This window comes from Nonomuraea cavernae, from assembly GCF_014646355.1.
GTDB classification, from domain to species: Bacteria; Actinomycetota; Actinomycetes; order Streptosporangiales; family Streptosporangiaceae; genus Nonomuraea; species Nonomuraea cavernae.
The window spans coordinates 33562-85136 of record NZ_BMNH01000026.1; the positions used below are offsets into that span (position 1 = coordinate 33562).

General features: G+C 70.6%; 49 protein-coding genes. 25 read left to right on the forward strand and 24 right to left on the reverse strand.

Going from position 1 to position 51575, the window contains the following annotated elements:
• The coding region (locus IEY82_RS30330) for an aldehyde dehydrogenase family protein (RefSeq protein WP_189127686.1) at window positions 1–1330 on the reverse strand (1330 nt) is incomplete at its 3' end.
• Between the two features lie 108 nt (window positions 1331–1438).
• Window positions 1439–2059 (reverse strand): mycothiol-dependent nitroreductase Rv2466c family protein, encoded by a 621-nt coding sequence (locus IEY82_RS30335; RefSeq protein WP_189127687.1) that lies wholly within the window; start codon window positions 2057–2059, stop codon window positions 1439–1441.
• 90 nt (window positions 2060–2149) lie between these two features.
• Between IEY82_RS30335 and pepN the strand changes: the two genes are divergently transcribed.
• From pepN to IEY82_RS30350, 3 genes are all read left to right on the forward strand, one after another.
• On the forward strand, window positions 2150–4711 hold the full coding sequence (gene pepN, locus IEY82_RS30340) for an aminopeptidase N (RefSeq protein ID WP_189127688.1): 2562 nt from the start codon (window positions 2150–2152) through the stop codon (window positions 4709–4711).
• Between the two features lie 132 nt (window positions 4712–4843).
• Window positions 4844–6262 (forward strand): serine/threonine-protein kinase, encoded by a 1419-nt coding sequence (locus IEY82_RS30345; protein WP_189127689.1) that lies wholly within the window; start codon window positions 4844–4846, stop codon window positions 6260–6262.
• 46 nt (window positions 6263–6308) lie between these two features.
• Window positions 6309–7265, forward strand: coding sequence for a hypothetical protein (locus IEY82_RS30350; RefSeq protein WP_189127690.1), 957 nt, complete (start codon window positions 6309–6311; stop codon window positions 7263–7265).
• A gap of 8 nt (window positions 7266–7273) precedes the next feature.
• On the opposite strand, the gene IEY82_RS30355 is transcribed toward IEY82_RS30350, so the two are convergent.
• The 3 genes from IEY82_RS30355 to IEY82_RS30365 are packed head-to-tail and all read right to left on the reverse strand — an operon-like array spanning window position 7274 to window position 9388.
• Window positions 7274–7636 (reverse strand): TPM domain-containing protein, encoded by a 363-nt coding sequence (locus tag IEY82_RS30355; RefSeq protein WP_189127691.1) that lies wholly within the window; start codon window positions 7634–7636, stop codon window positions 7274–7276.
• Window positions 7637–7638: 2 nt separating this feature from the next.
• On the reverse strand, window positions 7639–7929 hold the full coding sequence (locus IEY82_RS30360) for a hypothetical protein (protein WP_189127692.1): 291 nt from the start codon (window positions 7927–7929) through the stop codon (window positions 7639–7641).
• 52 nt (window positions 7930–7981) lie between these two features.
• A complete protein-coding gene (locus tag IEY82_RS30365; protein ID WP_189127693.1) occupies window positions 7982–9388 on the reverse strand; it encodes an amidase in 1407 nt (468 codons plus the stop codon).
• Between the two features lie 139 nt (window positions 9389–9527).
• Between IEY82_RS30365 and IEY82_RS30370 the strand changes: the two genes are divergently transcribed.
• From IEY82_RS30370 to IEY82_RS30380, 3 genes are all read left to right on the forward strand, one after another.
• A complete protein-coding gene (locus IEY82_RS30370; RefSeq protein ID WP_189127694.1) occupies window positions 9528–10352 on the forward strand; it encodes a nuclease-related domain-containing protein in 825 nt (274 codons plus the stop codon).
• Between the two features lie 273 nt (window positions 10353–10625).
• Window positions 10626–12464, forward strand: a complete 1839-nt coding sequence (gene ilvD / locus IEY82_RS30375) for a dihydroxy-acid dehydratase (RefSeq protein WP_189127695.1) — start codon at window positions 10626–10628, stop codon at window positions 12462–12464.
• Window positions 12465–12597: 133 nt separating this feature from the next.
• Window positions 12598–13104 (forward strand): helix-turn-helix transcriptional regulator, encoded by a 507-nt coding sequence (locus tag IEY82_RS30380; RefSeq protein ID WP_189127696.1) that lies wholly within the window; start codon window positions 12598–12600, stop codon window positions 13102–13104.
• 79 nt (window positions 13105–13183) lie between these two features.
• Here IEY82_RS30380 and IEY82_RS30385 read toward each other — a convergent pair whose 3' ends face one another.
• From IEY82_RS30385 to IEY82_RS30395, 3 genes are all read right to left on the reverse strand, one after another.
• On the reverse strand, window positions 13184–13393 hold the full coding sequence (locus IEY82_RS30385; RefSeq protein WP_189127697.1) for an FmdB family zinc ribbon protein: 210 nt from the start codon (window positions 13391–13393) through the stop codon (window positions 13184–13186).
• 14 nt (window positions 13394–13407) lie between these two features.
• Window positions 13408–14208, reverse strand: coding sequence for a GNAT family N-acetyltransferase (locus IEY82_RS30390; RefSeq protein ID WP_189127698.1), 801 nt, complete (start codon window positions 14206–14208; stop codon window positions 13408–13410).
• A gap of 77 nt (window positions 14209–14285) precedes the next feature.
• Window positions 14286–14792 carry an HNH endonuclease gene (locus tag IEY82_RS30395; RefSeq protein ID WP_189127750.1) on the reverse strand — a complete coding sequence of 169 codons (507 nt, stop codon included), beginning with the start codon at window positions 14790–14792 and terminating at the stop codon, window positions 14286–14288.
• A gap of 283 nt (window positions 14793–15075) precedes the next feature.
• Between IEY82_RS30395 and IEY82_RS30400 the strand changes: the two genes are divergently transcribed.
• Genes IEY82_RS30400 through IEY82_RS30410 form a run of 3 tightly spaced genes read left to right on the forward strand, consistent with a single transcriptional unit; the run spans window position 15076 to window position 18285 of the window.
• Entirely contained in the window at window positions 15076–17130 is a 2055-nt protein-coding gene (locus tag IEY82_RS30400; RefSeq protein WP_189127699.1) for a prolyl oligopeptidase family serine peptidase, read from the forward strand.
• Window positions 17131–17138: 8 nt separating this feature from the next.
• Window positions 17139–17930: a helix-turn-helix domain-containing protein gene (locus tag IEY82_RS30405; protein ID WP_189127700.1), complete on the forward strand. Its 792-nt coding sequence runs from the start codon at window positions 17139–17141 to the stop codon at window positions 17928–17930.
• A 4-nt stretch (window positions 17931–17934) separates the two neighbouring features.
• On the forward strand, window positions 17935–18285 hold the full coding sequence (locus tag IEY82_RS30410) for a VOC family protein (protein WP_189127701.1): 351 nt from the start codon (window positions 17935–17937) through the stop codon (window positions 18283–18285).
• 18 nt (window positions 18286–18303) lie between these two features.
• Here IEY82_RS30410 and purU read toward each other — a convergent pair whose 3' ends face one another.
• Window positions 18304–19155, reverse strand: a complete 852-nt coding sequence (purU, locus tag IEY82_RS30415) for a formyltetrahydrofolate deformylase (RefSeq protein ID WP_189127702.1) — start codon at window positions 19153–19155, stop codon at window positions 18304–18306.
• 168 nt (window positions 19156–19323) lie between these two features.
• On the opposite strand from purU, the gene IEY82_RS30420 reads away from it, so the two are divergent.
• The 3 genes from IEY82_RS30420 to IEY82_RS30430 are packed head-to-tail and all read left to right on the forward strand — an operon-like array spanning window position 19324 to window position 21388.
• A complete protein-coding gene (locus IEY82_RS30420) occupies window positions 19324–20256 on the forward strand; it encodes an inorganic phosphate transporter (protein ID WP_189127703.1) in 933 nt (310 codons plus the stop codon).
• 17 nt (window positions 20257–20273) lie between these two features.
• On the forward strand, window positions 20274–20906 hold the full coding sequence (locus tag IEY82_RS30425) for a DUF47 domain-containing protein (protein WP_189127704.1): 633 nt from the start codon (window positions 20274–20276) through the stop codon (window positions 20904–20906).
• A 20-nt stretch (window positions 20907–20926) separates the two neighbouring features.
• On the forward strand, window positions 20927–21388 hold the full coding sequence (locus IEY82_RS30430; RefSeq protein WP_189127705.1) for an NUDIX hydrolase: 462 nt from the start codon (window positions 20927–20929) through the stop codon (window positions 21386–21388).
• 61 nt (window positions 21389–21449) lie between these two features.
• Here the strand turns inward: IEY82_RS30430 and IEY82_RS30435 are convergent, their stop codons facing one another.
• Together IEY82_RS30435 and IEY82_RS30440 are read right to left on the reverse strand one after the other, a co-directional pair.
• The gene (locus tag IEY82_RS30435; RefSeq protein ID WP_189127706.1) at window positions 21450–22229 is read right to left on the reverse strand and encodes a hypothetical protein; all 780 of its coding nucleotides are present in this window, start codon (window positions 22227–22229) and stop codon (window positions 21450–21452) included.
• Window positions 22230–22245: 16 nt separating this feature from the next.
• Window positions 22246–22887, reverse strand: a complete 642-nt coding sequence (locus IEY82_RS30440; protein ID WP_225264128.1) for a TetR/AcrR family transcriptional regulator — start codon at window positions 22885–22887, stop codon at window positions 22246–22248.
• An 86-nt stretch (window positions 22888–22973) separates the two neighbouring features.
• Here IEY82_RS30440 and IEY82_RS30445 point away from each other — a divergent pair, with 86 nt between their 5' ends.
• On the forward strand, window positions 22974–23882 hold the full coding sequence (locus IEY82_RS30445) for a zinc-binding dehydrogenase (RefSeq protein WP_189127707.1): 909 nt from the start codon (window positions 22974–22976) through the stop codon (window positions 23880–23882).
• Between the two features lie 27 nt (window positions 23883–23909).
• Here IEY82_RS30445 and IEY82_RS30450 read toward each other — a convergent pair whose 3' ends face one another.
• From IEY82_RS30450 to IEY82_RS30465, 4 genes are all read right to left on the reverse strand, one after another.
• Window positions 23910–25583, reverse strand: coding sequence for a tetratricopeptide repeat protein (locus IEY82_RS30450; RefSeq protein WP_225264130.1), 1674 nt, complete (start codon window positions 25581–25583; stop codon window positions 23910–23912).
• A 231-nt stretch (window positions 25584–25814) separates the two neighbouring features.
• Window positions 25815–27080 (reverse strand): DMT family transporter, encoded by a 1266-nt coding sequence (locus tag IEY82_RS30455; protein WP_225264132.1) that lies wholly within the window; start codon window positions 27078–27080, stop codon window positions 25815–25817.
• Between the two features lie 202 nt (window positions 27081–27282).
• Window positions 27283–27768 (reverse strand): GNAT family N-acetyltransferase, encoded by a 486-nt coding sequence (locus tag IEY82_RS30460; protein WP_189127710.1) that lies wholly within the window; start codon window positions 27766–27768, stop codon window positions 27283–27285.
• A complete protein-coding gene (locus tag IEY82_RS30465; protein WP_225264133.1) occupies window positions 27765–29291 on the reverse strand; it encodes an NsdA family TPR-like regulatory protein in 1527 nt (508 codons plus the stop codon). The genes IEY82_RS30460 and IEY82_RS30465 overlap by 4 nt, the downstream gene beginning before the upstream one ends.
• A gap of 304 nt (window positions 29292–29595) precedes the next feature.
• On the opposite strand from IEY82_RS30465, the gene IEY82_RS30470 reads away from it, so the two are divergent.
• From IEY82_RS30470 to IEY82_RS30485, 4 genes are all read left to right on the forward strand, one after another.
• The gene (locus IEY82_RS30470; RefSeq protein ID WP_189127712.1) at window positions 29596–29880 is read left to right on the forward strand and encodes a hypothetical protein; all 285 of its coding nucleotides are present in this window, start codon (window positions 29596–29598) and stop codon (window positions 29878–29880) included.
• A gap of 524 nt (window positions 29881–30404) precedes the next feature.
• The gene (locus tag IEY82_RS30475) at window positions 30405–31319 is read left to right on the forward strand and encodes a mechanosensitive ion channel family protein (protein ID WP_225264135.1); all 915 of its coding nucleotides are present in this window, start codon (window positions 30405–30407) and stop codon (window positions 31317–31319) included.
• A 9-nt stretch (window positions 31320–31328) separates the two neighbouring features.
• On the forward strand, window positions 31329–31709 hold the full coding sequence (locus IEY82_RS30480; RefSeq protein WP_189127714.1) for a globin: 381 nt from the start codon (window positions 31329–31331) through the stop codon (window positions 31707–31709).
• A gap of 16 nt (window positions 31710–31725) precedes the next feature.
• Entirely contained in the window at window positions 31726–33231 is a 1506-nt protein-coding gene (locus tag IEY82_RS30485; protein ID WP_189127715.1) for a glycoside hydrolase family 13 protein, read from the forward strand.
• Here IEY82_RS30485 and IEY82_RS30490 read toward each other — a convergent pair whose 3' ends face one another.
• Together IEY82_RS30490 and IEY82_RS30495 are read right to left on the reverse strand one after the other, a co-directional pair.
• Window positions 33232–34425, reverse strand: a complete 1194-nt coding sequence (locus IEY82_RS30490; protein WP_189127716.1) for an MFS transporter — start codon at window positions 34423–34425, stop codon at window positions 33232–33234.
• A gap of 10 nt (window positions 34426–34435) precedes the next feature.
• The gene (locus IEY82_RS30495) at window positions 34436–34819 is read right to left on the reverse strand and encodes an acyl-CoA thioesterase (protein ID WP_189127752.1); all 384 of its coding nucleotides are present in this window, start codon (window positions 34817–34819) and stop codon (window positions 34436–34438) included.
• Between the two features lie 273 nt (window positions 34820–35092).
• Between IEY82_RS30495 and IEY82_RS30500 the strand changes: the two genes are divergently transcribed.
• Both IEY82_RS30500 and IEY82_RS30505 read left to right on the forward strand, forming a co-directional pair.
• On the forward strand, window positions 35093–35989 hold the full coding sequence (locus IEY82_RS30500; protein ID WP_189127717.1) for an SDR family oxidoreductase: 897 nt from the start codon (window positions 35093–35095) through the stop codon (window positions 35987–35989).
• 1 nt (window position 35990) lies between these two features.
• Window positions 35991–36827: a MaoC family dehydratase gene (locus IEY82_RS30505; RefSeq protein WP_189127718.1), complete on the forward strand. Its 837-nt coding sequence runs from the start codon at window positions 35991–35993 to the stop codon at window positions 36825–36827.
• Here the strand turns inward: IEY82_RS30505 and IEY82_RS30510 are convergent.
• A complete protein-coding gene (locus IEY82_RS30510) occupies window positions 36805–37416 on the reverse strand; it encodes a TetR/AcrR family transcriptional regulator (RefSeq protein ID WP_189127719.1) in 612 nt (203 codons plus the stop codon). The genes IEY82_RS30505 and IEY82_RS30510 overlap by 23 nt on opposite strands.
• 98 nt (window positions 37417–37514) lie before the next feature.
• Between IEY82_RS30510 and IEY82_RS30515 the strand changes: the two genes are divergently transcribed.
• Window positions 37515–38669 carry an acyl-CoA dehydrogenase family protein gene (locus IEY82_RS30515; RefSeq protein ID WP_189127720.1) on the forward strand — a complete coding sequence of 385 codons (1155 nt, stop codon included), beginning with the start codon at window positions 37515–37517 and terminating at the stop codon, window positions 38667–38669.
• Window positions 38670–38711: 42 nt separating this feature from the next.
• Here the strand turns inward: IEY82_RS30515 and IEY82_RS30520 are convergent, their stop codons facing one another.
• From IEY82_RS30520 to IEY82_RS30535, 4 genes are all read right to left on the reverse strand, one after another.
• Window positions 38712–39839 (reverse strand): thiolase C-terminal domain-containing protein, encoded by a 1128-nt coding sequence (locus IEY82_RS30520; protein WP_189127721.1) that lies wholly within the window; start codon window positions 39837–39839, stop codon window positions 38712–38714.
• Window positions 39836–40243, reverse strand: coding sequence for a Zn-ribbon domain-containing OB-fold protein (locus IEY82_RS30525; protein WP_189127722.1), 408 nt, complete (start codon window positions 40241–40243; stop codon window positions 39836–39838). Before IEY82_RS30525 ends, IEY82_RS30520 begins: the two co-directional genes overlap by 4 nt.
• Window positions 40244–40386: 143 nt before the next feature.
• Window positions 40387–40899: a VOC family protein gene (locus IEY82_RS30530; RefSeq protein WP_189127723.1), complete on the reverse strand. Its 513-nt coding sequence runs from the start codon at window positions 40897–40899 to the stop codon at window positions 40387–40389.
• Window positions 40900–41449: 550 nt separating this feature from the next.
• Window positions 41450–41755: a hypothetical protein gene (locus IEY82_RS30535; protein WP_189127724.1), complete on the reverse strand. Its 306-nt coding sequence runs from the start codon at window positions 41753–41755 to the stop codon at window positions 41450–41452.
• Window positions 41756–42567: 812 nt separating this feature from the next.
• Here IEY82_RS30535 and IEY82_RS30540 point away from each other — a divergent pair.
• From IEY82_RS30540 to IEY82_RS30555, 4 genes are all read left to right on the forward strand, one after another.
• Window positions 42568–43113 (forward strand): hypothetical protein, encoded by a 546-nt coding sequence (locus IEY82_RS30540; RefSeq protein ID WP_225264137.1) that lies wholly within the window; start codon window positions 42568–42570, stop codon window positions 43111–43113.
• A gap of 753 nt (window positions 43114–43866) precedes the next feature.
• Window positions 43867–44100, forward strand: a complete 234-nt coding sequence (locus tag IEY82_RS30545) for a hypervirulence associated TUDOR domain-containing protein (protein WP_189127725.1) — start codon at window positions 43867–43869, stop codon at window positions 44098–44100.
• Window positions 44097–44429, forward strand: a complete 333-nt coding sequence (locus IEY82_RS30550) for a DUF3140 domain-containing protein (protein WP_189127726.1) — start codon at window positions 44097–44099, stop codon at window positions 44427–44429. Before IEY82_RS30545 ends, IEY82_RS30550 begins: the two co-directional genes overlap by 4 nt.
• A gap of 328 nt (window positions 44430–44757) precedes the next feature.
• A complete protein-coding gene (locus IEY82_RS30555) occupies window positions 44758–46227 on the forward strand; it encodes an MDR family MFS transporter (RefSeq protein ID WP_225264139.1) in 1470 nt (489 codons plus the stop codon).
• An 881-nt stretch (window positions 46228–47108) separates the two neighbouring features.
• Here IEY82_RS30555 and ettA read toward each other — a convergent pair.
• Both ettA and IEY82_RS30565 read right to left on the reverse strand, forming a co-directional pair.
• Window positions 47109–48773: an energy-dependent translational throttle protein EttA gene (gene ettA, locus IEY82_RS30560; protein WP_189127728.1), complete on the reverse strand. Its 1665-nt coding sequence runs from the start codon at window positions 48771–48773 to the stop codon at window positions 47109–47111.
• A gap of 59 nt (window positions 48774–48832) precedes the next feature.
• Window positions 48833–50125 (reverse strand): GGDEF domain-containing protein, encoded by a 1293-nt coding sequence (locus tag IEY82_RS30565; RefSeq protein WP_189127729.1) that lies wholly within the window; start codon window positions 50123–50125, stop codon window positions 48833–48835.
• Between the two features lie 539 nt (window positions 50126–50664).
• Here IEY82_RS30565 and IEY82_RS30570 point away from each other — a divergent pair.
• Window positions 50665–51575 (forward strand): transposase (locus IEY82_RS30570; RefSeq protein ID WP_229697732.1); only part of this gene is annotated, 911 nt, incomplete at its 3' end.

The window sequence follows — 51575 nt, forward strand, 5'->3', positions numbered from 1 at the left end:
GCTTGTAGCCGCCGAACGGCGCCATCGGGTTGAACTTGCCGCCGTTGATCATCACCTGACCGGTGCGGAGCCGCCGGGCCAGCGCGACGGCTCGCTCCTCGGTGGCGGACCAGACCGCTCCGGACAGGCCGTACCTGGTGCCGTCGGCGATCCGGACCGCCTGGTCCTCGGAGGTGTAGGGGATGATCGACAGCACCGGGCCGAAGATCTCCTCCTGTTCGATCGTCATGCCGGGCTCGACCGCGGCGAAGATCGTCGGCTCGACGTAGTAGCCGCGGTCCAGGGGCGGCTCGGTGCCACCGGCCACCAGCCGGGCGCCCTCCTCCTGGCCCCGGTTGATGTAGTGGACCACGCGGTCGCGCTGGGTGGCGGAGACGAGCGGGCCGACCCGGGTGGCCTCGTCGAACGGATCGCCGACGGTGTATTTGCGCGCCGCCTCGACGGCCAGGCCGACGGCCTCGTCGTACTGGTCGCGGTGGACGATCATGCGGGTCCACGCGGTGCAGGTCTGGCCGGCGTTGACGAAGCAGTTGGCGACGCCGACCTTGACGGCCACCCCCAGATCGGCGTCGGGCAGGATGATGTTGGCGGACTTGCCGCCCAGCTCCAGCGCGACGCGCTTGACCGTCTCGGCCGCCAGCGCGGCCACTCTGCGGCCCGCGGCCGTCGAGCCGGTGAAGGAGATCATGTCGACCTCGGGGTGCGCGGCCATGGCCTCGCCCACCACCGGGCCTCGCCCGCTGACCAGGTTGAACACGCCGGGCGGCAGCCCGATCTCGTGGAAGATGTCGGCCAGCGCGTAGGCGGCGAGCGGCGCCACCTCACTCGGCTTGAGGACGACCGTGCAGCCCGCGGCCAGCGCCGGGGCGACCTTGCAGATGATCTGGTGCAGCGGGTAGTTCCACGGGGTGATCGCCGCGACCACGCCGACCGGCTCCTTGACCACGAGCGAGTTGCCGACGCGCGACTCACGCGGGTGGCTCTCGGCCAGCTGGGCGTAGGAGGCCAGCACTCCGGCGGGCATCAGGGTCTGCACCTTGAGCGCGAAGCCGAGCGGCGCGCCCATGTCGCTCGCGATCGTCCGCGCGACCTCGTCGGCGCGCTCCTTCAGCAGCTCGGCGGCCGCGGCCAGGAGTTTGCCCCGCTCGGCCGGCGCGGTGGCCGACCAGGAGGCGAAGGCTTCTCGCGCGGCCAGGACCGCTCGCTCCACGTCGTCAGGGGAGCCCGCGGGCACCCGATCGATGATCTCCTCAGTGGCCGGGTTGACAACGTCGATCGCCTCACCCGAGGCCGAAGCGGTCCAGGCACCGCCGATGTATAGCTGACGCATGGCCCCCATCCTCGCGCGCCTGCCGTCGCAAAGCGAGGACAGGCGCTTGACGCACCCTTTTCTGCAGAGTAAAGGTATGAGCCCGGGATTGAGGGGATTGTTCCGAACTCAGTCGAAGGTCAGCGGGCGGGTGCGGGAGCGCTTGATCTCGAAGAAGTCCTCGAAGGCGGTCACCAGGAGCACGCCGTCCCAGAGGCGGCCGGCCTCCTCACCGCGCGGCACGCGGGTGATGACGGGGCCGAAGAAGGCGTTGCGGCCGACCCGGATGACAGGAGTGCCGACCTCCTGGCCGACCAGGTCGATGCCGGTGTTGTGCGACTCGCGTACGGCGGCGTCGAACTCCTCGGAATCCGCGGCCGCGACCAGCTCCGGGTCGAGCCCGACGGCCGCGAGCGACTCACCGAGGACGGCGCGCAGTTGGCCGGGCTGCTTGTTGCGGCCCTCGTTGTGCAGGCGGGTGCCGATCTCGGTGTAGAGGGGGCCGATCACGGACTCGCCGTACTTCGCCGCGGCGGCGGTGATCACCCGGACCGGCTCGATGGCCTTGGCGATCCCCTCACGGTAGGCCTCGTCTACGTCCTTGCCCTCGTTGAGGACGGTGAGGCTCATGATGTGCCAGCGCGCCTCGATGGGCCGCACCTTCTCGACTTCGAGCAGCCATCGTGACGTCAGCCAGGCGAACGGGCAGAAAGGATCGAACCACAGGTCCACAGGAGTCTTCGCAGTCATGTGGGGCCATAACCTGGGGGAGCCCGTCTCCTATTCCCAGCGTGGCAGGATACCGGCATACCCCAACGAAGTGGTGCAAAGGAGCGGAATTTGGCAGGCAATCTGACCCGGGACGAGGCTCGCGAGCGTGCTCGGCTGCTGGATGTCGAGTCGTACGAGGTCGCGCTCGATCTGACCGAGGGCGACGAGCGCTTCGAAAGCGTCACGACGGTCCGTTTCACCACCGACAGACCCGGCGCGTCCACCTTCATCGACCTGCACGGCGCCCAGGTGCGGCAGGTCGCGCTCAACGGAGTCGAGCTCGACGTCTCCGCCTACGACGCCGACAAGGGCCGCTTCCCGCTTCCCTCGCTGGCCGCGTCCAACGTGCTGCGCGTCGACGCCGACTGCGCCTACATGCGCAGCGGCGAGGGTCTGCACCGGTTCGTCGACCCCGTCGACCAGCGGGTCTACCTGCACAGCCAGTTCGAGACGGCCGACGCGCACCGCATGTACGCCTGCTTCGACCAGCCCGACCTCAAGGCATCCTTCGAGCTGACCGTGCTGGCGCCGGGCGACTGGGAGGTCGTCTCCAACGCCGCGGCGTCGTCGGTCGAGGACCTGCCCGCCGAGGGCGGCAGGCACGGGGCCGTGCAGCCCGCCAAGCGCTGGCGGTTCCCGGCCACGCCGGTCATGTCCACGTACATCACCGCGCTGGTCGCCGGGCCGTACCACAAGGTGACGGCGGAGCACGACGGCATCCCGCTCGGCGTCTACTGCCGCGCCTCGCTCGCCGAGCACCTCGACGCCGACAACATCCTGGAGGTCACCCGGCAGGGGTTCGACTTCTTCCACCGGGTGTTCGGCGTGCGCTACCCGTTCGGCAAGTACGACCAGCTGTTCGTGCCCGAGTTCAACGCGGGCGCGATGGAGAACGCCGGCTGCGTGACCTACCTCGAGGACTACGTCTTCCGCTCCCGCGTCACCGACGCCGTGGTCGAGCGGCGGGCCGAGACGATCCTGCACGAGATGGCCCACATGTGGTTCGGCGACCTGGTCACCATGCGCTGGTGGGACGACCTGTGGCTGAACGAGTCGTTCGCCACCTACATGTCCGTGCTGGCGCAGGCCGAGGCCACCCGCTGGGGCAAGGGCGCGTGGACCACGTTCGCGAACGTGGAGAAGTCCTGGGCCTACCGCCAGGACCAGCTGCCCTCCACGCACCCGATCGCCGCCGACATCCCCGACATGCAGGCGGTCGAGGTCAACTTCGACGGCATCACCTACGCCAAGGGCGCCTCGGTGCTCAAGCAGCTGGTCGCCTACGTGGGGCTGGACAACTTCCTGGCCGGCGTGCGCGACTACTTCACCGAGCACGCCTGGGGCAACACCGAGCTGAAGGACCTGCTCGGCGCCCTGGAGCGGACCTCCGGCCGCGACCTGTCGTCCTGGTCGAAGGAATGGCTGGAGACCGCCTGGGTCAACACGCTGCGCCCGTCGTTCACCGTCTCGCCCGACGGCCGGTTCGAGCGCTTCGAGGTGCTGCAGGAGGCACCGGCCGACTACCCCACGCTGCGCTCGCACCGTGTCGCCATCGGCCTCTACTCACTGGCCGACGGCGTGCTCACCCGGACCAGGCGGGTCGAGCTGGACGTGGTGGGCGCCCGCACGGTCGTGCCCGAGCTGGCCGGCGAGCGACAGCCCGACCTGGTGCTGATCAACGACGACGACCTGACGTACGCCAAGATCCGCCTGGACGAGCGCTCGCTCGGCACACTGGTCGCGGGGGGCATCACCGGCTTCACCGAGTCGCTGCCCAGGGCGCTGTGCTGGTCGGCGGCCTGGGACATGACGCGTGACGGCGAGATGTCCACCCGCGACTACGTCCGGCTGGTCGTCTCGGGCGTGGGCACGGTCAAGGACATCACGGTGCTGCAGGCGGTGCTCCGGCAGGCGCGGCTGGCGGTGCAGCAGTACGCCGACCCGGCCTGGCGGGCCGAGGGCCTCGCCCTGCTCTCCGCCGAGCTCAGGTCGCTGCTGGCCACGGCCGAGCCAGGCTCCGACCACCAGCTGGCCTACCTGCAGGCCTTCGCGCCGGTGGCCACCTCGGCCGAGGACCTCACCGTGCTGAGCGCCATCCTCGATGGTTCGGACGTCCCCGAGGGGCTGAGCGTCGACGCCGACCTGCGCTGGACGCTCGTCCACGCGCTGGTCTCCGGCGGCCGGCTCGGCGAGGCGGACATCGCCGCCGAGCTGGAGCGCGACCCCACCGCCACCGGCGAGCGGTCCGCGGCGCTGTGCCGCGCGACCATCCCGACGGCCGAGGCCAAGGCCGCCGCGTGGGAGACGATCGTGGGCGGCAAGCTGGCCAACCACATCGCCCGCACCACGGTCAGCGGCTTCCAGGACCCGCACCATCCCGAGCTGCTGGAGCCCTACCGCGAGGCCTACTTCGCCGAGGTCGGGCGGATCTACCAGGAGTGGACGTTCGACCAGGCGCAGACGTTCGCGGTCGGGTGCTTCCCGTCGCTGCTGATCGAGCCCGAGACGGTCGCGGCGGCCCAGGACTACCTGGCCACCGCCAAGCCGCCCCAGGCTCTGCGCCGGCTGATCCTCGAAGGCGCCGACGGGGTCAGCCGCGCCCTGCGCAACCGGGCCAAGGACGCCTCCTAGGCGCCCTGACCGGGCCCCGGCCGCGCGCCGCGACCGGGGCCCCGTCCGTTTCGCCCGGTAAGTTGCGGGAGGGGCGAGGCCCGCCCACGGAAACGGCGATCGCATCGAAGACGCGATGTTAGCCTCGGAAACGTGTTCGGCCCCGGGACCACGCTCAACGATCGCTACGTGCTGACCGACCGCCTCGGCGGTGGCGGCATGGGCGAGGTGTGGCGCGCCGACGACTCCGTGCTCGGCCGCACCGTGGCCATCAAGGTGATGATGCCCGCGCTGGCCGAGAATCCCGCGTTCGCCCGGCGTTTCCAGAACGAGGCCAGGGCCATGGCCACGCTCCGGCATCCCGGCGTGGTCGACGTCTACGACTACGGCGCCTGCGAGGTCGACCAGCGCCGGTTCAGCTTCCTGGTGATGGAGCTCGTCCACGGCGAGTCGCTCGACCACGTGCTGCGCCGGGGCCCGCTAGGCCCCGACGCCACCATGCGGCTGGTCGCCGAGGTGGCCGACGCGCTGGCCGCAGCCCACGCGCAGGGCATCGTGCACCGCGACGTCAAACCGGCCAACCTGATGATCCGGTCCGACGGCCGCGCCGCGCTCACCGACTTCGGCATCGCCCACTCCGTCTCGGCGGGCCAGCTCACGGCCACCGGCACGATGCTGGGCTCGGCGGCCTACTGCGCTCCCGAGATGGCCATGGCCGGCGACGTGACTCCCGCCGTCGACCTCTACTCCCTGGGCGTGGTGGCCTACGAGTGCCTGACCGGGCGGCTGCCGTTCCAGGGTGACACTCCCGTACAGATCATCTACAAGCACCTGCACGCGCCCGTTCCCGAGCTTCCCGCCGACGTGCCGCCGGGGCCTCGCCGGCTGGTCGAGAGGGCGCTGGAGAAGACGCCCGAGCGACGCTGGGCCTCGGCCAACGAGGTCGCTCTGGCGGCGCGCCAGGCCATGGGCACGGCCGCCTCGTCGGCTCCGTCCGCCTCGCACGCGTTCGCGCCCGCAGCGGCTTCGGCAGGGGCGTCGGCCACCGCGTCCGGCGTGGCTGACGGCACGGAGCACAGCACGCTGCCGGGCGCCGAACACCACGCGCCGCACGTGGTGCCCGAGGCGCGGTCCGGCACCCGGCGCCGGGTCCTGACCGCCGGCCTGGCGATCCTCACCGCGATCGTGGCGACCGTGGCGGTGGCGGGTTCGGTCTGGATACGTTCTGACAGCGCCGCCGAGCCGGTCACCGTTCCCCCTGCGGTGTCGACCAGTCAGGCGCCGTCGCCGGGCGTGACTCCGAGCAGCAGGCAGCCGGTACGACAACAGCAGCAGGCGCCGCCGACGAAGGACTCCTCGGCTCCCGTCGTGACGGCCACCACTTCCCCCTCGGCCACGCCGAGCGCGACGCCCACCGGCGAGCCCGAGCCGACCGGCAAGCCCACCACCTCGCCGCCGGAGCCCGAGCCGACCGAGGAGCCGCCGTCCCCCGGTCCGCAGGAGCCCGAGCCGACCGCCGAGGAGCCCAAGCCGACCGGCGACATCCAGTGCATCCGGGAGCCCTGCCCCTGACCTCCGGCGTTCCGCCGGCCCTCCAGGGCCGTGAGAAGGTGATCAGGTGGACTCGACTCGCGACCTGTTCATCGCACTGGCCCGCCGCTACGCGTTCGCCGATCTCGGGGCGCTGGCGCCTGATCCCGAGGTCGCCGACGTGTGCGATTTCGGGCAGCGGCTCCTCTCCCTCGACGCCGAGGACTTCGCCGTCGAGGCGCGGTCCGTGCCGGCCGCCCTGAGGCGGAGCGCCCGGGCGTGCCACATGCCGCAGACCGCCCGCGAGCAGCCGCGCGGCGCGCTCGAGTCGCTACGGCCCGCCTACCGGCTGCTGCTGGAGGTGATCGCCGTCCGCTGGCACCGCCGCGAGCTGAGCCCCATGATCGCCGCCGTGCACATCGCCGGCGAATACCTTCCGTTGCTGGCGTTCGAGCCGCAGCTCGGCCACGCGGGTGATCCCGCGCGGTGGCCCGAGGGCCTGAGCGCCCCGGGCAGCAGGTTCGGCGTGATCGGCGACCGCGACTGCGACCACACCAAGTCCGAGCAGTCCGCCACCAACCGCACCCTCCGGGTGTCGATCGAGCCGCCCGAGGGCTGGCGCGCCTACTTCGACCGCCAGCACAGCCAGGTCGCCGGCGCCGTGGCCGTCTGCGTCTCCACCTGCCGCAAGCCGTGTACGGCGATGCACTGGATCGACCCAGAACCACGCGCCGACCTGGGCGTTCGCGCCCGCACCGCGCTGGCCTTCGCCGAAACCCCCCTCGTACGGCTCCGCCACGCGGCACCCGTCGGCCACGGCTTCGGCGTGCCCTCACCGGAGGAGGTGCTCGACGCCTGGGAGCGCAGCCGGGCGGTGCTCGACAAGAGCGAGGTCGGCGCGGCGGCGCTCAAGGACGACGGTTTCCCCCTGCCGGGCCTGCCCTCGCTGTTCTCGGCCATCGCCGCCACGCCCATCGCTCCGGCCACGCTGCTCGACGGCGTCAGCCGGCACATCGTCGGCCTCCTCGAACGCCTGCCCGGCTAGCCGGGCGCCTACCGTCTGGCCGTGGCCTGTTCGCCCAGGGCGCCGATGCCGTACAGCAGGCCGCCCACCAGATCGCCGACGCTGAACGCGGTGGCCATCGACATCGCGGTCAGCCGGCAGGACGCATCGGTCAACCGGCGTCTGGTGCCGGCCCCGGTCACGATCTCCACGCCCCGCCCGGCGACGTCGACGAGGATGACGACGGCGTCGTCGGCCTCGTCCCCGAACACGGCGTGCAGCCGCTCGGCGAAGTGCCGCCGCGGACCCTCCGGCGGGCCGACGAACAGGCCGAACCTCAGGCCGCTGCGGCGTTCGGCGACCAGGAGCGCCTTCCTGATGTCGTCGGCCTGTGCCGTGCTGAGCAGGCGCATCGTCACCACCCCGCCGAGGCGCCGCCGGTGCGGCCACCGGGCTCGGCCGTCCGGGCGGCGTCGAGCCAGTCGGACTCGGGGACCGGCGCCCAGCGCGGCACCTGGTCGTCCAGCACGAGGCCGGAGGTGCTCACGCCGTGCTCCCCGCGGCCGGGACCGCCCAGCCACACCGGGCCGGTCGCCGCCCGGCGGGACGGGCTTCTGCCAGGGGCCATCACGAGCAGGCTGATCAGCACGAACAGTCCCAGTGACATCCCGATGAGGAGGACCAGAGTCTCCTGCGCGCCGTTCACACCACGAACGTAATCCGGCTTCGCCCGTCCGGCCAGACCCGTCTGCGGGGAGCTACCAGACGGGTGGCCGCCGGTCGCCCCAGAATCCGCCCCTGGCGGCCTCCACCTGCGCCGACAGCGAGATCAGAGTGCCCTCGTCGCCGACCCGCCCGGCCAGCATGACGCCGATCGGCAGCCCTTCGGCCGTCCAGTGCAGCGGCAGGTTCACCGACGGCTGGCCGGTGACGTTGTAGACGGCCGTGAACGTGGCGAACCTGCTCATGCGCTCGAGCGTCTCCTCGGCGTCCGCCACGTCCTCGAACCAGCCGACCGGCACGGGCGGCTGGGTGACGGTCGGGGTGAGCACGGCGTCGTAGCCGTCGGTCACCGCGACCCCCGCCCGGCAGGCGAGCTGGAGCGCGGCCTGGGCCTGCAGGAACGTCGGGGCGGGAGTGGCGAAGCCGCGCTCGCGCAGCCAGGCGGTGATCGGCCGCAGCAGGTCCGTCTGGTGGTCGGCGACGGGATGCATGCAGGCGAACGCGCACCACATGGTGATGAAGTGCGGCACCATGTCCGGCCCGTACGGCCGGGCGATGTCGACGACCTCGTGGCCCAGCGCGGCGAGCGTGTCGCTGGCCTCGTCGTAGGCGGCCAGCACGTCGGGATGGACCTCGGCCCCTGGCACCACGGGGTCGGCGTAACGGGCGACGCGCAGCCGCCCGGGGTCGCGGCCGACCCGCTCCAGGAAGGTGCCCTCGTGCCGCGGCGCGAGGAACGTGTCGCCGGGACTGTTGTGGGCCATCACGTCGAGCAGCGCCGCCGCGTCGGCCACCGTGCGCGCGATCGGGCCGTTGGTGGACAGGCCGGCGAGGTCGGGGATGATCGGCGCGAAGCTGATCCGGCCCCGGGTGGGCTTGATGCCGTACAGACCGCACACCGAGGCGGGGATGCGGATCGAGCCGGCGCCGTCACTCCCCTGGGCGGCGGGGGCGAGCCCGGCGGCCACGGCGGCCGCCGCTCCGCCGCTCGACCCGCCCGCGGACCGGCTGGTGTCCCAGGGCGAGCGGGCGGGCGGAGACAGGTCGGTCTCGGTGTAGCACGGCAGCCCGAACTCGGGGGTCGCGGTCTTGCCCAGCATGACGGTGCCGGCCTCGCGCAGCCGCTCCACCACCGTGTCGTCCAGGGGCGCGACGAACTCCCGGTAGGTGGCCGACCCGAACATGATCGGCACGTCCTTGACCAGGTTAAGATCCTTGACAGGGATCGGCACTCCGGCGAGCGGTCCGTCTGGCAGCTCCTTCGCCAGGCGGCGGGCCTGGTCGAGTGCCCTCTCCGCGGTCACGGTCACGTACGCGCCGACGTGCGGGTCGAGGCGCTCGATCCGATCGAGGTAGTGCTGGGTGAGCTCGACCGGCGAGATCTCCTGGTCACGGATCGCCTGTGCCTGCTCGAGAGCCGAAAGCTCGTGAAGGTCTCGCACGCTGCCTCAGCGTAGGGTCTCCGGCGAGGAACGTAATAGATACCCGGAAAACGGGCGTGGAACACAGTGAGCTGGGCCATAAAACTATGGACAGGGCAAGACTAGGAAACGACGAGAACCACGGGCTACGGTGATCTACGTGGACTCCGACCACCAGCGAGAAGACGGTCCCAACACCTCACCCATCTGGGTGAGCGACCGCCCCGAAGCGGACCAGACCACCGCGCGACCAGCGGCACCCGCCTCGACCTACGCGCCTGTCGAGCGCGCCTCACTGCGCAGCGTGCTCCAGCAACGCCGGTTCCGGCAGGTGCGCAACCGCGCGCTGCTGGCGCTCGGGGTCAGCCTGGTCGTGGGATTCCTGGCGCTCGACTGGCGTGTGGGTGTGAGCGCGGGCGTGATCGCGGCCATCCTCGACGCCGTCTACCGCGCACGGTCCAACTCGACCGTGCCGGCCTGGCGTCGCGCCTCCGTCGCCGAGCGCCGTACCGAGGCCCAGCTCCGCAAGCTGGAACGCAACGGCTACCGCACCCTGCACGCCAGGGCGATCCCCGGCAGCGACGCCCAGATCGACCACCTGGTCGTGGGGCCGACCGGCGTCTACGCGGTCGACTCCGAGAAGTGGGACAAGCGGCTGCCGGTCCGTGTGCAGATGGGCAAGAAGCTCTTCCACGGTCCCTTCGACATGAAACCCCGCCTCACCGAGGCGAAGTGGGAGGCGACCCAGGCCAGCGAGCTGATCAGCAAGTCGTACGGGCGGGAGATCTCGGTCGTGCCGTCGCTGGCCATCTACGGGCCCCCGGTGCCGTGGAAGATCATGACGATCCGCGGCGTCGACGTCTACGAGGGCGCCCGCGCCCGCAAGTGGATCACCAAGCGCGAGCGGGCCCTCACCGAGGCCGAGATCGAGCGGCTCCACGAGATCGCGGCTCAGGTGCTGCCCGCGCGATACGGCGAGGGTTGAGCCGACCGCCCGGCCCGCGCGGCCGGGCACGTCCTGAGGTCGCCCACCCACCCTGAGGTCGTCCAGTCTTCCGGCGGGCTTCCGCGCCAAGCGGGAGCCCGTTCTGGCGTTCGCCCATGTTCTCGCGCGCGTCCTTTTCTCCGGCTCGGGTCCATCCTCCGGCCCGCGTCCATGGAGCCGGCCCGGGCGCCATGTCCACGCCGTGGACGGGCGTCTCAGCACCCGGGCGGTGGCCGTACCATGGGAAGACTCGCTAGCGATGGGAGAAGCTCAATGCCCGCCCTCAGGTCACGTACGGTCACCCACGGCAGGAACATGGTCGGCGCCCGGGCCCTGCTCCGGGCGACCGGCGTAGCGGGGAGCGACTTCGGCAAGCCCATCATCGCGGTGGCCAACAGCTTCACCCAGTTCGTCCCCGGCCACGTGCACCTGCGCGAGGTCGGCGACGTGGTGGCGAAGGCGATCCGAGAGGCGGGGGCGATCCCGCGCGAGTTCAACACGATCGCCGTCGACGACGGCATCGCGATGGGCCACGGCGGCATGCTCTACTCACTGCCGTCGCGCGAGCTGATCGCCGACGCCGTCGAGTACATGGTCAACGCCCACTGCGCCGACGCGCTGATCTGCGTGTCCAACTGCGACAAGATCACGCCTGGCATGCTGCTGGCCGCGTTCCGGCTGAACATCCCCACGATCTTCGTCTCCGGCGGGCCGATGGAGGCCGGCAAGACCCCGGGCCGCAAGCTCGACCTGATCGACCCGATGATCGCCGCGGCGGACGAGTCGGTGTCCGACGCCGACCTGCTGGAGATGGAGGAGAACGCCTGCCCGACCTGCGGGTCGTGCTCCGGCATGTTCACCGCCAACTCCATGAACTGCCTGGCCGAGGCGATCGGCCTGGCGCTGCCCGGCAACGGCACGATCCTGGCCACCCACAAGCGGCGCGAGCGGCTCTTCCAGGACGCCGGCCGCCAGGTGGTCGAGATCGCCCGGCGCTACTACGAGGACGACGACGAGTCGGTGCTGCCGCGCTCGATCGCCACCCACGAGGCGTTCGAGAACGCGATGGCGCTCGACGTGGCGATGGGCGGGTCCACCAACACGATCCTGCACATCCTGGCCGCGGCGCGCGAGGCGGGCGTCGACTTCGGGCTCAAGGAGATCAACGAGATCTCGCTGCGGGTGCCGTGCCTGTGCAAGGTGGCGCCCGCGACGAACAAGTACCACGTCGAGGACGTCCACCGGGCGGGCGGCATCCCCGCCATCCTGGGCGAGCTCGACCGGGCCGGGCTGCTCCACCGCGACGTGCCGACGGTCAACGGCGGCACGCTCGGCTCCCTGCTCGCCGAGTGGGACCCGTGCTCGCCCACCGTGCGGCCGGAGGCCGTCGAGTTGTGGCACGCGGCCCCGGGCAACGTCCGCACCGTGAAGCCCTACTCCCAGGACAACCGCTGGGACGACCTCGACCTCGACCGCGCCGAGGGCTGCGTCCGCGACCGCGAGCACGCCTACACGTCCGACGGCGGCCTCGCGGTCCTGTACGGCAACATCGCCCGCGACGGCGCCGTGGTCAAGACGGCCGGCGTGGACGAGTCGATCTGGAAGTTCAGCGGGCCGGCGGTGGTGTTCGAGTCGCAGGAGCAGGCGGTCGAGGGCATCCTCGGCGACCGCGTGCGCGAGGGCGACGTCGTGGTCATCCGTTACGAGGGGCCCAAGGGCGGGCCGGGCATGCAGGAGATGCTCTACCCGACCTCGTTCCTCAAGGGCAGAGGTCTCGGCAAGGCGTGCGCGCTGGTCACCGACGGGCGCTTCTCGGGCGGCACGTCCGGGCTGTCGATCGGCCACGCCTCTCCTGAGGCCGCCGAGGGCGGGATGATCGCGCTGGTCGAGGACGGCGACATCATCGACATCGACATCCCGTCGCGGACCCTTGAGCTGCGGGTGCCCGAGCCGGAGCTGGCCGCGCGCCGCGAGCGGCTGCTGGCCGACCTCGGCGGCTACCGTCCGCGTGACCGTCACCGGCCGGTGAGCGTGGCCCTGCAGGCCTACGCGGCCATGACCACGTCCGCCTCCACGGGCGCCTCACGCGATCTGACGCAGCTCTCCCGCTGACCGTCGGGCCCGCCGACCCGGCCCTCTCCGCCCTCGCCGCCCTCGCCGTCCGACCTGTACGGCGAGGGCAGGGTTACCTTGCTTGCCGTACACGTTTTCGAAAAATGTCAGTGCCCATCTCTATTGTGTGGGTATGGCTACAGTCGTGAAGCCCACCACCCGCCCGCTGACGACCGCCGAGATCGCCGCCCTCGCCCTCTCCCTGGCCCATCTGGGATCGGGCCCCCAGGCTGTCACCGCCCGGCGCGGCCTGCAGCACGTGTTCGAGCATCTGGACCTCGACGACGACGTCATCGCCACCACCCTCGCGACGCTCACCGAGCCGCTGCCCGTGGAGATCGCCGCCCGGGCCAGGCTCATCGCCGACGCCATCACCAGCAGACTCATGATCCGTCTCCACTACCGCGACGCCTCCGGACACGTCACCAGCCGTGACGTGGAGCCGGTGACCTGTCTGGTCCACCGCGAATACTGGTATCTGGTGGGGGTGTGCCGGATGCGCCGGGGCATCCGGGCGTTCAGGTTCGACCGGATCATCGCGGTGGAGCCCACGCTGTCTCCCTCCAGGCCCCACCTGGCCGACCGCTTCCTGCCGTTCCAGCGGCGCAAGCGCCCCAAGGCCCTCCAGCGCGCCATCTGAGCCCACCCTGGGGACACACGCGTCGCGCCCTGCTCGGCGGTGAAGGGCGTCACCGCCGAGCAGGGCCAGAAACACCGGGTCAGGAGCAGCATCCGCCGCCGCAGCAGCCGCCCCCGCCTCCAGCGGGCCGGGGTGCGGCGGCACCGCCGGTCATGGCGACCGTCGAGAGGAGCTTGACCGTGTCGTCGTGGCCCTCCGGGCAGGAGGCCGGGTCGTCGGACGCCGACATGGGACGGGACACTTCGAACGTGGAGCCGCAGGCGCGGCAGCGGAAGTCGTAACGCGGCATGGGCACAGATTACGTCAGAGCGGGAACGTCGCCTGCGCGTAGTCGGCGACCGGCCGGTATCCGATCGACCGGTAGACGGCGTTGCTCGTCGGATTGGCCAGATCGGTGAAGAGCACCACCTCGTCGCACCGCTCGTCCAGCGCCGTCCGGCTCGCGAAGGCGGTCACCGCGGCGCCGTAGCCTCGCCTGCGGCTCGACGGCGGGGTGTAGACGGGCCCGATGCGGCAGACCCCGCCCGCCTGCGGCGACACCGCCGCCAGCGACACCGGCGCGTCGTCGTCCCACAGGAAGAGCTCCCCCGCGGCCATTCGCCGCTGGACCCTCGCGACCGTGTCGGCGCCGCCGGTCAGCCGCACCTCGGTCTCGAACGCCTGCATCCAGCTCACCAGCAGCGGGAAGTCGGCCGCCGTCGCCGGCCGGCCCCGGCCCGGCACGTCGGGCGGGGTCAGCGTCTCCAGACGGTAGAGGCGTTCGGCGCGGACGTCGCCGGTGCGGCCGAGCGCCTCGGTGACCGCGTCGACGAGATCGACCGGCCCGACGACCTCGGGGATCGCGCCGTCCAGCGCCGACACCAGCGGCCCGATCGCCTCGACCGGCATGCGGGCGAGCCCGACCGGGTGCGGCGGAGTGCGGAAAGCGGCGCCCCGGACCTCGCCCTCGGCGGTCCACCAGCCGAAGCAGGCCCCCTCGGCCGGCATGCCCGCCCGCACATTGGCCAGGACGGTGAGCGGCACCGTGTTGCGCACCGGGTCGGCCAGCAGGAACGGCTCGGCGGCTCGGGCATAGGCCTCGACGTCAGCGGTGAAGCTCCACATGCGTGGATCCTGCCAGCCGGCGGCTCGCGGCGGCAAACGTCATCGGGCCCGGATCCGGCCGGATCCGGGCCCGGAGGTCAGGCCGCCGCTTCGAGGTAGGGCGCCCATTGCGGGTCACCGATGAGTGAGGCACCGATCAGCCGCCAATGAGCGCCCCGTGGCACCGCCGGGGCGACGCGCAGCGTCCACCCCAGCTCCTCCAGGAACTTGTCGGCCTTGCGGTGGTTGCAGGTCGTGCACGAGGCCACGCAGTTCTCCCACGTGTGGGGACCGCCACGGGACCGGGGCACGACGTGGTCGATGGTCTCGGCCCGCTGGCCGCAGTAGGCGCAGCGGTAGTCGTCGCGCCGCATGAGCGCCGCCCTCGTCAGCGGGATGCGCGAGCGGTAGGGGATGCGGACGTATCTGCGCAGCCGGATCACCGAGGGGACGTCGAGCGTGCGGCTGGCCGAGCGCAGGACCGCGCCCCGGCCGTCACGGTGCACGACGTCGGCCTTCTCCCGCAGCACGAGCACGATCGCGCGGTGCAGCGAAAGCGTGGTGAGTGGCTCATAGGTGGCGTTGAGCAGCAGGACTTGGCGCATCATCGTGCCTCTTCCCGCTGCGGGCGTATCAAGGGGGACATGCCGCGGCATGTCCCGGCTGTCGGCCCCTCCTGGGGCATGGACGCTTCCGTCACGTGGACCTCCGCCGGACGGTCCAGCGGATCGACACCACGGCACCGTCCTTCTCACCAAGTCTGGCGTTTCGAGCGTGGTCCCCGCCACCCCATAACCTCCAGCCGGAATGACCAGAGGGACGCACGATACGTTTTATGCCCGTATCACCCAGGCTTTACGCGTCCCCGCTGCCAGTAGGGTTCGGGACATGACCCGTGAGCCTTACCCAACCGCACGCCGCGAGGAAACCGTCGAGCTCCTGCACGAGACCCCCGTGCCGGACCCGTACCGGTGGCTGGAGGATCCCGACAGTCCCGAGACGAAGGGCTGGCTGCTCGCGCAGGCCGATCTCTTCCGGCGGGAGTCCGGGCGACAGCGCTTCAAGGAGCGCATCGGCGAGCTGCTCAGGTCGGGCTCGGTGGGCACGCCGGTCTGGCGCGGCGACCGTCACTTCTTCAGCCGCCGCACTCCGGACCAGGAGCACGCGGTCTACTACGTCGTCGACCCCGACGGCACCGAGCGGGCGCTGATCGACCCGATGGCGATCGACCCGTCGGGCCTGACCACGCTCGACGCGGTGCAGCCCGACAAGGAGGGGCGCCTGCTCGCCTACCAGCTCTCGGTGGGGGGTGACGAGGAGTCGGTCCTCTACCTCCTGGACGTGGCCACGGGGGTCCGGATCGAGGGTCCGATCGACCGCTGCCGCTACTCCCCCATCGCCTGGCTGCCCGGCGGCGGGGCGTTCTACTACGTGCGACGGCTCCCGCGCACCGAGGTGCCCGAGAACGAGGCGCAGTTCCACCGCCGCGTCTACCTGCACCGGGTCGGCACGTCCACCGAGGACGACGTGATGATCTTCGGCGAGGGCCTGAAGATGACCAACTACTACGGCGTCTCGGTGTCGCGTGACGGCCGCTGGCTGCAGATCTCCGCCAGCGAGGGCACCGCCCCGCGCAACGACCTGTGGGTGGCCGACCTGGAGGCGTCGCCGGCCGACCGGCCCGAGCTGCGGGTCGTGCAGGAGGGCGTCGACGCCCAGACCGGCCTGGTGTTCGGCCGCGACGGCAGGCTCTACGTGCATACCGACCGTGACGCGTCGCGGGCCCGGGTCTGCGTCACCGACCCGGCGACGCCCGGCGCCGACGCCTGGCGTGACCTGATCCCCGAGGACCCCGAGGCGGTGCTGTCCGACTTCGCCATCCTCGACGACCTGGAGCGGCCGGTCATGCTGGTCGGCTGGACCCGCCACGCCATCAGCGAGATCACCGTCCACGATCTGGAGACGGGCGAGCGGCTCGGCGAGGTCCCCACGCCCGGCCTGGGCACCATCGGCGGCATCTCCGAGCGGCCCGAGGGCGGTCACGAGGCGTGGTTCGGCTACACCGACAACGTCACGCCGCCGACGATCCAGCGCTACGACGCCAGGACGGGCGAGACCACGCTCTGGGCCGCCTCACCGGGCGCCGTCGACGTGCCGCCGGTGCGCACCTCCCAGGTCGTCTACCGGTCCAAGGACGGCACGCCGGTGCGCATGCTGGTGATCGCGCCCGTCGACGCCGAGGGGCCGCGACCGACCATCCTGTACGGCTACGGCGGTTTCGGCCTGTCGATGACCCCCGGCTACTCCGCGTCGATCCTGGCCTGGGTCGAGGCGGGTGGCGTCTACGCGATCGCCAACCTGCGCGGCGGCGGCGAGGAGGGCGAGGACTGGCACCGGGCGGGCATGCTGGCGCACAAGCAGAACGTGTTCGACGACTTCCACGCCGCGGCCGAGCACCTCATCGAGACCGGCGTCACCACGTCCGCCCAGCTGGGCATCTCCGGCGGCTCCAACGGCGGCCTGCTGGTGGGCGCCGCTCTGACGCAGCGCCCGGAGCTCTACGCCGCCGTCGCGTGCTCCGCGCCGCTGCTCGACATGATCAGGTTCGAGCTGTTCGGCCTGGGCGCCACCTGGAACGTCGAGTACGGCTCCGCCGCCGACCCCGAGCAGTTCGGCTGGCTGCGGGCCTACTCCCCCTACCACCACGTCCGCGAGGGGGTCGCCTACCCGGCGACGCTCTTCACCGTCTTCCAGTCCGACACCCGCGTGCATCCGTCGCACGCGTGGAAGATGTGCGCGGCGCTGCAGCACGCCTCCACGTCCGACCGGCCGATCCTGCTGCGCAACGAGACGGAGGTGGGCCACGGCGCCCGCTCGGTGAGCCGCACGGTCGACCTGTCGGCCGACACCCTCACCTTCCTGGCCAGGCACACCGGCCTATAGTCCAAGGCATGAACGCGCTGGGGCCGGCCATGGTCGAGGCCGCCCCCGGCCCGGCCCTGCGACCCTACGTCACCCGGCTGACCGCCTATCGCGAGCACTACGGGCGGCCGGTGACGCGGAGCGAGGCGGCCATGCCGGGGGCGGTGCTGATCCTGGGGTTCGGCGCGCCGACGGAGGTGGCCGGCCGGCTGTTCACCTCGTTCACCGGCGGGCTCGGCGACCGGTTCACGGTGACCCGCACGAGCGAGCCGACCGAGGGCGTGCAGGTGTTCCTCACCCCGTTCGGGGCGCGGCGGCTGTTCGGCCTGCCGATGCGGCAGCTGGCCAACGTGGTGGTGCCGGCCGAGGACGTACTGGGACGGTGGGCCCGCGACGCCGTCGCCCGGCTGGCCGAGACGCCGTCGTGGCGCGACCGGCTGGCGCTGGCCGACCGGCTGCTGACGCGGCGCATCCTGGCGGGCCCGGAGCTCGGTCCCGAGGTGCCGTGGGCGTGGGCGCGGTTGGTCGGCTCCGGCGGCGCCCTCAGGGTGTCGTCGCTGGCCGACTCGCTCGGCTGGAGCCATCGCCACCTCGTCGCCCGCTTCCACGACCAGGTCGGGCTGACGCCCAAGGCCGCGGCCCGGGTGATCCGCTTCGACCGGGCGGCCCGGCTGGTGCGGGCGGGCGTCCCCATCGCCGAGGTGGCCGCCTCGTGCGGTTTCTACGACCAGGCGCACCTGAACCGCGAGTTCAGGACGCTGGGCGGCCTGACCCCCGGTCAGATTCGTCCAAGACCCGGCAAGCCGCCGCGCGCAGACTGAGGTCATGCAGCGAACCGTCTACGCACTCGCCCGTTATCACGACTGTCCGGCCGCGCTCGACTTTCTGACCTCGGCGTTCGGCTTCCGGGCGCACGAGGTGACCAAGAACGACGAGGGGGTCGTCACCCACGCCGAGCTCCTCGTGGAGAACGACATGATCATGATCGGGGAGGGTGCTCCGGGCGGGCCCGGCGTCTACATCGCCGTGGCCGACCCGGACGCGCACCTGGACCGGGCCCGGGCCGCGGGGGCCGAGATCACCATGGATCTCGTCGACCAGCCCTACGGGTCACGGGAGTACGCCTGCAAGGACCCCTTCGGCAACGTCTGGTACTTCGGGACGTACCGGCCCTGAGGCGGGGCCCGGCGGCCGTCAGCGGGGGAAGACGATGGTCTTGTGGCCGTCGAGCAGCACCCGCTGCTCGCAGTGCCACCTGACGGCCCTCGCCAGCGCCACGCACTCCACGTCACGCCCGATGGCGGCGAGGTCGTCGGGCGAGTGGCTGTGGTTGACCCGGGCCACCTCCTGCTCGATGATCGGGCCCTCGTCCAGGTGGGACGTGACGTAGTGGGCCGTCGCGCCGATCAGCTTGACACCGCGGTTGTGGGCCTGGTGATAGGGCTTGGCCCCCTTGAACGACGGCAGGAACGAGTGGTGGATGTTGATCGCCCTGCCCGCCAGCTTCGCGCAGAGATCCTCCGACAGCACCTGCATGTAGCGGGCCAGCACCACCAGATCCACCTGGTAGTGCTCGACCAGCGCCAGCACCTCGGCCTCCTGCCTGGCCTTGGTCTCGGGACTGATCGGCAGGTGGTGGTAGTCGACGCCGTACGACTGCGTGAGCGGACGCAGGTCGGGGTGGTTGGAGGCGACGGCGACGATCTCGATGTCGAGGCTGCCGGAGCGGACCCGGTAGAGCAGGTCGTTGAGGCAGTGGCCGAACCTGCTCACCATGATCAGCACCCGCGGCCTCCTGGCCACGTCGCGCAGCTCGAACTCCATGCCGAACTCCGGCGCGAGCGCGGCGAACGCGGCCCGGAGCTCGTCCTCCGACAGCGGCGAGGCGAACTGCACCCGCATGAAGAACCGCTGCTCGACCCGGTCGCCGAACTGCTGGCTCTCGATGATGTTGCCGCCGTGCCCGGCGAGCAGCCCGGAGACCGCGGCGACCACACCCGGCCGGTCGGGACAGGACAAGGTCAGGACGTACTCGGCTGAGGTCATGGTTCACTTTCGCGGACATGGATCGGAGGGGCGTCGCCCGGGCTGATCCGGGCAGGTTACCCGGCGTCACCACCGGGCCGCCGGTGAGTACGAGATTACCCGTCGCCTGTTCGATCCCGGCATGGGCCATGATGGGATGGTCGGCCGGGAGAGAGGAAGCGGGCGCCCTTGGACCTCGCCATACTGATCGCGGTCGCCTCCCTGTTCGCGTTCGTGTCAGGCATGAACGACGGGGGCGCGCTCCTGGCCACCGGGCTCAAGCTCCCGACGGTGCGTCCCGTGACCGGCATCGCCGCGCTCGTCGTGATGGTGGCGCTGGTGCCGCTGGCCACCCACGCGGTGGCCCTGACGTTCGTCAACAGGCTGGCCACGTTCGACGGGCCGGGCGGCAAGACGGCGATGACGATCGCGGTGCTGGCGTCGCTGGTCGTGGTGATGGTGCTCAGCTCCAGGGGCCGTCCGACCAGCCTCACCCTGGCCATCGTGGGCGGTCTCACCGGCGCGGGGCTGGGCTGGGGGCTGCCCGTGTCCGGCGGCTCCGTCGCGCTGGTGCTGTTCTTCGGGCTGGCCGCGCCTTTCGTCGGCGGGCTGCTGGCCTGGGTGATGACGCGGCTGCTGGTCCAGCTGACCTCGGCGCGCGGGCTGGGGCACTGGCACTGGGCGGGCTTCCTGCTGCAGACCGTGGCCTACGCCGCCAACGACGGGCAGAAGATGCTGGCCATCTTCATGATCGCGCTGGGCTTCTCGGACGCGCCGCTGCCGTACACGGCGCTGGTGGCGCTCCTGTTCGGGATCGGCACCCTGTACGGCCTGCCCAAGGCGGGACGCACGCTGAGCCGCGAGATCATCGTCTCCCGTCCCCTCCACGGCGTGGCGGCCGAGCTGGCCTCGGGCGTCGCGGTGATCGGCTGTGCCCTGATCGGCATGCCGGTGAGCATGACCCAGGCCGTCGCCGGCGGGCTGATCGGCGCCGGCGTGGCCCAGGGAGGTGGCCGGGTCCGCTGGTACGCCGCCGTGAAGATCGTCGTAGCCTGGGTGCTGACGCTCCCCGCGAGCGCCCTGCTGGCCGGCGTCGTGGCCTTCATCCTGGCCAGGACATGAGCGGCGAAAGGAGCCCGATGAAGCGACTTCGACGCATCCGCGATCTGATGACCGGACGCATGGACAGCGCGCTGACCGAGGCCCTGCTGGGGCAGCTCGAAGCCACCAAGGAGGGCGCGTGGCTGGCCATGGCCATGATCGGCGGTGAGGTCGGCCGGACGGGCGCGCACGAGCAGATGCGCGCGATCGAGCACCTCGGCGACGAGGAGCGCCGCCGCCTGGTCGAGGAGCTGCGCACCGCGCTCGTCACCCCCATCGACCGCGAGGACCTGTTCCGGCTCTCGCGCTCGATCGACGACGTGCTCGACTCGCTGCGCGACTTCGTCCGCGAGTCGCATCTCTACCGGGTGCCCGACCAGATCCGCTTCACCCCGCTGCTCGACCAGGTCATCACCGGCATCGACGCGCTGGAGAACGCCGTGCGCGACTTCGCCTCGCGCCCGTCGGCCGTGGTGCACGACGCCCTGGAGGCGAAGAAGACGGGCGGCGCGATCAGGCGGATGTACCAGTACGAGATCTCCCGCATCTTCTCCGGCGAGCTGACGGCCGACGCGATGAAGGAGCGTGAGCTGGTGCGGCGGCTGGAGATCGTCGGCATGGCCATCGGCGAGGCGGCCGACGCCATCGCCGATGGCGCCATGAAACGCTGACCCCGCGAAAGGTGAGATGGGTGGAAGGTGTCGATCGGCGCGCGGCGCGGGTGGTCTGTCTCGACGGTCAGGGCCGGGTGCTGCTGATGCACTGGCGTGACCGGGTGAGCGGCGAGACCGTCTGGGAGCCGCCGGGGGGCGGGCTGGAGCCGGGTGAGACGCCACTGGACGCGGCCAGGCGTGAGCTGACCGAGGAGACCGGGCTGTCCGGCTCGGCCGTGGAGGACGTCTGGGTCGAGGTACGTCGCGATTTCCGGTGGCTCGGCGTGCGGTACGTGACGATCGAGCCGTTCTATCTGGCGCGGTTCGAGGAGTCCAGGCCGGAGGTCGACCCGGGTGAGCTGACGCCGGAGGAGAGCGCGGCCTATCTCGGCCACGCGTGGCTGGAGAGCATGCCGGACGGGGTCGAGCCGCCCGAGCTGGCCGAGGTGGTGGCCGAGCTCACCGGCCGGCGCCGACCTGCCCGCCCGCTCGGACGGTGACCCGCGCATTGACCCGCGCATTGACCCGCGCGGTCGCCCCTGGTGGCTCGCCGCCGGCCCCTCATGACGCCCGCTGGCCCAGCTCGGCCAGGGTGGTGGCCATCAGCCGGCGCAGCAGAGGCCCCGCGACCGCCTCGTGCTCTGCCTCGACCGGCAACCCCTCGCCCACTCTGGCCTGGTAGATGTCACGCTCACGCTCGTCGGTGTAGGGCTGGGCGGTCATGCCCACCACGACCGTGGCGCGGGTGCCGCCTCTCGGCAGCACGGCCACGGCGTGGGTGCGCAGGCAACTCTCCTCGGGCGCGCCGTACCAGCCGCACTTGATCCCGGCCTCGGGGGCGGCCAGGGCCTCCCGGGTGCCGAAGGTCTGCGCGCCCTCGACCTGGCGCATCCACTCGAGCACGGTGGCCGCCGCCGGGTCGCCCGCGACGGCCGACTGGGCGAGCGCGGCGTAGGCGGTGGCGACCTCGTCGGCGGCCACCTCGACGGAGCCGAATCTCGACGGGTCGCCGTTGGGCGGTGTCCAGACCACGCCGGTGCGCTGGTAGAGGTCGTCGAGGATGACGCGGGGGCCCACGGCGAGCCACAGGTTGAGGGTGTCGGTGTTGGAGGAGACCACCACCGCGGGCTCGGCGTGCCGCCGCCAGCGCTCGTCGTCGGGGATGTGGCCGGCCGTCACCCACGCGTACAGCGGTTTGAGCAGCGAGGCGCAGCGCAGCCGGGCCAGGCCGGATTTGACGCTCACGGAACGGGCGGGCGGCCCGCCGTAGCCGCGGCTGATGCCCGCGGCCTGGGCGCTGGCTCCCTGCTGGAGATCGCGTAGCAGCTCGTCGAAACCCACGCGTCCCACCGTAGTCCTACGTACCGGTCCGCCAGCGGCCTTCGTACCAGTCGAGGTCCGGCGGGTCGTCCGGGAGCGGGGTGGCCCCGGGGGCGCGCAGGCCGTCGAGGGCGATGGTCAGCAGGCGCCGCTTGATGGGCCGGTGCCGCTCGCTGGGCGGGCCGGGCGCGGGGCGGCTGAACTGCTCGATGAGCAGCGAGATGTCCAGCGCGGTCACGTCGTCCCTGAGCACGCCGGCCTCGCGGGCCCGGCCCACCAGCCGGTCGGCCGTCTCGCTGGCCCGGCGGAAGGTGGCCCCCATCTCCTCGGTGACCTCGATGGTGCCGGCGACGGGGGCGAGCGCGCCCGATCCGAAGCCCACGCAGGTCCGTACGTAGTGCACCAGCCCCTCCCAGGGCTCCGGGTGGGCCAGGCCGTCCTCGGCCGCCGACACGACGCGCTCCATGGCGATGACGCAGAGGCGCTGGAGCAGCTCCTCCTTGGTGCGGTAGCGGCGGTAGAGGCTGCCCATGCCGACGCCGGCGCGCCGGGCGATGGCCGACACGGGCGCGTCGAAGCCCTGCGTGGTGAACACCTCGTGGGCGGCCTCCAGCAGCCGGAGGTCGTTCCTGGCGGCCTCGGCCTGTCTGCCTCGCCTGCCCGCGCCTGGCGTACTCATGGGGTCAGGATAACCGCGTTGCGGAGCGAGACGCTCCGATATAGATTCCTATCGGAGCAGATCGCTCCGATTAAGGAGGTCTCATCGTGCGCGCGGTGGTGTTGAGGAAATACGGCGGACCTGAAGCGCTGCTCGTGGAGGAGGTGCCCGACCCGGTGCCGGGGCCCGGCCAGGTGCTGATCGAGGTGGCGGCGGCGGGCATCACGTTCGTCGAGACGCAGTTGCGGGCCGATCGCGGCCCGCGCCGCGTCGAACTGCCGGTGATCCTGGGCAACGGGGTAGCGGGCGTCGTGCCCGGCACCGGCGCCCAGGTGGTGAGCACCCTGGGCGGCTCGGGCGGCTACGCGGAGCTCGCGGTGGCCGACGTGGACGACCTGATCCCGATCCCCGAGGGCCTGTCACCGCGGCACGCGGTGGCGCTGCTGGCCGACGGGCGCACCGCCGTCGGCCTCATGCGCGCCGCCTCGCCACGGCCCGGCGAGTGGGTGCTGGTCGAGGCGGCCGCCGGGGGCGTCGGCGGCCTGCTCGTCCAGCTCGCCGCCGCCGCGGGAGCGCGCGTGGTGGGCGCGGCGAGCAGCCCGGCGAAGCGGCGGCTCGCCGAGGAGCTGGGGGCCGAGGTCGCCGTCGACTACACCGACCCCGCCTGGGTCGACCGGGTACGCGCCGTGGCCGGGGAGCTCGACGTGGTGTTCGACGGCGTGGGCGGTGACATCGGCGCGGCGGCGCAGAGTCTGCTTCGCGACGGAGGCCGGCTGAGTGCGTACGGCATGGCGGGCGGCCCGATGACCACCCCCAGCCCCCGGGTGACCGCGGCGCCCTGGCCGGACGCCGACCTCCGCGAGCTGGCCCGGGAGGCGCTGACGGCGGCGGCCGAGGGGCGCCTGCGGCCCACGATCGGCCTCGTCCTGCCGCTGGAGTCGGCGGCCGAGGCCCACGCCGCCATCGAGGCGCGCACGGTGACCGGCAAGACCCTGCTCCTCCCCGGCCCGCGCTGACCCGGCCCGCGCTGACCCGGCATGTCGTCAAGGCCGTCGCGACGCGCGTTCCTCGTCGGCGTCGGCCTCCGCCGTCCGGCCCAGCGCGCGCAGCGCGACCGCGCGGTTGGCGTACAGGTCCGGCATCGGTTCGAGGCCGATGGCCTGCGACAGATCCTCCAGCGCGCCCTCCGGATCTCCCTCCGCGAAGCGCAGCACGCCCCGGCTTCCCCAGGCCGATGCCAGAGACGGAGCCGCCTCGACGGCCCGGTCGAGCGCCCGGCGGGCCTCCTCGAGCCGCCCGGCGGCGGTCTCCAGCTGACCGAGCACCACCAGCAGGTGGGGGTCGCCGGGCGCCAGCGCCAGCCCGGCCGTCACCTCGGCCCTGGCCTCCTCGTCGCGGTCCAGCCCGGCCAGCAGTCCGGCCCGGTTGACGCGAGCGTCCAGGTAGCTCGGATCGAGGTCGATCACCCTGTCCAGGTCGGCCAGGGCGCCGTCGAGGTCACCTCGCGTGATCCGCAGCTCGGCCCGGTTGTAGTGGGCCTCGGGCAGCGGCGGGCCGGCCCGCATGGCGCACTCGTAGTCCTCCAGCGCCTCGTCGTGGCGGCCGAGCCTGACCAGCAGGTTGCCCCGGTCCAGGTGGTGGTCGGGGAACATCGGGTCGATCGCGATCGCCGCCGCGTAGTCGTCCAGCGCCTCCTTGTCCCGCCCGAACCCGGCGAGCAACCGGGCGCGGTTGGCCAGCAGCACCATCCGGTGCACGGGATGCCGCTCTCCCAGCTCGCGGGCCAGTTCCAGGGCCGACTCCACCAGCGCGAGCGCGGCCGCCCGGCGGCCTTCGCGCAGCTCGATCAGCGCCAGCCCGTTGCGGTCGAAGCCCAGCTTGAACGCCCGCTCCACCGGGTCGGGCAACAGCCCGGAGATGGCGATGGCCTCGTTGATCCAGCCCCGGGCCGCGGCGAGGTCGCGCCGCGCGGGGTCGGGGTGACGGGCTTCGAGCATCGCCATGCCGTACGCGGCGGCGGCGTGCATGGCCGGATCCTGGCTCGCCCGGCGTACGCGTCCCCACACCTCGCGGGCCTCGTGGACGCGGCCGAGCCCGCCGAGCGCGGTCGCGGTGCGCTGGGCGAAGCGCCACCACGGCGGGCCACCGGGCTCGGTGCGCGTCAGCCCACGCCTGCCCAGCTCCACCACCGCGTGCAGGAACCCCTCGCGCACGCACCGGTCGACCAGCTCCCACAGCGTGCCGGCGTCGCGTGTGTCGTCGGGAGGTCGCGGCCCGTCCGGCTGGACCACGATCGTCAGCAGCCGGGGCGGGATCCTGCGCGCCATCACCTCCAGCAGCTCGGTGTCCGTCGGGTCGGCCTCGGCGCCGTTGCACACCACCAGCGTCCGGCCGGCGGGCACCACCGCGCGCACGAACTCCGTGACCCCGTTGGCCAGCCGCAGCGTACGCCGGGGCGCGGGCACGAGGATGCGCTCCTCGTCGGGCAGGTCCGCGTCGACGGTGACCCGCCGGACGGCCACCCGATCTCTCAGACCGGGCGCGACGGCCCGGATCTCGATGTCGTGCGCCGCCACCTCGCCGGGGGAACGTTCCAGAGCCGGGGGAACGAGGTGGTGCAGCAACGCCGATCCCACCGTGTAGGGGCCGTGCGGTCCCCGATGCCCGTCGATCATCGGCATCAGCAACCGCACGGCCCCGGATCGGGCGTCCGGCACGCCCTGAGCCCTGAGGTGAGACCCGCCCTCGGTCATCCCTTGTGGATGACGCTGGAGGTCCCGGTGAGCTTCGCCATGCCCGGCTTTCGAACGAGAATACGTTTCATGATGCGCCTTCCGCGCGGGGATAAGCCCCATTATTCGGACACTTCACCGATTATCAAGTTTCGCGACTAATAAGTGCGATGCTAAATGCCGAAAAGCGCCTACTATTCGGCCACGGCGAGCCGTCTACCGGAAACGAAACCAGCAGGGCTTCGCCGCCTGTCTGGCCTGCTCGGACTCCTCCAGGAGGTCGCAGAGACAACGCCCCAGGAGCGTGATCGACCGGCAGCAGCCAGGACCGGGCATGTTGCGCGCCCGGACGATGAGAGTGGCCCTTTCGATCAGCCTGTCCAGGCTGGGCTCTCTGGCGCCTTTGATCGAATGCGTGTCCCACTGGCACGGCCGGTCTTGCACACAGGCGCTCTTCGCGATGAACGGCGGAGGTTCGACGCCCAGCTTCAGCGGATCGGTCCGTTTGATCTTCAGGTCGGCCAGCCGTTTCGACGCCTGCCGCGACACGGCGAGCAGGTCGCGGTCGCGTGTGTCCGCGGGCTTGACCGGCGCCGGGGCGCCGACCGACGGCACGGCCAGCAGCATCGCGCCCGCCATCAGCGTGCCGCCCACGATCATGCTCCAGCCGAGCGGCTCGTGGAACCAGATGACCGCGATGACCGTCACCCACAGCGGCTGCGACGACATCAGCACCGCGCTGGGCACGGCCGACACGTACGCCTGGGCGTACGAACGGGCCAGGAAGCCCAGGGCGCAGGACACGACCGACAGGTGCGCCAGGATGGCCCAGTCGGAACCCGTTTCCGGCAGGTCGACGCCGTCGCGGACGGCGAAGGCGCCGTTCATGATGCCGATGGTGGCCAACTGGACGACGGTCAGCGCGTACGCGTCGAAGGTTTTGCCCGAGCGGGAGAACCAGGCGAGCAGCAGCGTGTGCCCGGCGTAGAGCGCCGCCGCGCAGAGCGTCATGCCGAGCGCCAGCACCGAGATCTCCTGGTCGTCGATCCCACGCAGCAGCGTGAACACCGTCATGCCCGCCAGCGCGAGCCCGACCCCCACCCAGACCCGGAACAGGAGCCGGGTCCGGAACAGGACCAGGGCCAGCAGCGGAGTGATCACCACGCTGCAACCGACGGCGAACCCCGACACCGCCGACGGCAGGTTCTCCAGCGCGATCGCCTGGGACGTCTGCCCGACGCCGAACATGACGCCGAGGAGCACCCCGTTGCCCCACGTGCGCCATGGCAGCCTCCGCAGGCATCTGGGCCGGAGCGCGAGCAGCGTCAGCGCCGCGATCGTGTAGCGCTCGGCCAGCAGGTCCTCGACAGGTAACCGGAGGATGAGATCTTTCATCAGCGGGAACGCCGACCCCCAAGCGGCGCTGACGAACAACAGAAGCACGGCTCCCAGGAGGGGTCGGGAAGCGGGCACGACTGCCATGGCCGAAGCATCTCACTACAAAACGCAGCCAGGGATGTACAGCCAGCAGCCGGTGATGTTCCTCTACCACTCGGAGGTAAGTGCCTCACCCGCAGGTTCGTACATCCCTATCCGCGATCGTCGCCGAACCGGCCATTACTGTCGAATGTCCGCCATCGCGCCGGCTTTCCGCAGGTGACGCGGGCGGGAACCGAGGGGACCGTCAGTGGTCGACGGCGGCGGGCACGAGCCGCTTCGCCAGGTAGACCACGACGTTGTCACCCAACGGACACCTGGAGATCTCACGCCAGCCGTGCCGCTCGTAGAGCGCCAGGGCGGCCTCCTGCCGGGTCGTGGTGTCGCCGCGCAGGCCGTGGAAGCCGAGCTCCACCGCCCTGCTCTCGATGGCGGCGAGCATGGCGGTGCCGAAGCCGCGCCGCTGGAACGCCGGATGGACCCGGAGCCGGCACAGCTCGGCCGTCTCGGAGTCGATGGGCCGCAGCCCGACCATGGCCATGACCCGCCCGCCCACCTCGCCCACGAGGAAGTCGCCGCCGCAGGCCAGGTAGAGCTCCTGGATGCGCGGGAAGTCGTCGTCATAGTAGACGCCGTCGCCGGGGGCGAGGCCCACCTCGGCGAGGCTGATCTGGTGCAGGGCGAGGATCGTGTCGAGGTCAGACCAGCGATAGCGCCGGATCGTCAGCGTCATGCACCGCCACTCCCCTCGCCGCGGGCGGCCACCGGCGGGCGGAGCTGGGCCTGGAAGGCGACCAGGCCGGGGTGGTGCTTGTCGCGCGCGAGGATGGCCTGCTCCAGCGCGAGGGCCGGGCGCATGATGAAGTCGGTGCGGTATTCGGGGCCGAGCATGGCCAGCGCTTTGGTGCCGATCTCGAGGGCGTCGGTGAGGTCGCCCTCGATCAGGCGGCACTGGGCGCGGTCGAGCCTGATCAGCGTCTGGTCGAGGATGTGGTCCTGGTATTTGTCGAGGGCCTGGTCGAGCACGACCTCGGCCTCCAGGGTCTGGCCCAGCTTGGTCAGCACGTCGCCCTGGTAGAAGTAGAGCTGGCGCTCGGTATAGCCGAAGGCCATGTCCTCCTGCTCGTTGCTCTTCATGTGGGTGAAGGCGTTGCGGGCGCGGGCGAGAGCGCGTTTGGCCTGGTCGACGACTTCTTTCTTGCTGTCGGTGCCCGACAGCATGGCCAGTGCGCGGGCCTCGACGACCGGGGCCATGGCCTGGGCCGCGCAGGGGGTCTGGCCGGCCAGGTCGCGGCTCTTCTTCGCGAGGTTGAGCGCCTCGCGGGCGTCTCCGTAGTAGAGCGGGACAAGCGCCTCGCGGGCGGTCACCCAGGCGCGCAGCGCGCGGTCGCCGGTCTCGTCGGCGGCGGTGCGGCCGGTGCGGAAGAACGAGCGGGCCAGCCGGTGGTCACCCAGATTGATCATGATCATGCCGCTCAGCCCGGACAACTGGGCGCTCATCCGGCACAGGCGTTCCTGCAGGTCGATCGGCTGGCGGCAGGACATGGCGCTGCGCACGGCGCTCAGCTCCAGCAGCACGTCGCAGAGCAGGCGGAGAGGGGCGGTGGTGGAATACTGCCGGCCGAAGCTGAGGGTGGCCTCCTCCCACTGGTCGAGCATGGCGGCGGACACCGTGGCCGAGACGAGCGTGTCGTCCATCCGCCGCCTGATGCCCTCGATCGCGCCGAGCACCGGCCCGTCGAGTCTGGCGTCGGGGTTGTTGGCCAGGAGTTGCAGCAGGGTGCGCCGCAGGACGTTCTCGTCCTCCTCGTTGTCGGGCCGAGGCTCGTCGCGGGCGGGGGCCAGCAGGTCACGCACCGGCGTGGACGGGCCGGGCCGCTCGACGACGTCGCCGCCGACCACGCCGGGCATCCGGTGCCCGTGACCGCAGATGCACGGACCGTCGTAGCCGAGCACCGTGGGCTCGACGCGGTAGACGGAGCACAGGTAGTGGAGGTATTCGGGGCCCGGCCGCTTCAGACCGCTCTCGTAGGCCGACAACAGCGTCTCGCCGATCCCGGGGGGGCCCTTGGAGTCACGCTCGAACAGGGCTCTCACCTGCTCGATCACGTCAGCCAGCGCGATGCCGTGAGAGAGCCGATGACTCTTGATCTTCGTGGTGCCGAACTGCGGCGAGCACGCTTCGTGGATCTCCTCGGCGATCTGCGCGGCGGTGCGGCCGACGGCCAGGCCCCTGGCCCGGATCCGCCGTGCCATCTCAGTTTCCCTGTGCTGCCTGCCGGACATCCCGGCCCCTCTCACACACGTACCTACCGGTCCGCTACCGATGACTGAGCGTAGCCTGCACGTTGCGCTGTGACTACCTAAGACTATGAACCAGTGTTGACTGGAAGAAAACGCCCGCCAGAAGTTTACGGATAAGGATCGTCCTCCGGCGGACTGTTTCTTACCTTCCATGTGGGAGATAGCGACTCCCTGTACATACGGGGGCAGCATTGCGTAGCGAAGCGATGTGAGTCATCTTGGGCCCACCACTAGCGATTCAAGGGAGGGACGAAAGGTGGGGGACGACAATTTCGGGCACCTCGAGCGTCTGGTCTCAGAGCTCGGCGCACGCGGGTTGCTCGCACGGGTGGTCCGGACCCAGAGCGGACGGCTGTTCGTGCGGGTGATAAATCCGAACGCGACGAGCCTCTCCGAGAACGTCACCTGTCGGCCGACCGCGGTCTCCGACCTCCCCGACTGGTGGTACTGCTGGTCGTGGGGCGAGCGGATGCACACGGCCGACGACCCTGCCGGTGCCGCGACGAAGGTCGCGCGCGTGCTCGCCGCAGTGGGGGAATGACAGGGCGGTGACCCTGGTGGAGCGCAGCCACCACGGCTCACCGCGACCGCTGCGGCCCCAGGGAGCCGGCGGGGTGATCGGTGCGGAGGGCCTCCGGGGTCCTGGTCATCCCGCCGGTTCCGGCCCAGGAACCGATCAGAGGCGCGTACGGCCGGCGAGCCGTACGGAACGAGCCCGCCCTCCGGTGGGCGACCCACTCCCCAGAACGGCGCGGGACATGCTTCCGGGTGCGTGTCCCGTCCGAGCCGTACGTCACCGGAGCGTCAGGATCTCGCCCTCCGCGGCCACGAAACCCTGACGACCCCGTCTTCCCCGGCGTGATGTGACGGCGGCCGGTTCGGTCGGCGGTATTCCCTGGGCCAAAATAGGCCCAGAGAACCGCCGACCGAATCGCTTTACGGAGAGGGCTTCACCCCGTGATCATGCTGGCGACCGCCACCCCATCGCCGAGTCCGAGTCCGAGTCCGAGCCCAAGCCCGAGCCCGAGCGACGAGCTTCTCGACCTGGACAAGGTGGGCCAGCAGATGGCGACGATCTGTCAGGACGACACGCTCCTCTGCTCCACGTTCGCCAACCTGTTCAACGGCGCCACCTGGGCGCCCATCGCCGCCAGCGCCATCACGATCCTGCTGATCGTGGTCTTCGGGTTCGTCATCCGCAACATCGTGCACCGGCTGATCACCAAGGTGGTCAACCGCGCGGCCAACACCGGCTCGATCGCCACCCGCTGGCGCAAGGGCGGGGCCACCGAGGGCATCGACGCCCTGCTGCACGAACGCCGCAAGCAGCGAGCCGAGACGATGGGCTCGGTGCTCAGGCACGTCGCCACGATCGTCATCCTCGGCACCACGGTGCTGACCGTGCTCGACCGGCTGACGATCCCCATCGCTCCCCTGCTGACCAGTGTCGGCATCCTCGGCGTGGCCGTCGGCTTCGGTGCGCAGGAGCTGGTCAAGGACTTCATCGCGGGCATGTTCATGCTGATGGAGGACCAGTACGGCGTGGGCGACGTGGTCGACGTGGGCGCCGCGATCGGCACGGTGGAGGCGGTCACCCTGCGCGTCACCCGGCTGCGCGACTCCGACGGCCGCGTCTGGTACGTCCGCAACGGCACCATCACCCGGGTCGGCAACGAGTCGCAGGGCTGGTCGCGCGCCTACCTCGACGTGCCGGTCGGCTACGCCACCGACATCGCGGCGGTGCGCGACACGCTGGCGAAGGTGGCCGACGAACTGTGGGACGACCCTGAGTTCCGCCAGACGGTGATCGTGGAGCGCCCCGACGTGTTCGGCGTGGAGCAGTTGTCCGACAGCAGGCTGGTGTTCCGCATCTCGGTCAAGACACTGCCCGCCAAGCAGGCCGAGGTGGCCCGGGAGCTCAGGTACCGGGTCAAGCTGGCGCTCGACTCCGCGGGCATCGCCATGGTCCCCAACGCATAGGCTTGGGGCGTGACTGAAACCTCCTTTTACGACGCTGTCGGGGGCGAGGAGACCTTCCGCCGCCTCGTTCACCGTTTCTATGAGGGCGTCGCGAAGGACCCGCTGCTGCGCCCGCTCTACCCGGAGGAAGACCTCACAGGTGCCGAGGACCGGCTTCGGGGTTTCCTGATCCAGTACTGGGGCGGCCCCAATACCTACAGCCAGGAGCGGGGCCATCCGAGGCTGCGCATGCGGCACGTGCCGTTCGTGATCGGCGAGGCCGAGCGCGAGGCGTGGCTCAAGCACATGCGTGACGGGGTCGACTCGCTGGACCTTCCCGAGGAGCTGGAGAGCCGGCTCTGGACCTATCTCGTCAACGCGGCCCACAGTTTGGTGAACTCCCCGACATAGCGGGCATGACCGCCACATGGTTATCCCCTGGTGGCGTGACGCAGTCGTCTATGAGATCTACGTTCGCAGCTTCGCCGACGCCTCGGGTGATGGCGTCGGCGACCTGGCCGGCATCCGGCAGCGCCTCCCCTACCTGCGCGAGCTAGGGGTCGACGCCATCTGGCTGACGCCCTTCTACCCGTCCCCGATGGCCGACGGCGGCTACGACGTCGCCGACTACCGCGACGTCGACCCGTTATTCGGGTCGCTGGCCGACTTCGAGGAGCTGGTCGCCGAGGCGCACGCGCACGAGCTGAAGGTGCTCGTGGACGTCGTGCCCAACCACAGCTCCGCCGAGCATCCCTGGTTCCAGGCGGCGCTGCGTGGCGAGGGCCGCGACCGCTACCTCTTCCGTGACGAGCCCAACAACTGGCAGTCCACGTTCAGCGGCCCGGCGTGGACCCGGCTGCCCGACGGGCAGTGGTACCTCCACCTGTTCGCCCCCGGGCAGCCCGACCTCAACTGGCGCAACCCCGAAGTCCACGACGAGTTCCTCGACGTCCTGCGGTTCTGGCTCGACAGAGGCGTCGACGGGTTCCGGATCGACGTGGCGATGGGCCTCTACAAGGAGGAGGGGCTGCCGGACGTCAAGGACCAGTCGTTCAAGGCGGCCTCGCCGATCTGGGGCCGGCCCGAGGTGCACGACGTCTACCGGGCCTGGCGCAAGCTGCTCGACGAGTATCCGGGCGAGCGGATGGCCGTGGGCGAGGTGTGGACCGACGACCTGGCCGACCTCGCGCTGTACGTCCGCCCGGACGAGCTGCACCAGAGCTTCAACTTCGCCTGGCTGCAGGCTCCCTGGTCGGCGACGGCGTTCCGGAAGGTGATCGACGACACCCTGGCGACCGTCCCGTTCGCCACCTGGGTGCTGTCCAACCACGATGTCGTACGGCACCGCACCCGTTACGAGGCGACCGAGCCCGGCCTCGGTCTCGCCAGGGCGAAGGCGGCGTTGCTCGCCATGCTGGCGCTGCCCGGCTCGGCCTACCTCTACCAGGGGGAGGAGCTGGGCCTGCCCGAGGTGCTGGATCTGCCGGCGGAGGCTCGCCAGGACCCCGTCTTCCTCCAGTCGGATGGCACGCTGCCCGGCCGCGACGGCTGCCGGGTGCCGTTGCCGTGGTCGTCCGGTGGGGCGTCCCACGGGTTCTCCCCCGACGGAGCGCGGCCCTGGCTGCCCCAGCCGCCGGACTTCGCGGCGCTCAGCGTCGAGGCCCAGACCGGCGACCCCGCGTCGACGCTGGAGTTCTACCGCAGGGCGCTGGCCTGCCGTCGCGAACTGGTGGGATCGATTCCTTACACCATCGAGTGGCTGGATTCCGCCCCGGATGCGCTTTTCTTCACCCGTGGGCCGCTGACCTGCGCCATCAACTGCGGTGTGGAGCCCGTACGGCTGCCGCCGCATGACCGGGCGCTGATCGCGAGCGGCCCGCTGGAAGGGGAGATGCTGCCGACCGACACCGCGGTCTGGCTGCGCACCGGCTGATCACGGCGGCCGTCGCACGACGTGGGCGTTCGGTTCGCCGCGGGCGGGGATGACGGGCAGCGAGAGCAGCGTGCAGGCCAGCCCCCCGGCGAACCCGGCCCAGTAGCCCACGCTCGTGATGAGCAGCCCGGCCAGCGGGACGGCGGCCAGGGCGACGCTGTTCTGCAGCGTGTTGTGGGTGCCGAGCACCCGCCCGGCCCAGCCGGGCCCGGCCAGCTCCCCCGCGGCGAGGTAGGCCAGGCCGTTGCCTGCCACGGTCACCAGCGCGGCCAGGGCGAGCATGACGGGGCCGAGCCAGGACCGCGTGGCCGTGCCCAGCACGAGCAGCGCGAGCACGGCCAGCGATCCGCACGTCAGGATGCGCAGGGGCGCCATCCGCAGGCCCGAGCGGTCGGACCAGCGGCCCACCGCGACGCGTGCCACCGCGCCGCCGATCGCGGCCACGCCAAACAGCTGTCCGGCGTGCACGACGTCCCAGTGGTAGACACCGACCAGGCAGGTGACGCCGTACGTGCTGATCGCGATCTGCGGCACCACCTGCAGTGCGCTGGTGGCGTGCACCCGCCAGAGCGTGATCTGCCGGTACGGCGAGGCGGCCGGCGGCGGCCGGGTGCCGGAGACCGTGTGCGGCGGGTCGGCCAGGAACAGCCCGGCCAGCACGGCGGCCAGCAGGCTGACGGCGGCGCAGACGGCGAGCACGCCCGGGATGCCGTGGGCCCGCGAGACGGGCGGCAGGACGAACGCGGCCACGGCCATGCCGAGCGTGTAGGAGACCTGGCGCAGACCCATGGCGACGCCCCGTTCGGGCGGCTGGAACCAGCCGAGCACGATCCGGCCGCCGCCCACCATCGCGGCCGAGCCCGCCGCTCCGGCCAGTGCCAGCAGGCCGATCACCGCCCACGTCGCGGTGACCTGGGTCAGGCAGGCGAACAGCACGGCCGCCAGCCCGACGCCGAGGCCGAGCACGAGCCGTTCGCCGCGACGGTCGGCCAGCATGCCCCACGGGACGAGGGCGAGCAGGATGCCGAGCGCGGGCGCGTTGCCGATGACGCCGGCGACGGGCAGCGAGACGCCGAAGAAGCGCTGGATGTCGGGCATGACCAGCGGGAGGCCGAAGAGGCCGAGCGTGACGCCGGCGTGGGCGTTGACCCCCAGCGCGAGCATCAGCCAGCGCCGGCGGTGGGCGTCCTTCACGGCACGGCGGCTAGCCCGCGGCCTGAAAGCGCCTGAGGTAGGCGACCTCGTCGTCCGTCAGCCTGCGGGGAGCCGCGCGCTCCACGTCGTAGGCGACGATCACCGAGGTGGCGGTGACGAACACCTCGTCCTCGTCGCGGATCTCGTACTGGAGCGTGAACCTGACCGGCCGCAGCTCGGTCACCCAGGTCTCCACCAGAACCGGCTCGGCGCGGAAGCCGAGCGGGCGGCGGTAGTCGATCTCGTGCCGGGCGACGACGAGGCTCTTGAAGGGGGCGTCACCCGCTTTGTACGGGTCGATGTGGAGCATCCCGAGCCGGGCGTCCTCCAGATAGTCGAAGAACCGAACATTATTCACATGTCCCAGCGAATCGATGTCCGCGAACCGCACCATTCTGGGAAAGACATGCCGCTGAGCCAGGGAGTTTCGTGCCACTGCGCCACCGTACCGGTTGCGGTCGGGCGCCCTTGCTCCGGGCGGTGCACGCCGGCACGTCGAGCGCCGAGACCACGACCGGGCCGCCCGCGGCTGCCTGAGGACGGGGAGCGGGAGGCTCTGGCGCGAAGCCCGCCGGGCCGGTCAGGATCAGAGGAGGCCCTATTATTTCTAGATTTCAATACTAGAATCCAGTTCACATCAGCAACCGGTCAAGGATCGAGGTGTCAGATGAGCGGGATCGTCGAAGGTCGCGTGGTGATCGTCACGGGCGCGGCCAGGGGCATCGGGCGGGGGCACGCGCTCGAGTTCGCCCGCCAGGGCGCGAAGGTCGTGGTCAACGACCTCGGCGCGGAGGTCGACGGCACGGGATCGTCGGAGGCCGCGGCGGCCGTCGTCGAGGAGATCGAGGCACTGGGCGGGGAGGCGATCGTCAACGGCGAGGACGTCTCCGACTTCGACGGCGCGGCCCGGCTGGTCCAGTCGGCCGTCGACCACTTCGGCGACCTGCACGTGCTGGTCAACAACGCGGGCATCCTGCGCGACCGGATGCTGGTCAACATGACCGCCGAGGAGTGGGACGCGGTCATCAGGGTGCACCTGCGCGGCACGTTCGCGCCGCTGCGCCACGCCGCCGCGTACTGGCGGGGCCGGGCGAAGGCCGGCGAGCCCGTGGACGCGCGGATCATCAACACCACGTCCTCCTCCGGCATCTACGGCAACCCCGGGCAGGGCAACTACGGCGCGGCCAAGGCCGGCATCGCGGGCCTGACCGTCATCGCGGCCAAGGAGCTGGAGAGGTACGGCGTGACGGTCAACGCCGTCGCCCCCGCCGCGCTCACCCGCATGACGCAGGGCCTCATCCCGAGCGGCGCCGCGGCCGACCCCGACGACATCGCCCCGCTGGTGGTCTGGCTGTCCAGCGCCGAGGCCCGGGGCGTGACCGGCCGGGTGTTCAACGTGCGGGCCGGGGTGATCAGCGTGGCCGAGGGCTGGCACGCGGGCCCGGCCGTGGACAAGGGCGGCCGGTGGGACCCGGCCGAGCTGGGCGCGGTCATCCCCGCCCTGGTCGACAAGGCCGCGCCCAACGCGCTGACCAACGGCCAGATCCCCGGACGGGAGAGCTGACATGCCGCTCGACCACGGATCGATCGGCGTCGAGAGCCCACCGCACGAGCGCTCGTGGACCGCCAAGGACACCATGCTGTACGCCCTCGGGGTCGGCGCGGGAGTGCGCGAGACGGTCTTCAGCACGGAGAAGGACCAGCGGGTGCTGCCCACGTTCGCGGTGCTGGCCGCGCAGGCGCCGGGCGGGCGGCGGATCGGCGACTTCGACCCGGCCATGCTGGTCCACGCCGAGCAGGGCTTCGAGCTGCACCGCGAGCTGCCGCCGGCGGGCCGCGTGCGGACCACCTCGAAGGTCACCGGCATCTACGACAAGGGGTCCGGCGCGCTGGTCACCAGCGAGTCGCTCGCCGTCGACCCCGGCACCGGCGAGCCCGTGATCACCTCTCGCAGTGCCGTCTTCATCAGGGGCGAAGGCGGATTCGGCGGCGACCGGGGCCCGCGTGACGACTGGTCCGTGCCGGAGCGGGCGCCCGACCACAAGGTGACCTATCCGACCACGCCCGACCAGGCGCTGATCTACCGGCTCTCCGGCGACTACAACCCGCTCCACTCCGACCCGGAGTTCGCCGCGCGGGCCGGGTTCGACCGCCCGATCCTGCATGGTCTGTGCACCTACGGCGTGACCGGGCGGGCGCTGCTGCACGCCGTGGCGGGGTCGGATCCGGCCAGGTTCGGGGCGATGTCGGGCAGGTTCACCAGCCCGGTCTTCCCCGGCGAGTCGCTCACGGTGTCGATCTGGGTGGACGGCCCGGCCGTGCTCTTCAGGACGGCCAAGGACGACGGGACCGTGGTGATCGACAGGGGGCGGGCCGCGATCAGCGCCCGTCCAGCCCCCTGAGCGGGTCGAGGCGGCGGATCAGCGTCATCGCCGCCTCGATGATCTCCTGCGCCTCCTTCTCGGTGTCGCTGGTGGCGACCTCTCGGGCGGCCTCGGCGATGATGCTGGTCAGCACGGCCACGGTGAACCGGTCGAGCGGCTCTCGCCCGGCGCCGAGCAGCACGGCGTTCTGGCGTACCCACTCCCTGCCCCGGGTGCGGCGGATCAGCTCGAAGCCCGGCGGGCCGTCGCCGTTCATGAACAGTCTGACCAGGTCGCGCCGGTCCCAGGCGCCGGCGAGGTAGGCCCGGGCGCCGGAGATCAGCAGCTCGACCGGGTCGTCGACGCCGGTCTGCCTGGCCCTGGCCACGCTGGAGGCCGAGGCCTCCTCGTGGGCGGCCTGGTGGTCCTCGTACAGCGCGAGGAACAGCTCCGTCTTGCCGCCGAAGTGATGGTAAAGGCTGCCCACGCTCGACCCGGCGCGGGCCACCACGTCGGCCACGTTGGCCTCCGCGAAGCCGTGCTCACTGAAGATCTCGCGGGCCGCCCTGAGCATGCTCTTGCGGGTCTCGGCCGTACGACTCCACTCCCACGAAGACTTGCGCGCCATCGGACCATCGTAGCCGAGCAAATTCTAGAATCGTGTTCTTGACAGCCCGCCGGGACGACTCTTTGCTAGAAGCAAATTCTAAAATCTGGGAGGCGGCTGTGGACTTCTCGCTCAGCACCGAGGAACGGCAGATCCGCGACACGGTCCGGTCCTTCGTGGAGAAGGAGATCATGCCGCTGGAGCCCGGCGTCCTCCGCAACGAGCGTGAAGGCCGCCCCGGCCTCGACCCCGAAACCGTCCGCGACCTGCGCGCCAAGGCCCGGAAGAGCGGCTTCTGGGGCATCAACACCCCCGAGGAGTACGGCGGAGCCGCGCTCGGCCCCGTGATGTCCGCGATCATCGCCATGGAGGTCGGCAGGACGTTCGTCCCGTTCACCTTCGGCGGCAGCGCCGACAACATCCTCTACGCCGGCACCGAGGAGCAGAAGCGGCGCTACCTCGTCCCGACGATCGAGGGCGAGCGCCGCTCCTGCTTCGCGATCACCGAGCCGGGCGCGGGCTCCGACGCCCGCAACATCCGCACCCGCGCGGTCCGCGACGGGGCCGAATGGATCATCAACGGCGAGAAGACCTTCATCACCGGCGGCAACGAGGCCGACTTCGTGATGGTCTTCGCCGTGGCCGAGCCGTACGGCGTCACCTGCTTCCTGGCCGACCGCGACATGGGCTGGCGGTCCGAGCCGATCCCGACCATGGGCCAGTGGGGTCCGGCCTCCCTGGTGTTCCAGGATGTACGGGTGCCGGAGGAGAACATCCTCGGCGAGCTCGGCAAGGGCTTCGAGCTGGCCATGCAGTGGATCGGCCAGGGCCGGTACATGATCCCGGCCAGGGCCATCGGAGCCGCCGAACGCATGCTCGGCATGGCGATCGACTACGCCAGGATCCGTGAGTCCATGGGCCGGAAGATCTCGGAATACCAGGCGATCCAGTGGATGATCGCCGACTCCCAGGTGGAGATCGAAGCGGCCAAGTGGCTGACGCTGTACGCGGCCTGGCAGGTCCAGCAGGGCATGGACGCCCGGCACGCCTCGTCCATCGCCAAGCTCAACGGCGCCCTCATGGCCAACCAGGTCGTCGACCGGGTGCTGCAGATCCACGGCGGCATGGGCTACACCAAGGAGCTGCCGATCGAGCGGTGGTACCGCGAGCTGCGCCTGCTGCGCATCTTCGAGGGCACCGACGAGATCCAGCGCCGCACGATCGCCCGCAACCTGATCAAGGGCCACGCCCGCCTCGGCACCATCGGCGAGTGACCCGCGGCGGCGGCCGGGGGGAGATCGCCGCCGCCGCGGGGCTTAGGGGAGCCGGTTCGCCAGGACGAGCGTGGCGGCCGAGGCGAACATCCCGCCATTGCCCAGCACCACACTCACCTCGGCGTCCGGCACCTGGGCCGCCGCCTCGCCGCGGAGCTGCCGCACGGCCTCCTGGATGGCGAACATCCCGTACATCCCGGTGTGCGTGTACGAGAGGCCGCCACCGTTGGTGTTGAGCGGCAACCGGCCACCCGGCGACGTGTGGCCCTCGGCGATGAACGCCCCGGCCTCGCCCCGCCCGACGAACCCGAGATCCTCCAGGCCGTAGATCGGCACGTGCGCGAAGGCGTCGTACACCATGAGGTGGTCCACCTCGTCATGCGAGATCTTCGCTTCGGCGAACGCCGCCTCGCCCGACAGCCGGAACGCCTTCGAGGTGGTGAAGTCCTCCATCTGCGAGATGATCGGCGACTCGGCCGCCTCTCCGGACCCCAGCAGATGGACCGGGCTCCGGCGGGCCCGTTCGGCCGACGTCACGACCAACGCCCCGCCGCCGTCGGTCACCAGGCAGCACTCCAGCAGGTGGAACGGGTAGGCGACCAGCCGCGAGGCCAGCACGTCGTCCACCGTGATCAGGTCGCGGTACATCGCCCTCGGGTTGAGATGCGCCCACCGCCGCTGCGCCACGGCGACCTCGGCCAGCTGCTCGTGCGTGAGCCCCGTCGCCTTCATGTAGCGCAGCGCCGTCAGCGTGAACATCGTGGCGGGCCCCATCACGCCGTACGGCACCTCGAACTGCCCCGCCAGCGAGTCGGCCGCCATCCCGAACCTCGACGCGCCGACCCGCGACCTGCCCGACTCACCGTGGGTGATCAGCACCGTGTGGCACAGGCCGGCCCGGATGGCCGCCGCGGCGTGCCGTACGTGGAACAGGAAGGACGACCCGCCCACCGCCGTGCCGTCGAGCCAGGCGGGGGTGATGCCGAGCGCGTGCGCGAGCTGGATCGGGCCCGGGTTGCCCACGGTGGCGATGCCGTCGACGTCGTCCTTGGTCATGCCCGCGTCGGCGAGCGCGTTGCGGGCCGCCTCCAGGTGCAGCGCGGTGGTCGAGTGTCGCGGGAGCCGCCCCACCTCGTCGGTCTCGGCGGCGCCGGCGATCACGATGCTCACGCCGCTCCTCCCGCGGGCTCGAAGAGCGGCACGCTGACGTCGCCGCGCTGCTCGAAGACGACACGAAGCGGCAGGTCGAGCGGGAGGTTCTCGGGCGTGATCTCGACGCCCACGATGTTCGTCATCATCCGCACGCCCTCCTCCAGCTCCACCACGGCGATCGCGTACGGGCCGTCGTCCTCGAACCCGCGAGCGGGCCGATGGTTGATCACGTACGAGTAGAGGGTCGCGCGGCCGCTGGCCCGCACCCATTCGACCTCGGTGGCACCGCAGTGCGGGCAGCTCGGCCGGGGATAGAAGTAGTGCCGCGCGCACGCCTGGCAGCGCTGGATCCTGAGCTCGCCCGCCGCCGCGCCGTCCCAGAAGGGCTGCGTCTCCGGCGTGGGCTTCGGTACCGGCTTCATCGGCCTCCCCATCTTTCTAGAATCACACTCTAGAGTCAGATGCGGAACCACGGGAGACCTTTCCGGGGTCGTGGATGTTCACGCCGGAACGCTCAAGGACTGGGGATGCTCACGGGCGGGGGATGCTCACGGGCGGGGGATGCTCACGGGCTGGGGATGCCGTCTCCGTTCCGGCCCCGTCCGGCCAGCACCTCCTCCAACGTCGCCCGCCAGTCGTCGGGGTCGCGCCTGCCGGGCTGGGCGAGCTGGATCAGCACACCCTGCGCCTCCTTGGGGTGCAGGAACACCTCCTTCCAGCGAACATCTCCGATGTTCAGGCCGTGCAGCCGGTAGCCGCGTCCGGCCAGCCGGGCCACGGCGGCCTCGATGTCGTTGACGTGGAAGTTCAGGTGGTGAACGCCGCCCCTGCCCCGGGTCAGCTCGAAGAACGTGTCGAAGAACGTCGATCCGGACAGCGGCTCCATGAGCTCGACCTTGCCGCCGTTGGCGTAGGTGAGTTGCAGGGTGCGGTAGCCGCTCACCCGGTTGTCTCCGCCGCCGCCGCGATGCTCGCCGCCCAGCAGGTCGCGGTAGATCGGGAGCAGGTCCCTGATCCTCGGCGCCGCCACGGCCGTGTGGTCGAAGGTCACTTCGAGTCCGTCCAGTTCCAGATCCACGCACGACCCCTTCCGCCTCAATCCTAGAATTTGATTCTAGACGGAAGTCCTCCGAGTCGCACGCCCCCGCTCACTCACGCGACATCTCCCGAAGCCGAACGCCGAGCAGGCCGGGCGGTGGACACCCCTCGACGCCCACCGCCTGACCCGCTCCCCTCTCACCGCGACCGGTCGGCCGTTGGTTCTAGCAGGAGGCCAGGCCCCACAACTGAGAGCTGCTGACCTTCTTACTGTGCAGGATCGCGCTCTCCAGGCGAGGGACGGGAACGCACCATCCCCAGCTACCACCGATGTGCGCCTTGAAGCGGACGATGCTGTTGCCGCAGTTGCGGTACGCGACGTACTGCCTGCCGCCGGAGGTGTAGCTACTGGCACCGCACGGCTCAGCAGAAGCGGCCCCCGCCGGAATGACGAGAGCGGACGAAATCACTGCCGCGACAAGAACACCTTTAAGAAACGGGACATGGCCATCCTTTCCTTATCACCGTCGTCATGTAATGGCCGCCCCCGCCAGGCCTCAACGGCTTGACCTGGCCGCGGCCGGTGAACGCTAGCTCGCGAACGCGTTGCGGCCGTTCCTCGGCTCCTCGTCGATGAGGCACTGGGCTATCGACGGACCTGCGCCGACCCGCTTCCACACGCCGTATCTCGTGGTGTACGTCGACTTGCCGATCCGGTAGCAGTCGACGATCGCCCTGAAGGACCCCGTGCCCTTCGTGCAGTTGAACCAGTAGGCGTTGTCCTTGTACAGGCTGCTGCAGCTGGAGGGGGCGGCAGACGCCGCGCTCGCCGGCATGAGCATCGCCCCGGTCGCCAGCGCGCTGACCGCCACGAGCTTGACAGACTTACTGAACATGTTGAGCAAACCAATCTCCTGACAGAGGATAGGGAACAACTCGCGGGCCGCATCGCGTCGCGCACTCCCGAATTCACGCACCACGAACCCGGGAAACGACACTCGAAAGCAAGCCCGATCTCCAGGCACGCATGCGATGCGTTCGAACGGCTGTTTCCGTGAACGTGGTCACCGGGAACGGTGCCCCGTGAACAATGGAAGGCGAAGTCCCGAACGCGGCCCGTTCACGCGGGGCCGATCAGCTGCGATCGGCCCGTCTCATGGGCTGTGCCGCCCGTCCGTGGCCGGCCTGTTCGCAGGCTTTCGGCCCATCTGTTGCGGATCTCGTCGCGTGGTCGCCGCGGTCACCGTGGAGATGAGCGCGGCCTCCCAGGGACGGCATCGCACCGGCGCCGAGGCCCCCTGAGGGAGATCGACGCCCACGAAAATCCGGGTGCGGGACGTGGTGTAACTGCCGGCAACCGCGATGCGGCCGACGACCTGGCCGCCTCGGCGAAAGCGCCCTTGAGCATGTGCGTCATGGCCATCCTTCCAGCTACCGCCGTAGCGGTTTCGGTGGTCACGAAGATCAGCCTGCCAGGTTCCTTCGCGGGGAACAACGCATGTTTCGGCCACACAACGGCTGATTCCGGCCATCGAGGAGCACACGGCGCCGATCACGCCATTTCACGCCGGGACCTCGTCCCGGCACCCCAACCTGGACGCCGAATCGGCGCATGGCGCGTCCGCGAATCGTGTCGAGCGGGGCCATGCGGCTTTGTCGGTAGATATCGCCTTGCCGGTTCCGTTAAGAATCAGAACAATCGCCTAGCGTGATGGGGATCTCCGGCTTCGAGCCGACCTTTCTTGTCGGGCTTGGAGCCGTCCGAAAGGAACACGGACCGGGCCTGGCCGCGCTTGCCGGCCGGCGTCTGACGGGGTTCGCGATCGTGTGTTTCGCCGAGGACGGGGACTGGTTCGCCGACTGTCCCGTCGTCTTGGACTTCGACGGTGTCCAGGCAGAGATCTGCCACTGGAAGCTCGATGAGCTGTCGATCGGCTGGAACAGCATCGACATGACGGCCGCGATCAGTGGCTGGGAGTGGTTCGAGCTGACTCCGGCATGGTCCAGCGCCGACGAACGGCTTGAACCGTTCGTCGGCCAGGAACTGCGCGAGGTCGCTCTGCTCGAGTGGCGTCCTTCGGGTCATGACCTGGCGGACGGCAGCGTCGCGGTGGAGTTCGTCTTTGATGCAGGTCGTTTCCACATCTCCAACGCTCTTGATGAGAACAGCATCGATCTCGGCGACGCTCATCCAGAATTCGTGCGGCACCGGTTGGACTTCGGCGCGCAGCCTGATCAGGTCGCCTCCGGTTGATCTCGATGACCGGCAGCAGGGTCGCCCGAGCCCGCGTGCTCATCCGGCGTGGGGCCCCGGCAGCGCCACGACCGCCGGGCCGTCCACCGCGACTCGGCTGGAACCTTGCCACCTTCGCCGGAAGATCATCAATTCCCTCAGGAGAGGATGCGTATGCCATCCACGCGGATCTTCACGTCCGTCGCGGCGGCCATCGGCGGAATTCTGGTCGCGCTCGCCCCAGGCTTCACGCAACCCGCCTGGGCCGCCCCCAGCGGATGTTCGTCCGCCATCGTCGACTCACGTACGGTCAAGGCGACCTGTGGCTCCGGGACCGGCGAGTACCGGGCCGTCGCCACGTGCGTCACCGAGAACGATCAGCGGCGCACCACTGCCTACGGCACGTGGAGGAGTGCGGCGACCTGGGTCTCGATCGCCACTTGCCCGAGTAGCTCCCCCTACGCGATCCATGGCTCCTCTCAGACCAGATAGGGCTGTGCGGCTCTGACCTGGAGCCCCGCTCTTCGACGTCCGGGCGCAAACGAAAGGCCGGGGCTCCAGGCTGTGTCGTCCGGGAAAGGAAACCGGGAGAAGTGCCGACTCACGGAATTCGCGATCCGGGATTCGAGCGGCGTTGACACTGCCGCACTTCGCTGAAGCGGCCTCTCGTCCAGAAGGCCGAGCGTGCGTACACAGCTGAGTACATAGCGGAAAATGGGCGTATCCATGGCTGCGCTGTGGCCTGCAAGCGCAGGTCGGGGTAGTGCACAGCGCATGACGAAGAAGCGGAAGGAAGACCCGTCGGTAGGCGACGAGGTCACCTGGCGAAGCCACGGATCAACCGCCCACGGCAAGGTCGAGAAGAAGATCACCGGCAGGCGGAAGGAAGCCGGTCGCACCGTGGCCGCCTCGCCCGACGACCCCCAGTACGTGGTGCGCAGCGAGAAAAGCGGCAAGAAGGCCGTGCACAAGCCGTCGGCCCTGCGCAAGGACCAGGGTTCGGAATGACCGAGGAGGAGCGGGCGGTCGCGGCCGAGTTCGACCAGGCGGTGAACATGACCGCCAAGGAGCTGGAACGCTGGCTCGCCACGGACGACTCCAAGATGGTGGGCCAGAAGAAGGACGGCGGCGGCGAATCCACCGGGCACGAGTCCGGCCGCAAGATCGTCGGACTGCTCCAGACGAAGAAGTCGTCCCTCACCGAGCAGGACTACGCGCACATGCGCAAGGTGATCGGCTACATCCACCGGCACCTGGCGCAGCGCCCCTCCGGCGACGTCCGAGAGACCAAATGGCGTTATTCGCTGATGAACTGGGGCCACGATCCGCTCAAGTGAGCCTGGTCCGGCCGAGGACTTCGGCTGCCGACATTCCCGTACGGCGGGCCGCCCGCGGCGATCCGCCCATGGTGCGATTCGGAGCCGGCCCGGGCGCGTGTTCACCCAGGTCACGTAGCGATACGGGTGCTCCCTCCCCATCCGGAGATCGTCCTCCCCCAGTGAAAACCGGGTGACATTTCACAGCACTTGCCGCAGTGTGGGGCGCGGTCGATGAGTTTTGTCGGTGGCGCCCGTCAGTCTGTCCATGACCACAAAGCCTTGGGCGACCGCAGGCCGGGACACCAGCCATGACCGCGTTCAGCCAGCCAATCCCGATCGAGGTACCGTGCCCAGCCCACAGCTCGACTCACTCCCCAAGCCCGCGGCCGCTGCTTCAGGTCGCACGCCGCCCGTGATCCGGCTGCTGGTGCTCGCCACATTCGTGGTCATCCTCAATGAGACGATCATGATCAACGCGATCCCGAGGATGATGGACGCGCTGCACATCACCGAGCAGACCGCGCAGTGGCTCTCCACCGCCTTCATGCTCACCATGGCCGCGGTCATCCCGACCACCGGGTGGTTCCTGCAACGGGTGACCACCCGTCGCGCGTACGCCACCGCGATGGGTCTGTTCCTGATCGGCACGGCGTTGGCGATCGTGGCGCCGTCTTTCGAGGTGCTGCTGGGCGCCCGCATCATCCAGGCGTCCGGGACGGCGCTGATGATGCCCCTGCTGATGACCACGCTGATGCAGGTGGTGCCCGAGCAGGACCGGGGCCGGGTGATGGGCAATGTCACCCTTGCCATCTCGGTCGCGCCGGCGATGGGCCCGACGATCTCGGGGGTGATCCTCCAGTTCGGGTCCTGGCGCCTGTTGTTCGTCGTGGTGCTCCCCATCGCCGCCGTGATCACCTGGCGTGGCCTGAAGCGGCTCGAGAACATCGGCGAGCCTCAGTTCAGCAGCATCGACTGGCTCAGCGTGATAACGGCCGCCGCCGGCTTCGGCGGCCTCGTCTACGGGCTCAGCCAGTTCGAGGGCGGTGACGTCCGCGTCGCCGCCGCGATCGTGGCGGCCGGGCTGATCACCATCGCCGTCTTCGTCGTCCGCCAGCTGTCGTTGCAGAAGCGCGGCGTGCCGCTGCTGGACCTGCGCACCCTGCGCCATCGCACCTACACGGTCGCGCTGATCCTGATGGCGGTGGCCTTCATGGCGATGCTCGGCTCAATGATCTTGCTGCCGCTGTACCTGCAGAGCGTCCGCGAGCTCAATCCCCTGGAGACTGGGCTCCTCGTGATGCCGGGTGGCCTCGCGATGGGGCTGCTGGGTCCGGCCGTCGGCCGCCTGTTCGACAAGTTCGGCGGCCGGGTGCTGGTCATCCCCGGCGCGATCGGGATCATGTTCGCGCTCACCGGCTTCACCCAGGTCTCGATGACCATGCCGTACTGGCAGATCCTCGGTCTGCACGCGCTGCTGATGGTGAGTCTGGCCGCGACCTTCACGCCGGTGTTCACCCTCGGGCTCGGAGCGGTCCCCCCACGGCTCTACTCCCATGGCAGCTCGATCCTGAGCACGCTGCAACAGGTCTCCGCGGCCTTCGGCACCGCGCTCGTGATCACCGTCATGAGCGCGCGAGCCGATGCCCTGAGATCCGCCGGAGCCACCGAGGCGCTCGCCACCCTCGGCGGCATGCGGCTGGCCTTCATCATCGGCGCGGTGCTGTCCGTGATCGTGGTCGTCACCGCCCTGCTCCTACCGGCGCGGGCGGCCGACGCCGACGAACTCGAGGGCCCCCGGGCGGCCAACCCTGCATGACGGCGGCGCGACGCCGTAACGTCGGATGCCCGAGATGGTCGGCCAACTGCCACGAGTTCGTGCGCCGTACATCGGCCAGCAGCCCACGGACCAGGCCCCCGAGGGTCGCCTTCGGCTCGGGCCGCTTCATCAAACGATCAGCGGTCCGCGCGGTCACCGCCGTGAGCTCGGCATCCCACGACACGACCAGTTCATTGGGTGAGGCACGAGGCCACGCGCGGACCATCGCCGACACCACCACGCGGGTGAGCGGCTCAGAGATCTACCGGCGTGGTGCCGGAGCCCGGCATGACGTACCGGCTGGGATGACGCCGATCCAGCAGGCTGTCGTGGAAGGACCACACGATTCGCACCTGGCGGGAGAGCCGCGAAGCAGTCGCGGGCCGGGCGTCTGACCTGAGTGGCCGAGGCCGACGACGACCGTTCACGGTGGCCGGTCTGCCCGCGCTGGGCAGCGGGGACGGCGGACCCTCCAGACGGCCAACCGTTCGTGTGGATCCACGGGCCGCCCGTCACAGGAGGCTGAATGGGTGATCCCGTGTGCCTCAGGAGAGTGCCGTCGCGGCGGCCGGCCACGTGAACCCCGTAAGCGTCACCCTGGACAGGCCCCGACCACGGGCGGCGGTTGGGCCTTCCCGTGCTTGCCGTACGAGCTGGAAACGGCGGAAAGAACGACGGGTACGCACGAGCCGGAACGGCGGCGAGAAACACGTCCCAAGCACGAGCCGGAACTGCGGTGAGACGCATGCCTCGCCAACGAGCCGGAACGGCGGTGGGAGCCACGCGCCGCCCAGAGGACGTGGACGGCGGCGGGACGGCGAGCGGCGGCTAGGAACGGAAGTCGCGTGCCGCCGAGCGAGACCGGCGGCACGCTGTCACGCTCAGGCGCGGTGGAGCTTGCGGTAGGTGACGCGGTGGGGCCGGGCGGCGTCGGCACCGAGGCGCTCGATCTTGTTCTTCTCGTAGTCGGCGAAGTTGCCCTCGAACCAGAACCAGTTGGAGCCTTCCTCCCACGCCAGGATGTGGGTGGCGATCCGGTCGAGGAACCACCGGTCGTGGGAGGTGATGACCGCGCAGCCCGGGAAGTCGAGCAGGGCGTTCTCCAGCGAGGAGAGCGTCTCGGTGTCGAGGTCGTTGGTGGGCTCGTCGAGCAGCAGCACGTTGCCGCCCTGCTTGAGGGTGAGCGCCAGGTTGAGCCGGTTGCGCTCGCCGCCCGACAGGACGCCGGCCTTCTTCTGCTGGTCGGGACCCCTGAAGCCGAACGCGGCGATGTAGGCCCGCGACGGCATCTCGACATTGCCGACCTTGATGTGGTCGAGCCCGTCGGAGATGACCTCCCACACGTTCTTGGCGGAGTCGATGCCGCCGCGGCTCTGGTCGGCGTAGGAGATCTTGACCGTGTCGCCCACCGTGATCGCCCCCTTGTCGGGCGTCTCACTCCCGGTGATCATGCGGAACAGGGTGGTCTTGCCGACGCCGTTGGGACCGATCACACCGACGATGCCGTTGCGCGGCAGGTCGAAGGTGAGGTCTTCCATGAGCAGCCGGTCGTCGAACCCCTTGGTCAGACGCTCGGCCCTGATCACCGTGGTGCCGAGGCGGGGACCCGGCGGGATCTGGATCTCGTCGAAGTCGAGCTTGCGATGCTTGTCGGCCTCGGCCGCCATCTCCTCGTAACGCTGGAGACGGGCCTTGCTCTTGGTCTGGCGGGCCTTCGGGTTGGACCGGACCCACTCGAGCTCGTCCTCAAGCCGCTTCTTGCGCTTGACGTCCTTCTGCCCCTCGACCTTGAGGCGCTGGGTCTTGGCCTCCAGGTAGGTGGAGTAGTTGCCCTCGTAGGCGTAGGCACGGCCGCGGTCGAGCTCGAGGATCCAGCCGGCCACGTTGTCGAGGAAGTAGCGGTCGTGGGTGACGGCCAGCACGGTGCCGGCGTACTTCTCCAGGTGCTGCTCCAGCCACTGGACGCTCTCGGCGTCGAGATGGTTGGTCGGCTCGTCGAGCAGCAGCAGGTCGGGCGCCTCCAGCAGCAGCTTGCACAGGGCGACCCGGCGGCGCTCACCACCGGAGAGCTTGCTCACCTCGGCGTCGGGCGGCGGGCAGCGCAGGGCGTCCATGGCCTGCTCCAGCTGGCTGTCGAGCTCCCACGCGTTGCGGTGCTCGAGCTGCTCCTGCAGCTTGCCCATCTCGTCGAGCAGCTCGTCGCTGTAGTCGGTGGCCATCTGCTCGGCGATCTCGTTGTAGCGCTCAAGCAGCGCCATCGTCTCGGCGACGCCTTCCTGAACGTTGCCGAGGACGGTCTTCTCCTCGTTGAGTGGAGGCTCCTGCTGGAGCATGCCGACCGAGAAGCCCGGCATGAGCTTGGCGTCACCATTGGACGGCTGCTCCAGACCGGCCATCATCCGGAGCAGCGTCGACTTTCCGGTGCCGTTAGGGCCCAGGACGCCGATCTTGGCACCTGGCAGAAACGACAGCGTGACGTCGTCAAGGACAACCTTGTCGCCGTGCGCCTTGCGCACGCGCTGCAGCGTATAGATGTACTCCGGCATGGTATCTAGCTTAGGGGCTCCTGACCCGGGCTTCTGCCTCTGGGGCAACAGGGATGGATTCAGGCCGGGGAGGCGTCGGCCACCGGCGGCGGCGGCGCCTGGACGACGGGCACGCAGATGCGGTCACGGCCAAGCTCCTTGGCCCGATAGAGGGCCAGATCGGCGGCGGCGAGCAACTCGATGAGATCGTCGCCGTGCAGGCTCATGACGGCGACGCCCGCCGAGATGGTGACGCTTATCATGACGTCGTCGGCGGCGATCGTCATCCGGCCGATGCGCCTGCGGAGCCGCTCGGCCACCTGGCGGGCCTCGTGGATGTCGGCGCCCGGGAGCAGCACCACGAACTCCTCGCCGCCGAAACGGCCGACGACATCGTATTCGCGCAGCTGGCCGCGGAGTGTGGTGGCGATGCTGACCAGCACCTGGTCGCCCACGAGATGGCCGTGGTTGTCGTTGACGCGCTTGAAGTGGTCGATGTCGATGATCAGCAGCGCCAGGGTGTCGCCGCTGCGCCGGGCCCGGACGATCTCGGTGTCGGCTTCGCGCTGCCAGGCCGCGGCGTTGAGCAGGCCGGTCTTGGAGTCGGTGCGGGCCGCCGCCTGGAGCTGGGCGTGCAGGAGGCTGCGCTGCAACAGCACCACCGGCGGCAGGGTGAGGACGAGCAGGGCGAGGTTGAGCCCGCAGGCGATCGCCACGATGACGCCCAGGCACAGCTCCACGACGTCCAGCAGCACGCTCTCCCTGTCCCACAACACGTCGCGCCACGGCCCCTCGGGATCGGCGGTGTGCGCCGCGATCGCGATGAGCCCGGTGTTGAGCAGCGCGAACACCACCGCCGCGCCCACCGCCAGCGTGATCGCGGACCCGCCACCCCGTGTCAACGCCGACGGGTCCGGGACCACCCGGTGGAACAGCACCGAAGCGGCACACCCCGCCAGGCCGATGGCGGCCGAGCTGAACACCCTGCGGTAGAGCACCGTCGCCCGGACCCGCCACTGCAGCAGCGCCTGTAGCACGATCGGCGCGAACAGGGCGTAGACCGGCGGCAGCAGCAATGCCACCGGCAGCCACCACGCTGACAGCAGGTCACGCGCGACGCCCGCGGGCATGCCGAGCCGTCTGGTGGCCTCGATGCAGACCGCGCCGCACGCCATGAGGGCGGCGAAGGTCAGCAGGTGCGGCCAGCGGACGTCGGTGACCGTCGCGAGCAGCACCATCGCGACGACATCGAGGGCCACGATGCCGCAGAGATAGACGACGAGCGGACGACGTTGCCCGAGCAGCGGCCAACGGCCGACCAGACTTGACACACCGTCGCGAGACTTGATCGAGGTGTGACTGGTCGCCGCCATACCGACTCCTCTCCGCCTAACGATGTGTAACACAATAATTGCGGAGTGTGCGTCGTGCGATGGGAACCGATACGTTGGCAGCCGGGGTCACATGTTCCATGTGGTCCGGGAATGTGGATGCGGTTCGCTCCGCGTGCGGGCCGTGCCGGAAAGGAGAAGCCATGGCGCGGGGCGTCACCTGGACCTGACAGGTGCACCAGCCACCCGTTCGACATGACATGCGCGGCGTCATCGGCCGCCTGCCGTTGCCGCGGCCTTCGGGGGACCCGCGGCATGCAAGGGTCAGTCCCCCTCCACCCCCACTCCCTCCTTTCTTTCAGCGTGATCTGGCGTGGAACCCCGGGCGTTTACGCCCGGGAGGAAAGGACAGCGCGGGAGGGCCGCCAAGGCCCGAGCGGTGCGGTGACCGGTAGGCCGTGGAGCGGCTCAGGGTGAAGATCACATGCGCGTGAAGCGGGCGGACGACGCGTCCGCCCTCTTCTCATGCCGGGGTTCGGTTTCCATCCCGGTGGCGTGGGCTTGGCGATAATGTGTTCGAGGTGAAGCTGGTGGTGCGGGTGAAGCTGCTGCCGACGCCTGAGCAGGCGGCGGCGCTGGAGGCGACGTTGCGCGCGGTCAACGACGCGGCCACCTGGGTGGCGGCGCTCGCCCATACCCAGCGGGTGTTTCGCAATTACGATCTGCGCAGGCACGTCTACGGGCAGGTCAAGGACAGGTACGGGCTGGCGGCTCAGGCCGCGCAGCATGTCATCAAGAAGGTCGCCGACGCCTACGCCACCCTGCATGCCAATCTGCGCAGCGGCCATCTGGGCAGGCCCGGCTCCGTCCGGCGTGAACGGGTGCAGGCCAGGCCGATCGTCTTTCGCCCGGGCGCGGCCCAGCCGTTCGACGACCGCTGCCTGTCCTGGCGGATGGACGCGCGCACGGTGTCGATCTGGACCGTGGGCGGGCGGATGAAGGGCGTGGCGTTCACCGCCTCGGCCGATCAGCTCACCCTGCTGGCCGCTCACCGCAAGGGCGAATCAGACCTGGTCTGCCGCGATGGCAGGTGGTTTCTCATCGCCACCTGCGACCTGCCGGACGTTCCGGTGCGCGCTCCGGACGGGTTTGTCGGGGTGGATCTGGGGATCGCCAACATCGCCACCACCGCCACCGCCACCGGCACCGGCACCGGCACCGGCACCGGCACCGGCGATGGTGTCCGCCACAGCGGCAAGACCCTGAACGCGGTCCGTCACCGCCACCGGGAGTTGCGCCGCCGCCTGCAGGCCAAACAGACCAAGAGCGCCAGACGGCTGTTGAAGAGACGCCGCCGTAAAGAAGCGCGTTTCGCCGCCGACACCAATCACACCATCGCCAGACGCATCGTGACCGAGGCTGCACGCACCGGGCGAGGGATCGCCCTGGAGGATCTCCAGGGGATCCGCGACCGGGTACGGCTCCGCAAGCC

Excerpts from the sequence above, each read along its gene's own strand:
- IEY82_RS30335 (WP_189127687.1), bottom strand. The coding sequence starts at position 2,059 with ATGACTGCGAAGACTCCTGTGGACCTGTGGTTCGATCCTTTCTGCCCG.
- IEY82_RS30355 (WP_189127691.1), bottom strand. The coding sequence starts at position 7,636 with ATGCGCCTGCTCAGCACGGCACAGGCCGACGACATCAGGAAGGCGCTC.
- ilvD (WP_189127695.1), top strand. The coding sequence starts at position 10,626 with ATGCCCGCCCTCAGGTCACGTACGGTCACCCACGGCAGGAACATGGTC.
- IEY82_RS30380 (WP_189127696.1), top strand. The coding sequence starts at position 12,598 with ATGGCTACAGTCGTGAAGCCCACCACCCGCCCGCTGACGACCGCCGAG.
- IEY82_RS30385 (WP_189127697.1), bottom strand. The coding sequence starts at position 13,393 with ATGCCGCGTTACGACTTCCGCTGCCGCGCCTGCGGCTCCACGTTCGAA.
- IEY82_RS30390 (WP_189127698.1), bottom strand. The coding sequence starts at position 14,208 with ATGTGGAGCTTCACCGCTGACGTCGAGGCCTATGCCCGAGCCGCCGAG.
- IEY82_RS30395 (WP_189127750.1), bottom strand. The coding sequence starts at position 14,792 with ATGCGCCAAGTCCTGCTGCTCAACGCCACCTATGAGCCACTCACCACG.
- IEY82_RS30400 (WP_189127699.1), top strand. The coding sequence starts at position 15,076 with ATGACCCGTGAGCCTTACCCAACCGCACGCCGCGAGGAAACCGTCGAG.
- IEY82_RS30405 (WP_189127700.1), top strand. The coding sequence starts at position 17,139 with ATGAACGCGCTGGGGCCGGCCATGGTCGAGGCCGCCCCCGGCCCGGCC.
- IEY82_RS30410 (WP_189127701.1), top strand. The coding sequence starts at position 17,935 with ATGCAGCGAACCGTCTACGCACTCGCCCGTTATCACGACTGTCCGGCC.
- purU (WP_189127702.1), bottom strand. The coding sequence starts at position 19,155 with ATGACCTCAGCCGAGTACGTCCTGACCTTGTCCTGTCCCGACCGGCCG.
- IEY82_RS30425 (WP_189127704.1), top strand. The coding sequence starts at position 20,274 with ATGAAGCGACTTCGACGCATCCGCGATCTGATGACCGGACGCATGGAC.
- IEY82_RS30440 (WP_225264128.1), bottom strand. The coding sequence starts at position 22,887 with ATGAGTACGCCAGGCGCGGGCAGGCGAGGCAGACAGGCCGAGGCCGCC.
- IEY82_RS30455 (WP_225264132.1), bottom strand. The coding sequence starts at position 27,080 with ATGGCAGTCGTGCCCGCTTCCCGACCCCTCCTGGGAGCCGTGCTTCTG.
- IEY82_RS30460 (WP_189127710.1), bottom strand. The coding sequence starts at position 27,768 with ATGACGCTGACGATCCGGCGCTATCGCTGGTCTGACCTCGACACGATC.
- IEY82_RS30465 (WP_225264133.1), bottom strand. The coding sequence starts at position 29,291 with ATGGCACGGCGGATCCGGGCCAGGGGCCTGGCCGTCGGCCGCACCGCC.
- IEY82_RS30475 (WP_225264135.1), top strand. The coding sequence starts at position 30,405 with ATGGCGACGATCTGTCAGGACGACACGCTCCTCTGCTCCACGTTCGCC.
- IEY82_RS30485 (WP_189127715.1), top strand. The coding sequence starts at position 31,726 with ATGGTTATCCCCTGGTGGCGTGACGCAGTCGTCTATGAGATCTACGTT.
- IEY82_RS30495 (WP_189127752.1), bottom strand. The coding sequence starts at position 34,819 with ATGGTGCGGTTCGCGGACATCGATTCGCTGGGACATGTGAATAATGTT.
- IEY82_RS30500 (WP_189127717.1), top strand. The coding sequence starts at position 35,093 with ATGAGCGGGATCGTCGAAGGTCGCGTGGTGATCGTCACGGGCGCGGCC.
- IEY82_RS30505 (WP_189127718.1), top strand. The coding sequence starts at position 35,991 with ATGCCGCTCGACCACGGATCGATCGGCGTCGAGAGCCCACCGCACGAG.
- IEY82_RS30510 (WP_189127719.1), bottom strand. The coding sequence starts at position 37,416 with ATGGCGCGCAAGTCTTCGTGGGAGTGGAGTCGTACGGCCGAGACCCGC.
- IEY82_RS30525 (WP_189127722.1), bottom strand. The coding sequence starts at position 40,243 with ATGAAGCCGGTACCGAAGCCCACGCCGGAGACGCAGCCCTTCTGGGAC.
- IEY82_RS30535 (WP_189127724.1), bottom strand. The coding sequence starts at position 41,755 with ATGTTCAGTAAGTCTGTCAAGCTCGTGGCGGTCAGCGCGCTGGCGACC.
- IEY82_RS30545 (WP_189127725.1), top strand. The coding sequence starts at position 43,867 with ATGACGAAGAAGCGGAAGGAAGACCCGTCGGTAGGCGACGAGGTCACC.
- IEY82_RS30550 (WP_189127726.1), top strand. The coding sequence starts at position 44,097 with ATGACCGAGGAGGAGCGGGCGGTCGCGGCCGAGTTCGACCAGGCGGTG.
- ettA (WP_189127728.1), bottom strand. The coding sequence starts at position 48,773 with ATGCCGGAGTACATCTATACGCTGCAGCGCGTGCGCAAGGCGCACGGC.
- IEY82_RS30565 (WP_189127729.1), bottom strand. The coding sequence starts at position 50,125 with ATGGCGGCGACCAGTCACACCTCGATCAAGTCTCGCGACGGTGTGTCA.